At 50.2% G+C, this 57,671-nt stretch carries 43 protein-coding genes (1 of these 43 running past the window's edge); 19 read left to right on the top strand and 24 right to left on the bottom strand.

From position 1 onward, the window contains the following. Positions 1–297, bottom strand: the beginning of a protein-coding gene (gene eboE, locus VFS25_RS17715; protein WP_326463503.1) for a metabolite traffic protein EboE. 915 nt of this gene lie to the left of the window's left edge; the window shows 297 of its 1,212 coding nt (coding positions 1–297); the start codon lies at positions 295–297; the stop codon falls past the left edge of the window. A 10-nt stretch (positions 298–307) separates the two neighbouring features. Further along, positions 308–1,510, bottom strand: a complete 1,203-nt coding sequence (locus tag VFS25_RS17710; RefSeq protein WP_326463502.1) for a 3-dehydroquinate synthase — start codon at positions 1,508–1,510, stop codon at positions 308–310. Between the two features lie 399 nt (positions 1,511–1,909). Here VFS25_RS17710 and VFS25_RS17705 point away from each other — a divergent pair, with 399 nt between their 5' ends. After that, positions 1,910–3,898 (top strand): tetratricopeptide repeat protein, encoded by a 1,989-nt coding sequence (locus tag VFS25_RS17705; RefSeq protein WP_326463501.1) that lies wholly within the window; start codon positions 1,910–1,912, stop codon positions 3,896–3,898. A gap of 46 nt (positions 3,899–3,944) precedes the next feature. Then, complete coding sequence (locus VFS25_RS17700) at positions 3,945–4,583, top strand: response regulator transcription factor (protein WP_326463500.1); 639 nt, start codon at positions 3,945–3,947, stop codon at positions 4,581–4,583. A 101-nt stretch (positions 4,584–4,684) separates the two neighbouring features. Here VFS25_RS17700 and eboC read toward each other — a convergent pair whose 3' ends face one another. The 7 genes from eboC to VFS25_RS17665 all read right to left on the bottom strand — a co-directional run bounded on the left by eboC (position 4,685) and on the right by VFS25_RS17665 (position 17,972). Further along, positions 4,685–5,587, bottom strand: coding sequence for a UbiA-like protein EboC (gene eboC / locus VFS25_RS17695; protein ID WP_326463499.1), 903 nt, complete (start codon positions 5,585–5,587; stop codon positions 4,685–4,687). A 50-nt stretch (positions 5,588–5,637) separates the two neighbouring features. Next, positions 5,638–6,624 (bottom strand): TatD family hydrolase, encoded by a 987-nt coding sequence (locus tag VFS25_RS17690; protein WP_326463498.1) that lies wholly within the window; start codon positions 6,622–6,624, stop codon positions 5,638–5,640. A gap of 16 nt (positions 6,625–6,640) precedes the next feature. After that, entirely contained in the window at positions 6,641–7,537 is an 897-nt protein-coding gene (locus VFS25_RS17685; protein ID WP_326463497.1) for an EboA domain-containing protein, read from the bottom strand. A gap of 189 nt (positions 7,538–7,726) precedes the next feature. Continuing rightward, on the bottom strand, positions 7,727–9,139 hold the full coding sequence (locus VFS25_RS17680) for a vanadium-dependent haloperoxidase (protein ID WP_326463496.1): 1,413 nt from the start codon (positions 9,137–9,139) through the stop codon (positions 7,727–7,729). Positions 9,140–9,177: 38 nt separating this feature from the next. Further along, positions 9,178–12,756 carry a VCBS repeat-containing protein gene (locus VFS25_RS17675; protein ID WP_326463495.1) on the bottom strand — a complete coding sequence of 1,193 codons (3,579 nt, stop codon included), beginning with the start codon at positions 12,754–12,756 and terminating at the stop codon, positions 9,178–9,180. Between the two features lie 145 nt (positions 12,757–12,901). Continuing rightward, positions 12,902–14,656, bottom strand: coding sequence for a RagB/SusD family nutrient uptake outer membrane protein (locus VFS25_RS17670; protein ID WP_326463494.1), 1,755 nt, complete (start codon positions 14,654–14,656; stop codon positions 12,902–12,904). A gap of 100 nt (positions 14,657–14,756) precedes the next feature. Continuing rightward, a complete protein-coding gene (locus VFS25_RS17665; protein WP_326463493.1) occupies positions 14,757–17,972 on the bottom strand; it encodes a TonB-dependent receptor in 3,216 nt (1,071 codons plus the stop codon). 340 nt (positions 17,973–18,312) lie between these two features. Here VFS25_RS17665 and VFS25_RS17660 point away from each other — a divergent pair, with 340 nt between their 5' ends. Beyond that, positions 18,313–18,687 (top strand): transmembrane 220 family protein, encoded by a 375-nt coding sequence (locus VFS25_RS17660; protein ID WP_326463492.1) that lies wholly within the window; start codon positions 18,313–18,315, stop codon positions 18,685–18,687. A gap of 62 nt (positions 18,688–18,749) precedes the next feature. On the opposite strand, the gene VFS25_RS17655 is transcribed toward VFS25_RS17660, so the two are convergent. Beyond that, positions 18,750–19,871: a redoxin family protein gene (locus VFS25_RS17655; RefSeq protein WP_326463491.1), complete on the bottom strand. Its 1,122-nt coding sequence runs from the start codon at positions 19,869–19,871 to the stop codon at positions 18,750–18,752. Positions 19,872–19,972: 101 nt separating this feature from the next. On the opposite strand from VFS25_RS17655, the gene VFS25_RS17650 reads away from it, so the two are divergent. Both VFS25_RS17650 and VFS25_RS17645 read left to right on the top strand, forming a co-directional pair. Then, the gene (locus VFS25_RS17650) at positions 19,973–20,485 is read left to right on the top strand and encodes a hypothetical protein (protein WP_326463490.1); all 513 of its coding nucleotides are present in this window, start codon (positions 19,973–19,975) and stop codon (positions 20,483–20,485) included. Next, entirely contained in the window at positions 20,482–21,159 is a 678-nt protein-coding gene (locus VFS25_RS17645) for a nucleotidyl transferase AbiEii/AbiGii toxin family protein (RefSeq protein ID WP_326463489.1), read from the top strand. Before VFS25_RS17650 ends, VFS25_RS17645 begins: the two co-directional genes overlap by 4 nt. A gap of 60 nt (positions 21,160–21,219) precedes the next feature. On the opposite strand, the gene VFS25_RS17640 is transcribed toward VFS25_RS17645, so the two are convergent. The 7 genes from VFS25_RS17640 to VFS25_RS17610 form a co-directional block, all read right to left on the bottom strand. Then, complete coding sequence (locus tag VFS25_RS17640) at positions 21,220–24,645, bottom strand: ThuA domain-containing protein (protein WP_326463488.1); 3,426 nt, start codon at positions 24,643–24,645, stop codon at positions 21,220–21,222. 7 nt (positions 24,646–24,652) lie between these two features. After that, the gene (locus VFS25_RS17635; RefSeq protein WP_326463487.1) at positions 24,653–25,399 is read right to left on the bottom strand and encodes a ThuA domain-containing protein; all 747 of its coding nucleotides are present in this window, start codon (positions 25,397–25,399) and stop codon (positions 24,653–24,655) included. Between the two features lie 193 nt (positions 25,400–25,592). Continuing rightward, positions 25,593–26,312, bottom strand: a complete 720-nt coding sequence (locus VFS25_RS17630; protein ID WP_326463486.1) for a DUF1080 domain-containing protein — start codon at positions 26,310–26,312, stop codon at positions 25,593–25,595. 262 nt (positions 26,313–26,574) lie between these two features. Then, complete coding sequence (locus VFS25_RS17625; protein WP_326463485.1) at positions 26,575–26,994, bottom strand: c-type cytochrome; 420 nt, start codon at positions 26,992–26,994, stop codon at positions 26,575–26,577. 185 nt (positions 26,995–27,179) lie between these two features. Continuing rightward, complete coding sequence (locus VFS25_RS17620; RefSeq protein ID WP_326463484.1) at positions 27,180–28,232, bottom strand: sugar phosphate isomerase/epimerase; 1,053 nt, start codon at positions 28,230–28,232, stop codon at positions 27,180–27,182. Between the two features lie 148 nt (positions 28,233–28,380). Continuing rightward, on the bottom strand, positions 28,381–29,547 hold the full coding sequence (locus tag VFS25_RS17615; protein ID WP_326463483.1) for a Gfo/Idh/MocA family oxidoreductase: 1,167 nt from the start codon (positions 29,545–29,547) through the stop codon (positions 28,381–28,383). Positions 29,548–29,556: 9 nt separating this feature from the next. Next, entirely contained in the window at positions 29,557–30,837 is a 1,281-nt protein-coding gene (locus VFS25_RS17610; RefSeq protein WP_326463482.1) for an MFS transporter, read from the bottom strand. A gap of 386 nt (positions 30,838–31,223) precedes the next feature. Between VFS25_RS17610 and secA the strand changes: the two genes are divergently transcribed. The 4 genes from secA (at position 31,224) to VFS25_RS17590 (ending at position 37,107) form a co-directional block, all read left to right on the top strand. Then, positions 31,224–34,553: a preprotein translocase subunit SecA gene (gene secA, locus VFS25_RS17605; RefSeq protein WP_349256395.1), complete on the top strand. Its 3,330-nt coding sequence runs from the start codon at positions 31,224–31,226 to the stop codon at positions 34,551–34,553. A 148-nt stretch (positions 34,554–34,701) separates the two neighbouring features. Then, on the top strand, positions 34,702–35,358 hold the full coding sequence (deoC, locus tag VFS25_RS17600) for a deoxyribose-phosphate aldolase (protein WP_326463480.1): 657 nt from the start codon (positions 34,702–34,704) through the stop codon (positions 35,356–35,358). A 134-nt stretch (positions 35,359–35,492) separates the two neighbouring features. After that, the gene (locus VFS25_RS17595) at positions 35,493–35,933 is read left to right on the top strand and encodes an SPOR domain-containing protein (protein WP_326463479.1); all 441 of its coding nucleotides are present in this window, start codon (positions 35,493–35,495) and stop codon (positions 35,931–35,933) included. Beyond that, positions 35,917–37,107 (top strand): M20 family metallopeptidase, encoded by a 1,191-nt coding sequence (locus tag VFS25_RS17590; RefSeq protein WP_326463478.1) that lies wholly within the window; start codon positions 35,917–35,919, stop codon positions 37,105–37,107. The genes VFS25_RS17595 and VFS25_RS17590 overlap by 17 nt, the downstream gene beginning before the upstream one ends. A gap of 251 nt (positions 37,108–37,358) precedes the next feature. Here VFS25_RS17590 and glyA read toward each other — a convergent pair whose 3' ends face one another. Further along, the gene (gene glyA, locus VFS25_RS17585; protein WP_326463477.1) at positions 37,359–38,636 is read right to left on the bottom strand and encodes a serine hydroxymethyltransferase; all 1,278 of its coding nucleotides are present in this window, start codon (positions 38,634–38,636) and stop codon (positions 37,359–37,361) included. A gap of 151 nt (positions 38,637–38,787) precedes the next feature. Here glyA and VFS25_RS17580 point away from each other — a divergent pair, with 151 nt between their 5' ends. The 3 genes from VFS25_RS17580 to VFS25_RS17570 all read left to right on the top strand — a co-directional run bounded on the left by VFS25_RS17580 (position 38,788) and on the right by VFS25_RS17570 (position 41,251). Next, positions 38,788–39,780 (top strand): sugar phosphate nucleotidyltransferase, encoded by a 993-nt coding sequence (locus VFS25_RS17580; RefSeq protein ID WP_326463476.1) that lies wholly within the window; start codon positions 38,788–38,790, stop codon positions 39,778–39,780. Between the two features lie 27 nt (positions 39,781–39,807). Next, complete coding sequence (locus VFS25_RS17575) at positions 39,808–40,752, top strand: NAD(P)H-dependent flavin oxidoreductase (RefSeq protein WP_326463475.1); 945 nt, start codon at positions 39,808–39,810, stop codon at positions 40,750–40,752. A gap of 217 nt (positions 40,753–40,969) precedes the next feature. After that, a complete protein-coding gene (locus tag VFS25_RS17570; RefSeq protein ID WP_326463474.1) occupies positions 40,970–41,251 on the top strand; it encodes an RNA-binding protein in 282 nt (93 codons plus the stop codon). A 12-nt stretch (positions 41,252–41,263) separates the two neighbouring features. On the opposite strand, the gene VFS25_RS17565 is transcribed toward VFS25_RS17570, so the two are convergent. The 4 genes from VFS25_RS17565 to VFS25_RS17550 form a co-directional block, all read right to left on the bottom strand. Further along, a complete protein-coding gene (locus tag VFS25_RS17565) occupies positions 41,264–42,577 on the bottom strand; it encodes an ABC transporter permease (RefSeq protein ID WP_326463473.1) in 1,314 nt (437 codons plus the stop codon). Then, entirely contained in the window at positions 42,570–43,487 is a 918-nt protein-coding gene (locus VFS25_RS17560) for an ABC transporter ATP-binding protein (protein ID WP_326463472.1), read from the bottom strand. Before VFS25_RS17560 ends, VFS25_RS17565 begins: the two co-directional genes overlap by 8 nt. 151 nt (positions 43,488–43,638) lie before the next feature. Next, on the bottom strand, positions 43,639–45,198 hold the full coding sequence (locus VFS25_RS17555) for an NAD(P)/FAD-dependent oxidoreductase (RefSeq protein ID WP_326463471.1): 1,560 nt from the start codon (positions 45,196–45,198) through the stop codon (positions 43,639–43,641). 103 nt (positions 45,199–45,301) lie between these two features. Further along, complete coding sequence (locus VFS25_RS17550) at positions 45,302–45,688, bottom strand: DUF3127 domain-containing protein (protein WP_326463470.1); 387 nt, start codon at positions 45,686–45,688, stop codon at positions 45,302–45,304. Between the two features lie 547 nt (positions 45,689–46,235). On the opposite strand from VFS25_RS17550, the gene dnaA reads away from it, so the two are divergent. The 7 genes from dnaA to VFS25_RS17515 all read left to right on the top strand — a co-directional run bounded on the left by dnaA (position 46,236) and on the right by VFS25_RS17515 (position 55,657). Next, a complete protein-coding gene (gene dnaA / locus VFS25_RS17545) occupies positions 46,236–47,669 on the top strand; it encodes a chromosomal replication initiator protein DnaA (RefSeq protein WP_326463469.1) in 1,434 nt (477 codons plus the stop codon). Between the two features lie 866 nt (positions 47,670–48,535). Further along, positions 48,536–50,380 carry an alkaline phosphatase gene (locus VFS25_RS17540; protein WP_326463468.1) on the top strand — a complete coding sequence of 615 codons (1,845 nt, stop codon included), beginning with the start codon at positions 48,536–48,538 and terminating at the stop codon, positions 50,378–50,380. Positions 50,381–50,526: 146 nt separating this feature from the next. After that, the gene (locus VFS25_RS17535; protein WP_326463467.1) at positions 50,527–51,540 is read left to right on the top strand and encodes an AraC family transcriptional regulator; all 1,014 of its coding nucleotides are present in this window, start codon (positions 50,527–50,529) and stop codon (positions 51,538–51,540) included. Positions 51,541–51,882: 342 nt separating this feature from the next. Continuing rightward, entirely contained in the window at positions 51,883–52,821 is a 939-nt protein-coding gene (locus tag VFS25_RS17530) for an AraC family transcriptional regulator (protein WP_326463466.1), read from the top strand. 51 nt (positions 52,822–52,872) lie between these two features. After that, a complete protein-coding gene (locus VFS25_RS17525; RefSeq protein WP_326463465.1) occupies positions 52,873–53,067 on the top strand; it encodes a hypothetical protein in 195 nt (64 codons plus the stop codon). A gap of 108 nt (positions 53,068–53,175) precedes the next feature. Continuing rightward, the gene (locus tag VFS25_RS17520; RefSeq protein WP_326463464.1) at positions 53,176–54,372 is read left to right on the top strand and encodes a DUF1624 domain-containing protein; all 1,197 of its coding nucleotides are present in this window, start codon (positions 53,176–53,178) and stop codon (positions 54,370–54,372) included. A gap of 16 nt (positions 54,373–54,388) precedes the next feature. Further along, entirely contained in the window at positions 54,389–55,657 is a 1,269-nt protein-coding gene (locus tag VFS25_RS17515; RefSeq protein ID WP_326463463.1) for an FAD-binding protein, read from the top strand. A gap of 50 nt (positions 55,658–55,707) precedes the next feature. Here VFS25_RS17515 and VFS25_RS17510 read toward each other — a convergent pair whose 3' ends face one another. Next, positions 55,708–56,802, bottom strand: coding sequence for a phosphatidylinositol-specific phospholipase C1-like protein (locus VFS25_RS17510; protein WP_326463462.1), 1,095 nt, complete (start codon positions 56,800–56,802; stop codon positions 55,708–55,710). Between the two features lie 230 nt (positions 56,803–57,032). Then, positions 57,033–57,545 carry a DinB family protein gene (locus VFS25_RS17505; protein ID WP_326463461.1) on the bottom strand — a complete coding sequence of 171 codons (513 nt, stop codon included), beginning with the start codon at positions 57,543–57,545 and terminating at the stop codon, positions 57,033–57,035. Positions 57,546–57,671 lie beyond the last annotated feature (126 nt).

The following is a 57,671-nucleotide window of genomic DNA, read 5'->3' as shown; positions in this document are numbered from 1 at the left end:
ATGCACCTGGTCCTTTACTTTTACGTGATGGAAACCGCCGTAGGGAAAGCCGTTCATGGTAAACACATAACAGTCCTGCTCCTGCAGCCAGGCTTTAAACTCCAGCAATGCCTGCTCTTTGCTCAGCTCCAGGCTGGCCTTGTTGGAAAGGCGCAGGCCAATGCCAAAAGGCTGCTCGGGGCTTAATGCCGCCTTTACCAGTGGTATGTGCAGCTGCAGCTGTTCAAAATGAGCAGCCCAGTCTTCACCGGGATGTATGTTCGTGCAGTAGGTAAGATGACCGTAAGGTGTTTGCATGGCATAATTGTTATTGGTGAATGCTGCGCAGGATCTCACCGGCCTGCTGCAGCAGGGCTACATTCATATCATTTACTTCCTGGCCCTGGCCAATGCCTTTCAGCAGGCAAATGGTAAGGCGGCCGCCCAGGTGCTCGCGGAATTCTTCCAGTCCTTTTATTACAGGCGCCCCGGCACCGGCCTGCATGTTCAGCAGCTCGTGGTATATGGGCAGGCCCATTTGCTGTAACAACCGCAGGATGCGCTGCATGGCGCTTTCATCCAGCCAGCCTAACAGCCGGGCATATACGCTGTCTAATGCAATGCCGATAGATACTGCTTCGCCATGCCGCAAGGCAAAGCCGGTAAGCTGCTCCAGCTTGTGCGCGCTCCAGTGGCCAAAGTCAAGCGGGCGGGAAGACCCGCTTTCAAACGGGTCGCCGGCGCCGCCAATATGGGCCAGGTGCAGCTCTGCGCAGCGGTACACCAGCTGCTGCATGGCTGCCATGTCCCGGTTGGCCAGGGCCAGCACTTCCTGCTCCATCCATTCAAAAAAAGCAGCGTCCTTTATGAGCGCTACTTTTACGGCTTCCACCATACCGGCCCGCCAGTCGCGGTCGTCCAGGGTGGCCAGGAACCGGGCATCGTTAAACACGGCGGCAGGCGGCGCAAAGGTGCCCAGGAAATTCTTTTTGCCTTTATAATTAATACCGTTCTTTACCCCTACGCCCGAGTCGTTCTGCGACAGTACGGTGGTGGGTATACGAATATGCCGTACGCCCCGGTGCGATACTGCCGCGGCAAACCCTACCAGGTCCAGCACAGAGCCGCCGCCGATGCCTATTATAAAGGAATGGCGGTCAATGGCATATTTATCAATAGCATCTACCAAACGGAAAAACAGGGCTTCATCATTTTTTACCGCCTCACCGCCAGGTATAACCATGATCTCCGGGGCCAGCTCATAACCCGGCACATTGGTAAGGTAAGCCGCCGCCTGCTGCTGCAGGTACGGGTGCTGCTGCCATACGCCTTCATCTGCCACCACCAGCAGCCGCTTTTTATAATAAGGGCTGGCCTGCTCCTGCAGGTAGGCAGATAAGGTATTATTGGCGGGATCAAAAATATGCTCAGTAAAAAAAACCCGGTAAGCGTAATTAACCTGGAATGACTGCTGAATATAATTACTGATCTGCATCTCCTTAACTCCTTTCTGTTGAATAATAATGAACATCAAAGTACAAAAATATCTAAAATAGCGGGGGACAACCCTTTCATTTATTTTAACGGTAAAAAAGCCCCGGTGAATACCGGGGCCGGTTTGGAGGCCATTCTGTAGCCTTCTATCTATATGCAGAGATCAGACGGTAAAATAAAGGCATTGCCGCAGGGCCTGGAAGCGTAGTTATCCCTTATTTCCGTGTTACGTATTAATACGTAAAAGATCAGCATTCTCCCCTATTGTCCATCTTGACTGAATTATCGATTTTTGCAGTGGACAATACATTTTCAAATACAACCGCCGATCCTGTTAACCCTGTAACAAAGCTGTAGGTTTCCATCTATCATATTTTGTTGCAATAGTGCCCGGGCGCTTATTGTGCGGGGTACGCCAACACCAGAAATCACAGTTATGAACAGGATTTTTATTTACATACTGTTAGGCTGTTTCACGGGATCGTATGCCTGTGCCCAGCAAATGCGTACAGACAGCCTGTACCGGGTTATGCAGCATCAGCCGGCCGATACCGGCAGCGTTATGGCCTGCTTTTATTACGGCGACCAGTACTACCCCCACCAGGCCGACAGCGCCGGCTTTTATTACCTGAAAGGCCTGCACCTGGCGCAGCAGCTGCACTACCAGCGGGGTGTAGCCATCTTTACCCTGTATTATATAAATGTGCTGAACCTGCGGGGGGAATATGCCAGGAGCCTGCACCTGGCCACCCAGGCAGCTGTTATTTTCAAGGCGCTGCATGATGGGCCCAACCTGCTGGCCGCCTATAATAACATAGGTAACCAGTACCAGGAGATGGGCAATTTTCCAGCAGCCGTTAATTATTACCTGAAGGCGCTGGCCCTGGCGGAGCAGTATAAAAAAGCCAGGCTGCAGAACAAAATATACAATAACCTGGCCTCTGTGTTCTTTAATACGGCCGATTATGACAAAAGCTATTTGTATGCCTCCCGCGCCAATAACATGGCCAGGGCTATGAAAGACACCGGCCGTATTGCCTCCGCCATGGTGAACCTGGGCGCGGCGCTTACCAGGCTAAAGCACTATGAAAAGGGCATTGCCGCCTTTAATGAAGTAATACAGCTGGGGCGGTACCTGGGCGACAGCACACTGGTAATGGATGGGCTGATCAATAACGGCAGCATTTACTCCGACCACAATCAACATCAACGCGCCCTGGAGCTATATGAGCAAACCATGGCCATTACAGATACCTATCATGACCAGGACTACCGCCTGTATGCGCAGCTGGGCTACGGGCAGGAGCTGCTGAAAACCGGGCAGCCCGCTAAAGCCGACAAGGTGATAGCCGCTACTATTGCGCTGGCGCAACGCATGCAGGCCAATGACGAGCTGCGGCAAACCTACCTTACGGCCGCAGAGATAAAAGAGGCGCTGCAGCAGCCGACGCAGGCGCTGCAATACCGCAAACTGTATGAGGCGCTGAACGACAGCCTGGTGGGCGCCGGTACCCGCAAACAGGTGCACCAGCTGGAAATAGCCTTTCAAACAGCGGAAAAAGATAAAGCGCTGGCGGAAAAAAGGCTGCAGCTGGCGCAAAAAGACCTGGAGCTGGCTGCCAAAACCAAGTGGCAGGCCATATTTCTGCTAACCATTGCCCTGCTGGCAGCGCTGGCCTTCCTTACCTGGTACCGCTACCGGCAGCGGCAAAAGCTGCATGCGCAACAGGTGCAAACCCTGGAAAAGGAAAAAACCGTACAGGTGCTGGAGGCCCTGATGCAGGGCGAGGAAAAAGAACGCGTACGGCTGTCAAAAGACCTGCACGACGGGGTAGGCGGCCTGCTGTCGGCCGTTAAAATGCACTTCAGCGCCATCCGCCACGACCAGCCGGTATTACAGCAAAGCCCCGCTTATGCCCATGCCATTGGACTGCTGGACGACGCTATTACAGACATACGAAAAACAGCCCATAACCTGATGCCGGAAACCCTTTACCGGCTTGGATTAAAAGAAGCCCTGCAAAACTTTTGCAGGAACATCAGCTACTCCGGCACGCTGCAGGTAAGCTTTTACTCACTGGGAGAGATAGGCCGGTTCAAGCCCAACTTTGAACTATCGGTATACCGCATTGTGCAGGAGCTGGTAAACAACATCATTAAACATTCCCGGGCCAGCGAAGCCCTGGTGCAGCTAACGCAGCAGGATATGGTGCTGGCCATTACCGTGGAGGATAACGGGATAGGCTTTAACCAGCAAACAGCCCGGCAGCAGGGCAATGGCCTTACCAGCCTGCAATCGCGGGTACGGGCGCTGAACGGCAATATTGCCATTGATGCGGCCACGGGGCAGGGCACCACGGCGTACATAGAGTTTGACATAAGTATTGTAATCAATAACCCGCTGCAGCACGGCCTTGCCTCCTGAGTACAGCAGCCTGCTGCAGCTTGTAGCCATAACTTAAAAATACTATATGCAGATTAAAGTGGCCATTACAGACGATCATTTACTGGTAATTAATGGCATAAAAACTATGCTGGCGCCGTATGCGCATATTTCCGTTGTTTATGACACCACAGATCCCGGCCAGCTGCTCAATGGCCTTACCGCAAACCTGCCCCATGTGCTGCTGCTGGATATACAAATGCCCGGCACAGACGGTATTGCGCTTAGCAGGCAGGTGCACAAAGTATTCCCCGACGTAAAAGTGATTGCCATCAGCAGCTTTATGGAAACACACTACATAAAGCAGATGCTGCGCAACGGCGCAGCAGGCTACCTGCTGAAGAACACCGACCCCGCCACCCTGGTAGCTGCTATTGAAAAGGTGCATGCAGGGGAACAGTTCCTGGACGATGCCCTGAAAAAAAGCCTGCTGGATGAGGTGCTGACCGGCCAGAAAAAAAACAGCTATGAAATACCGCTTACAAAGCGCGAAAAAGAAATACTGAAGCTGATTGCGGAAGAACACTCCAACCAGGAAATAGCGGATATGCTGTTCATCAGCCTGCGTACCGTGGAAACCCACCGGTTAAACCTTACCCAAAAGCTGGCCGTAAAGAACACTGCGGGGCTGGTGAAAGAAGCTATACGGAGAGGGCTGCTGGATTGATGTGCAGATGTGCGGATATGCAGATGTGCAGATGAGGGTGTGCGAGTGATTGTAGTGTGGTTATATTATGGCAGGTGTAAATGTGTGATGTGCAGATATGATTACGTTACGGCAAAGGCTTTTGCCAGTAGTATAGATAAAGGCAGCAGCAGCAATATCAGCAATGCATAGGGCCAGGTGCCAAAGGCGGCTGCCCAGGCGGCATCCATGGCTATAAGGGCCAGTATGCCTCCCTTTACGGCCTTGCCAATGTTAGGGCCACTCGGGTCTTTCATGGCACGGATCAAAGGCGCATTGATCATTATTATCATGAGTATTAAAAAGGGCAGTGTAGGCAGCAGGTGATTGTTTACAACCGCCAATACCCCAATTGTACCGTACACAAATGCATAGCAAACCGCAGTAATGCGCAGGGTGCTGATGCTGCCGCCATACACCTCACCCCGGCTGATGGCGGTTACCGCGGCAATATAAATCACGGGTATTACAGCTAACCAGGTGTAATGCCGCAGCACCGGTTCCACCAGGCTAATGCCCAGCAGCAGGTTCAGGCCACGGCACAGCCCCATGTTTACCGGCCCCCAGCTGGCATGCTTTCCCCACTTGTCATACACCAGCGCTGCTGTCATAATAGCTACTGCAATATAGCCGGGTGTGCGGCCTACGGCAAAAGCAGCCAGTATGCCTACCAGGAACAGGTAGCTGCCCAGTATAACGGCCTGTGTTTTAGTAACCAGGCCGCTGGGGATGGGCCTTTCGGGCCTTTCCTTTTTATCCAGGGAAGCGTCAAATACATCGTTAAATACCACGCCTCCGCCGTACAGGCCAATAGTGGCCAGGCACAAACAAGCCACGGGCAAAAGGTCGAGGTAATTCGTATAGGCTTTGTGTAAAAAACCGGAAACTGCTATACCCGCCAATATATCTGCCACAGCGGTTAACAAGTTGGCCGGGCGCACCAACCTCAGGTAACCCAACGATTTGCTAAGAATATAACTACTCACCGGATATAGGGGTTTTATCAATAAATCTTATCTCCATACTATCGTTTACGTTAGCGAATGATGATGGCGTTCCTGTCTATCCGTGGCTGCTGTCCGCCTCTAAGCACAGTGCTTCCGTTAAATTTCTCACTCTGATCTACTGTTTTAACTTTTTCAAAGTCAGCTTCGTCGATCTGGCCGCTTTTTCCAAAGGCCGTGATTGCGTTCCGGTAAGTTACCAAATGAATATCATGCAAGTCAATACCACTTTCGTGCATTAATGCTGCTGTTTTTGGAACCGCCAGGGGATCGCTTATGCCCCAGTCTGCTGCGGAATTAATCATAATGCGTTCGCTGCCGTATTGTTTTACTACCTGTACCATGCGCTCGTTACCCATTTTAGTAAACGGGTAAATGGTAAACGCGGCCCAGAAACCACGGTCCAGCACTTCTTTTACGGTTTCTTCATTGTTATGGTCAATAATTACCATGGCGGGGTCAAGGCCATGTTCCAGGGCAATATCCATGCTGCGCTGGGTGCCCTGTTTTTTATCGCGGTGAGGCGTATGTACCTGTACGGGTAAGCTGGCTTCCTTTGCCAGCTGCAGCTGGGCGCGGTAATATTTTTCTTCCAGGACCGTCTGGTCATCAAACCCTATTTCGCCCACGCCTACTACGCCCTCTTTATATATAAAAAGCGGCAGTATTTCCATTACTGCTTCGGCCAGCTTTTCGTTATTGGCTTCCTTGGAGTTAAGGCCGATGGTGCAATAGTGCTTAATACCAAACTGGCTTGCGCGGAACCGTTCCCAGCCTATAAGGCTGCTGAAATAGTCGCGGAAGGTATCAACCCCGGTGCGGGGCTGGCCCAGCCAGAAGGCGGGCTCTATGATGGCGGTAACGCCGGCATCTGCCATGGCCTGGTAATCGTCGGTGGTACGGGAAGTCATATGCACATGCGGATCAAAGAAACGCATACCCTTAATACGGTCCAGGTAACCGGGCAGCACGGATAACGGCTGCAGGTCCTTTTCAGATAACTGATGACTATAACACATGGGAGATTGTTTTTTTTTAGTTCACTTGTTTTTCCGCTACCCGGCTCCAGCTGAGCCTTCCGCTTTCTATTTCCTGCTCCAGCACCGGCTTTTCTTTCAGGAGCGCGCGTGCGGGCGCATAAGGGGAGTAATAGCATGCCAGGGCCGCGGCTTCTCTTTCAATATTTTCTGCGGAGCGCCATACCCGTTGTATATCGGATATATTGGCCTCATTAATAAAACGGGTTACCAGGCGCCAGAGCATAGGATTTACCGGGCGGCCGGCGGCCCAGCGCTCATGCGCATAATCAACCAGTATGGCTGCCAGGCGGGCATTGGCCCGCTCATCCAGCCCTATAATGTAGTGTACGGGTTTTTCCGTAAAAAATGCTTTCAGCACCAGCTGGTTCCAGGCCGGCTCGTTGAGATACCTGGCCGGGTAAGCATTATGCAGCATAATGGCTTCCAGCACAGTGCCTATGTTGGAGCGGATGCCTTCTGCGGTGCGCAGCTTCCACTCCTGCGCCCAGGGCAGCAGGGGCAGGGCGCCGTACAGGGCTACCAGCTCGTTCATTTCAGCGGCATTAAACAGCCCTTCAATGGCCCGCACATAGCTGTTACGGTCGGCAGCCGGCCATTGCAGCAGCCACCAGGTACGCACCAGCCGGTCTAACGTATATCCCTGCACGAAAAATCCATGAGCGGTTTGCTGCAGCCGGGCAGCGGTATCTTCAGATAACGTGATCAGCGCTTTCCCCGTGAAGCGTGGAATAGCGCTAAAGGTAAGATTAAACTGCTGCAGGGATCCGGTGTCCTGCAGCGCCTTGGTACGCTGCTCCAGCCAGCTGAGGGCCTGGGCGGCGCTGTTTTGCCTGATAATGGTATATAGCAAAGCGCTCACATTATCGCTGTCATAGTCATATGGTAACTCCATTGCGCCTGGGTTCTGATCAGGTAAAATAGACGATCAAAAGAATAAAGATAGGAGAATTTGATGAACGGAAGAAGGCCGGAAACAAAAGGCAAAAGCAAAAAGTAAAGCGTGGCGGAGGGTGAAGCCGAGCCAACAGCAGGACAGCCATATTAAAAGCTGTACAGGGCGGCTCACCGCGATAGTTATGTGTTAATGTTTGCGGGGAACATTGGCCTGCCGCGGGCTATTTTGCGCAACCGGCGGACTGCTAACCATGCTGCCGGTTGCTACCTTTATCCTGTGCGCAATAAATACGCCCACGCTCCTGCCCTGCTGCAAACCATGATCTACTGAAGAGCGGTAATGAATACCACCGTATAAGCGGCTGATGCCGGCTTCATTGGCAGCCTGCCTGAAAGAGGTAAAGTAACGCTCGCCGGCGCCGTATTCCACTTCGGTAGTATCTGCAAACGCCATGCTATCGCCGTAAAGGCAGGTAAGCACTTCGGCAGCCGCCCCGGAAATTACACTATGCCCGCTGGTATATTCCGGGAAGGGCGGCGTTTGCAGCAACGGCTCCCAACCCGGATCTACCAGCTGGTTAATAACGGTTTGCGGGCGTATTACGCGGCTGCGGTATTTCTCGTCCCAGCAGGCAATGAATGCATCCAGCAGGGTAGCGGCGGTAAGGGCATAGGCCTGCGCGGTTTGCACATAACCGGCTTTGGCCTGGCGGGAGGCAATGGCTGCAATGCCCATCCAGTGCCCGCCCGGCGTAATTTTTTTTGTGGCGAACATGGCATGGCCGGTATGGTGCATTACATAGGGATTACAGTCCCAGAAGCTGGCAATGGCCTGCTGCTCTTTTGTGAGGTTAATACCGGTATGGTACACCTCCATCATTTCCCGGTAAAAGCGGCTGCTGGTGTCTTTATCGTCATAGGGGCAGGCAGGCAGGGGTGTAAACTGGTTGCAGGTATCTAAAATAAAGGGATGTATGCTGCTCCAGTAAGGCTCAATCGCATCCATATAATCCGGGGGTGTGGGCTGCCAGGTGCCTCTTTCGCCGGTTACGGTATAGCGCGGATAGCCCCGGCTTTCCTTATAGTTATCCTTTGCGGCACGCTCCAGCACTTTGGCTGCTATGGCATTGCCAAATGCAATGGAGTTTTCAAAGGCGGTATCATTTAAGCCGGCATCTTTGAAGCGGGCATACAGCCGCTGCTCAAACAGCTTTAGCGAGTCGGTGGAGAAGGTGACCTTTTGCGCCACTGCTTCAAAGGCACGGGCGCCGGCCAGCAAAAAGTTGTACTGCTTGCCTTTCCCGGGCTGCGGCATGGGCGGAAACTCCCGCATTTGCGCAGCCAGGGAAGGGTACTGCGGCTCATTGAACCGGGCTGCTTCATACATGGCCAAACAGGCGTAAGCATAAATGCGGGCTGCTACCGGGGGCGAAAAAATATCGTACACAATTACATCTGTAAGCTGCTTCACAGAAGCGTGCATTACTTCCGGATCCTGCAGCTGCGCTGCATTCAGCCGGGGAGCGGGCGCCTGCTGCCGGCAGGCCAGCAGGGCAGCCAGCAATAAAATGCTGCTGGTACGAATAATACGGTATTGCATAACAGTTTTACTGCAACAGGTGAATGATAAAAGTTTTTCTACGGCACAGTAACGGTTCTTTTACGGCCGCTGAAATCCATAATGTCTACGGCTTTAACCGGCGCCGTAAGCATAAGGCAGCGGCCCGACTGCGACAGGAAACCCTGCCCGTAGCCGCACTCCTGCTTTTGCGTATGCCCGTTGGCGTAATGCACCACTGCCCAGGCATCGTTACCCTGTAAAGGCAGCACATGAACAGGCCTGCGGCTGCCAAACAGCTTTAACGGGCCCTGGTTCTGGGAAGCGGCCAGCAGCAGCCGGCCGCGCGGGCCCTGCAGCTGCACCAGCGCCTTACCATCGCCGGGGATATAAATACCGGCGCTGCGTATATCCAGGGGCGTAAAACCGCCTTTGCCGTTGCCCAGCAGCACCAGGCCATCCAACGCATCGTACCGGCCTACAGACACCTCTGTTCCGAAGTCATTGCCATTGATCACTACATCCAGGTTGCCATCGGCATTCACATCTGCGGCCACCATACCGTACAGCGGCGCTACCTGCGCCTGCAGGGGCAGGTGCGTACAGGTAAACCGGCCGTTACCTTTATTTTCAAAGTAGCAGGAGTACAGGTTGGTGGCTTTCAGCTGCAGCGCGCCTTTCAGCTCATCCGGCTTTAACAGGTCGGTGAGGGTGGCCACTGCAAAATCGTGGTATTTGGGAAAGCGCGCCCGCATCATAATCATTTGCTTAATAAGGTCGTCGCGGGTGTGGGCGGGAAACTCCCGGCGACGGCCGGCGCTGTCCGGCAAAAAAAGTGTGGGAATGGCGTCGTAGCTGCCATTTTTATCAAAATCAGCGGCGTATATACACACCGGCTCCTTTTCGCTGGCCCGGTACAGGGTATTCAGGCCCGTGTTGCCGGCTATGTAATCCATGTCGCCATCGTTATCAAAATCGCCGGCTACCAGGCTGCTCCACCAGCCGTATGCTGTTTCCAGCCCGCTTTGCGCAGGCAGCAGCTGTCCTTTATGGTTGTTATGCAGGAACATGGGCGGCATCCATTCCCCCACCAGCAGCAGGTCCACATAGCCGTCGTTATCATAATCCGTCCACAGGGCGTCGCATATCATGCCGGGCTGCTTTAGCGCGGGGGCTACCTGCATGGTAACATCGGTAAACTTTACAACGCCGTTCCGCGTGTCGTTACGGAACAGGTAGCTGCTTACAGGAGCGGGGTATTTGCCGGGTTCCAAGCGCCCGCCTATGAACAGGTCAAGGTCACCATCCCGGTCAAAATCTGCCGCCTTTACGCACGATTTACTGGTATAAACAGCAGGGAGCGCGCCCGGTACTTCCGTAAAGCCTGCATGGCCGTTATTGAGGTACAGGCGGTCGCGGTAGCTAAGGCTGCCGGCCCGGTTCTCGCAGCTGCCGCTGGCAACGTACAGGTCCAGGTCATGATCACCATCCACATCCAGCAGCAGGCAGCCCATATCTTCCCAGGCTTTGCTGTCGGCCAGGCCGGGCAGCAGGTCTTTCTGCTCAAACTGCCCATTGGGCTGCTGCAACAAAAACGCGCCTTTGTACTGGGTAGCGCCGCCAATAAAAATATCGTCCAGGCCATTGCCGTCCACATCGCCTACCGCCAGGGCGGGGCCGTATTGGGATAGCTTGTGCGGCAGCAGGCGCTGGTCATTGAAATCTATGTAATCATATTCTTTGTGCTTAAAAGTAATGCCGCTGCTGTCCGTTACATCGGCAAACAGCGGGGCGCTAAGCGCAGGCTTTGCGGCAGGGGGCGCCGGAACGGCACGGGCATAATCGGCAGTGAGCACCTGGTTGGCCGGTATGTTATTCCACTCCTGTATTTTACCATCCGGCCAGGTAACTTTTACGGCGGTTACCGTATCGGTGCTGCCCAGGCCAAAATGGGCCACATTTTCTACTGAAGAAAGGTAGCCGCGGTAAACCGTGTTCTCATACGATTGCTGCTGCAGGTTGCCGGCAGCATCCCGGCTTGTAACGTGTACCCATGCTCCCTGGGCCATGCGGTTGCCGGGCGGGCCTTTCCACTGCACGCGCAGCCAATGCGCAGTACCGGGCCGGCGGCTGGCCTGGTTCCGGTAAACAAAAGCTTCATCGTTTATATTATTCACCACGTAATCCAGGTCGCCATCCCCATCCAGGTCGGCATAGGCGGCACCGTTAGAGAAGGAAGGCACATTCATGCCCCACTGCCTGGAAACATCCGAAAAGGTAAGATTGCCGTTATTATGAAATGCATAGTTAGGGATCTTTACCCGGGGCAGCTGGTCCAGCATAAATTGCGTGGAGGCGTAGGGCGCTGCTGTTGCGCGGAAAGATACAAAGTCATGATCTGTAATATCGCGGGGAAAACCGTTCGTGATCACTATGTCGCGGTAGCCGTCGTTATCAAAATCCACCACCATGGGCGTCCAGCTCCAGTCGGTGGCGGCAATACCGGCCATAAAACCTATATCGCTGAAAGCCACGGCCGGTATGCTGTCAGTACCGGGTACGGGGCCCCTGTTCAGCTGCAGCACATTGCGGGGGTACTGGTATTCATAGCCGTAGCGGTCGTTATTGATATAGGTGAAATAGTTGTTGGCGTTCATCATCATCTTCTTACGCAGGTTGGTTGCCGGCAGCATATCCAGGCAAACAATATCGGCCAGGCCATCGTTATTAATGTCATTAATATCCGTACCCATGGCGGAGTACGCGGTGTGCTTGCAATATGTGGCAGAACGGTCTGTAAAGGTGCCGTTGTGATTATTGATGTATAATATATCGTTAGAGAGATAGTCGTTGGCCACGTAAATATCCTTCCATCCGTCGTGGTTAATGTCTGCTATGTTAATGCCCAGGCCATACCCTTCTATTAAAATGCCGGCCTGCTTAGATACGTTGGTATAGCAGGGATGGTGCAGCGAGTCGTTCCAGTCATTGCGGTACAGGCGGTCGGTATTGAGGCTGCTGCCGTCCAGGGTGCGGGGTTTGTATTTGCTGGGAAAATGGGCAGAGTCTATCTGGTTGGTTAGTACATACAGGTCCAGGTCACCATCGTTATCATAATCAAAAAAGGCGCTTGCAATGGAATAGCCGGCATCGTTCACACCATATTCGCGGGCCATTTCTTTAAACACAGGAACGCCGCTTTTATCAGGGCCCTGGTTTACGAACAGCATGTTCTGCCGGCTGGCGCTGTCTTTTTTCATGGCGGCGCAAACATACAGATCGGCCCAGCCATCGTTATTAATATCTATAACAGATACGCCGGTATTCCAGCGGCCGGGTACATTTACCATGGCCTTTTCCGTAACATCCTTAAAGCGCATGTTGCCCTGGTTCAGGTACAGCCGGTTGGGCACCATGTTACCGGTAAAAAATATGTCCGGCTTACCATCATTATTAAAGTCGGCTATGGCTACGCCGCCGCCATTGTAGATGTATTCAAAGTTCAGCACATTCAGGCTGTCGCTTTCGGTAATGGTGTTGGCGAAGTGGATCCCCGAGCGGGATGCGGGTATTTGCTCAAACAAGGCCGGCGAGTGGTTACAGGCTGTTATAAATAATAATATCCACATGCACCAGCCTAAGTGGATAGGCACTCTCATTATTCAATAGAATTTGTCCCTCTTGTAATGCGTGATATGTTTTCCCTGTGTATGGCCTGTCTGTTGTGGAATTTCCTTGCGCGGGAACCAGGGATAAATAAAAGAGAGGCACAAGTGCCTCTCCTTCCGCCATTCTAAAACCTGATCAATAATCAGGATTCTGTTCCAGAGCTGAGACCCCATTGGTCGCGCTCAAATCAATTTGCCGCTGCGGTATCGGGTAATAATCATTTTTTGGCTCTACGAATTTCACGCCTTTTAACAGGCTCATTATTGTTGTTTCGTATGCAATATACGCATTTATAGTGGAACTTGCCTCTCCCCAACGCACTAAATCAAAAAATCTGTGCCCTTCCATGGCAAATTCCAATTTTCTTTCAAAATGCACTGCTTTGCGGGCAGCTGCCTTGTCGGTCCAGGGATCGTCGTAAGTGCTTATTTTATAATTGGCTGCAGGCCCGGTGCCGGCGCTGTTTTGCACCCACCCGGCCTCATTTGCGGCGCGGGTGCGTATCGTGTTAACATATTCCCGGGCTTTTTCCAGGGAACCTATTTCCACTTCGCATTCTGCGGCCCAAAGGATCACATCGGCGTAGCGGACCAGGATGTAGTTAATGGCGGTAAGGCCATTGGTCCAGGAAGAACCGTCTGTAAGCACTTTTTCCTGCGACTTGTAATATACGTTCTTTTTAGGTGAGTACGGGCCGCCGTTTGACTGGTCGCGTACCCAGGAAATACCAGGGTGCAGGCCCCAGTCGAGATAAGGAATGCCCCTGCGGCCAACCGTCCAGTCAAGGCGGGGGTCCAGCAACCCTGCGTCCGGGGTGAAGGCGGCATCGGCAGCTACGCCCATATCGCTTTTTACCTGGTTGGCGCCGGTGTTGTAAGAGCCGTCCAGCAAAGGCAGGCCGGCTGCCGTTGTGCGGAACGAGTTCACCAGCTCCTGTGTGGGCTGGAAAAACCCGCAGCAACCGCCGGGGGCGCCTTTATCGGAATAGGGAAAGTTCAGTATCTGGTCGGGGTTGGAGTTATTGCCGGCGCCGCCATCGTTAACGGATGACTGTACGGCAAATATGGATTCAGGGCCGTTCTTGGTTTCTGCATTGTAGTTATCCTGGAAACGGGCTGCCAGGGCGTATTTTACGCCTTTGGGATTTACGCCGTTTGCCATAATAGCTTCCAGCAGCGGTTTGGCTTCTGTATACTTTTTCTCAAACATATAGGCCTTTGCCAGGAAAGCGGCAGCGGCCCATTTGTTGGCGCGGCCCACCTGGTCCATCCTTTCGGGCAGGGAGTCGTAGGCGGCTTTAAGGTCGGCTTCTATTTTAGGCCAGGCATCTTCGGTGTTGGCTACCTTGTAGTTGTTATTTACATAATCAATGCTTTCATCTACATAAGGTATCTTGTTCCACATTTTTTTAGCTTCCAGGTGATAGAAGCCCCGCAGGAAGCGTGCCTCTGCGCGAATGCGGCCACGCACCTCATCCGATACATCGGCCAGGGCCAGGGCCTTTAATACGTTGTTGGAGCGGGCCACCCCATCGTACACAGCTTTCCATTTCACATTAAAATAGTCGTTGGTAGGCAGGGCTTCATACCTTTCAATCGGGTTCACATCGGCCTGGTCGCCGGCGTTGGAGCCTTTATGCGCATCGCCGCCGGCAATGCTGCCATATACCCAGTTGGTAGAGGATGCCTGCCAGTTAAACCCGTTATAGTTACCATCCAGCACGGCATAGGCGCCTATAAGCAGCTCTTCTACCCCTTTCTGGGTTTGCACATCCGCATCGCCCAGCTGCCCGATGGGCTCCCGGGAGAGGAAAGATTTTTTACAGGCATACAGCGCAAAAGCCATCCCTCCCGCTATCAGCAACATGCCTATGATCATTTTATTTTTCATGTGGAAATTTTTTGCTTTTAGTGACCACCTGCAACCGGGTTTGCTATTGTACGATGGCTGTTGCCCGGTTGCAGGTGTATTTATTACTAATGTTCTGTTTTTAGAATATAGCGCTTACGCCCAGTATGAACTGGCGTGTAAGCGGGTAGTTACCATAATCCACCCCAAAGTTGGTATCAACACCGCTCACGGCAGGATCCAGGCCCTTATAGCCGGTAATGGTGAACAGGTTGGTAGACTGTACATATACCTTCAGCTTTTCCATACCAATGTGCCGGGTAACGGCAACCGGCAGCGTATAGCTAAGCTGTACGTTCCTGGCGCGCAGGTAGGCGCCGTTCTCCATGTAATAAGAGTTGGGTTGCGTGTTGGTGCTGAAGTTAGACACGTCTTCAAATATGGGTGTGGTAGCCCCTTTGTTATCAGGCGTCCAGGAGTCGCGCACGCGGCCGCTGATGGCCTGCCCCGGGAAAGAAGGGAAGAAATCGGTGAACCAGCGGGTGTAGTTGATCACCTTGGCGCCGGTTACCGCGTAGAAGAACATGTTAAAATCAAATCCCTTGTAGCCGATGGTGATATCCAGGCCGGAGGTTACGCGCGGGTTGGGATCGCCAAAGAAAGTACGGTCGTTGGCGGTGATCTTTTTATCGCCATCCACATCGCGGTACTTGAAACGGCCGGGGCCGGCGCCGTCCTGCGCAGGGCTGTTCTTTACATCGTCATCATCCTGGAAAAGTCCTATTACATCATAGCCATAGAAGGCGGAAATGGGGTGGCCCACCGCATTACGGGTGAAGGTGCCTATGCGGGATGATCCAAAGCTGTTACCGTCGAAATAATCGGTTCCTTCAGACAGCCTGGTGATCTTATTCTTATATGTTGTTAAGGTTAAATTGGCTTCGTAGCGCCAGTTTTTGGCAAAGGTGCCACGCTTGATGATCTGCATGTCAATACCTCTGTTACTCATGCTGGCTACGTTAATAGTAGGATAGGTTACCTGGCCTACTGTACCGGGCAGCTCCGGGTTGAAAAGGAGGTTGCTGGTTTTTTTGTCGTAAATATCGAATATGATGTCCAGGCTGTTGTTGAACAGGGTGGCGTCCAAACCTACGTTAGTGGTTATATTGGTTTCCCACTGGCCGGCGGGGTTGCCGATCCTGGCTTTATTAAGACCCTCGAAAGTGGCGGTGCTGGAACCATCAATGGCGTAGGCAGAGAAAGAGGCGCTGGCGGCGTACAGGTTGTACTGGTTGTTCAGGTCAATACGCTGGTTACCCATTTTACCCCAACCGCCGCGTATCTTCAGCTCATTGATCCAGGGTACGCCTTTCAGGAAGGCTTCCTGGCTGATGCGCCAGCCGGCGGATATAGCCGGGAAGGTGCCGTAACGGTTATCTATACCAAAGTTGGAGGAGCCGTCCCTTCTGAGCACGCCGCTAATAAGGTAGCGGTCCATAAAGGTATAATCCACCTTACCGAATACGGAGAAAATATCGTTGCCCGGGCTGCCGTCGCTGCCTACTGTACGGCCGGATGATTGTGTAGTGGTAAGAGTACGGTAGTTCACCGCATTGGTAAAGGGGTTAAGGCCTGTACCGTTTATGCTGCGGCCCGCGCCGTCGCGGATGGCTTCTATACCTGCCAGGGCTTTGATGTTATGTATACCGTTAAAGGTATGCTCATAGCGTAAGGTGTTGGTCCAGGTCCAGCTGTAACCGTAACCGCCGCTTTCATACAGCTGATCACTTCCTATATTTTCAGAGTTTTCATAGGTGCGGGAGGTAATACCGTTGGCGTAAAAGCTGAACAGGGTACCTCCGAAGCTGCTGCGGAAGGTGAGGTCTTTTGCCAGGTCGGCCTCTGCATAAACGTTGCCGAACAGGCCAAAGGCATGCCCTTTATTATCTTTTGCACGGGTTTGGTTGGCTACCGGGTTGCTGGGGTTATTAAACCCTTTGGCTGCAGTACCGGCCCAGCCGCCCATTACATCATACACGGGTATGAGGGGGTTCATACGGTAGGCCAGGGAGATGGCGTTCCCTTCATTCAGGTTGGTCAGCTGCGGGTTATCGCGGTAGGTCATCTGAATGTTTTCCCCGATGCGTACCCGGTTCTTAATAGAGAACTCGGAGTTAGCGCGGATGCTGTAGCGTTTCAGGTAGGTGTTCAGCACCACGCCCTGCTGGTCGTAATAACCAAAGCCGGCGTAGAAACGTGAATTTTCATTACCGCCTGAAAGGCCTACTGCATGCTGCTGTATGGGGGCGGTACGGGTTATTTCATCATACCAGTTTGTACCGCTTTTATTGGCTTTTACGATCTGGTAGATGGCGCCCTTATTAAAGTCAACGTTATACAGGCTGGGATTTATGGCAGGATCGCCTTCAAACACCCCTGTTTTGCTGCCGGCCAGGATGTAGTCGGGCAGCACTGCGTTTACGCCATTGCCATACTGCGGGTGGGTAGGGTTGCCATTGGCTTCTACCTTACCGGCATTACGCTCGGCAATCCATGTCCATTTGGCGGTTTCTTCGGGGTTCAGTATGTCAAAACCCTTACCCGGTGTTTGCCAGCCGTAGGAACCATCGTAGGTTACCTGTATCTTTCCGTCGCTGCGGCGGCTGCCATGCTTGGTGGTGATCACTATTACGCCTGCAGATGCGCGCGCACCGTAAATAGAGGCGGAGCCGGCATCTTTCAGTACGGTAGTGGTTTCAATATCAAAACTGTTCAGGTTCTCAATGCTGAAGGTGGGCACGCCATCCACAATGTACAGCGGCTCGTTGCCGGCAAAAGAGGCGAAACCGCGGATGCGTACCAGGCTGGTGGTACCGGGCTGGCCGGATGACAGCACTGTTAAACCGGCTACGCGGCCCTGCAGCTGCTGTTCAGCATTACCGGCGGGTACAGCCACTAGCTCTTTGGCTTTTACAGTAGAAACAGCGCCGATAATGTCTTTACGCGCCTGGGTGGTGTAACCTGTTACCACCAGCTCATTCAGGGAGCTGGCTGAGGTTTCCAGGCGAATGTTAAAGGTAGAAGTACTGCCTACCGGTATTTCCTGCTGTTTATACCCCACAAAGGAAACTACCAGGGTGGCGTTGGAGGGTACTGATAATGAAAAGGCACCATTCACATCGGTGACGGTGCCGGTACTGGTACCTTTAACCTGTACAGTAGCGCCTGTAACGGGTTCATTGTTCTCTGCAGTAATTTTTCCGGAAATTTTCCTGGTTTGGGCAAAAGTGCTGTTGAAGCAGCATAGTAACAGCAAACAACAGCACCCTGCCACCAGGTAGTGGTAGATTTTTTTCATAACGTGGCTTTATAAAGGCTTATTTGTGTGTGATTATTTTACAGAATAGATTTTGGTCCTTTAAGGTTAATGATAACTAACAATAAAATCTTTGGTAACGTGGCAATAAATAAAATAGATTATTAAATCCTGTCTGATTTCGATTTTGGTTGTTCAAATCTGCTCTTTATCGTGCTATTTGTTGCACCAATTTATAACTTTATTTTAACAAAGACAAGTGTTTATTTCACCTTTAAAAAAAATTTCCGCTTATACACCTGCAAAATGTATAAAATAATCATAGTTCACACAGACATTTATAATTTGTGTTAAAAATCTATATATACCGATGACTATCGTTATGAAAATTTTCAATGTTTTCTTTTGCCTGGTATTTATTGTTTTTGCCGGTTTGCAGTATAATGACCCGGACCCTTATGTGTGGATGCCGATATACCTGTATGCCGCGGTGATGTGCGCACAGGCGGCCCGTCATAAGTTTTACCGGGGCGCCTACCTGGTAGGCATTTTTGTGTACCTGGTTTACGCCGTGTATCTTTTCTTTGACAAATACGGGGTTATGGACTGGGCGCTGCATCACCATGCAGAAAATATAGCGGAAAGCATGAAGGCTGCCAAGCCCTGGATAGAGGAAACCCGCGAGTTCTTTGGGCTGGCCATACTGGTGGTGGTATTGCTGATTGATTATGTGTATGCAGGCAGGAAAAGAAGATAGCTTTAGCTGCCAGGGGCAGGTTTTTGAACCATGCAGGATGCATGTAGGAAAGATGTGGGGGTTTAGTAATACCTTCCGATCAGCTTATTTTCCACAATGGCCTTCCGCAGCTCCAGCATATTTACCGCGCCCTGGTGACGGTACACAATTTTGCCACCGGGCTCCACCAGCAGCGTATACGGAAGGGCGCCCTGCCATTCAGGATCAACCGCTTCTATCAGCTGGTATTTATCATCGCCGCTGTACAGGTAATTTTTATTGGAGGCCTCCAGCTTTTTGAGCTGCGCCAGGGCTTTGCTCATTTTCCCGGGATTGTCGGTTGTAATAGTAATGAACTCAAAGTCCCGCTCGCGGTACATACGGTCTGTATCAATAAAAGACGGCAGCTCCTGCATGCAGGGCCCGCACCAGGTGGCCCATATGTTAATGAGGCGCAGCTTATCCCCGTTATTTTTCAGCAACGCTTTAATACCTTCCACTCCCAGCGTATCGAGGGTTACGGGGCGTTGCGCCCACTCTTTATATAATTGGGCGTTGTACTCATTTTTCCAGGCCCATTTAATGGAACAGCCAAAAGTTTTTTGTACCGGATGCTTCACCTCCTCATGATGCAGTACCGCATCTATGGCACTCCGTATATCTTCTGCATGGCCGGTGCCAGGCTTTTCCTTACTATCGAGGCGGCCGGTGTATTGCAGCTTGCGGCGCCCGTCAAATACAAACGCATGGGGGGTGGCTACCGGGCCATAAGCCATTGCCACCTGCTGGCTATCCCCATCATATAAATACGGGAAGTTAAAGGCATGCTCTTTGGCCCTCAGCTTCATTTCATCATAGGTATCGCTCATTTCCGTATAGCCCAGCTCTCCCAGGTTTATGGCCGTGGGGTTGTTGGGCGATATAACCACTACGGCTACCTGCTGCGGTTCATAATCCTTGGCCAGCTGCTTAATACGCTCCTCATAGGCCTGTGCTGTAGGACAATGGTTACAGCTGAAAATAACGGCCAGCACTTTGGCTTTGTCAAAACTGTTCAGGGTATAGGTTTTACCATCGGTGCCCTTCAAGGAAAACGCCGGCGCTGCGGCTCCAATAGACAAGGTTTTGGGCTCCGGGTGGTGGCTTTGGGCAATTGCGGCTATGGCTAAGGCCATGAACAGGGTGGAGAGGAGGTGCTTTTTCATAACTGATAGCTTAAGATGTTGCGTATTTAAATTTAATAGATTTCAAACACTCCTTGTTCGCTGTTCGCGATTTGCAAACAAAAAACACTATCTTCACAGGCATGAAAGCTCATAATGGCATGCGACCACAGGATATAGTAATTCTCCTGAAAATACTTAGTATTGAGTTAAACTGGCAGTACCGTGACCTGGCAACTGATTTATTTATTAGTGTTTCCGAAATATCTGAGTCTTTAAGCAGAAGTCATATTGCAGGATTGGTAGATGAAAGCCGGCGAAGAGTTTATCGCCAATCTTTAATGGAGTTTATAGAACATGGGCTGCATTATGTGTTCCCCCAACTGCCGGGAACAATGGTAACAGGAATGCCTACTGCACACTCACATACTTTTTTCAAAGCTCATTTTGCAGCAGAACTGAACTATGTCTGGCCAGACGAAAAAGGATGGATAAGAGGGCTTTCCATTACGCCATTACATAAAGGAGTACCGGAGGCAGCAAAAAAAGATGAACAGCTATACAAATGGCTTGCTGCAATAGATATAATCCGGGTAGGACGGATTAGGGAAGTCCAGTTTGCCCTTGATATGTTAAAAAAGGAAATTCTAATATGAGCCATACACAAAACATTACCCGGATAAAGGCAGTGCACCAAGCGCTGGAAGAACTGGCGAATGAAGTGGTGTTTGTGGGCGGAGCTACGGTCTCTTTATATGCCGACCGTCCAGCTGAAGAAATCAGGCCCACAGAAGATGTAGATATTTTGATAGAGTTAATGAATTATTCTAATTATGCTGCTATTGAAGAAAAGCTGCGTTTGAAAGGTTTTGCTAATGATGTGGAATCGGGAATAATTTGCCGTTACCGGGTTCATGGCATTATTGTAGACATAATGCCAACTGATGAAAGCATATTGGGTTTTACAAATAAATGGTACTCTGAAGGATATAAACATTCCATGCAAATTAGCCTTGGAAACAATGTGATCAGAATATTTCAACCTGCCTGGTTTATTGGCTCCAAGCTAGAAGCATTCAGGAACAGGGGCGGCAATGATGGAAGAATGAGCAGTGACTTTGAAGATATTGTTTTTGTGCTGAACAACAGGGATAATATCTGGGATGAGATAAAAACAGCCACGCCCTTATTAAAAACATATCTCAACCAGCAATTTCAGGAACTGCTGTCAAATAAATATATCTATGAGTGGATTAGTGCTCACCTTGACTATGTGGAACAGCGAAGAGTAAATTACATTATTGGCGGATTACAACACACTTTTGAATAAAAACAAACAGGCCACCTGTTTCCAGGCGGCCTGTTTTACAATTCCATTCTTAAAAACTAGTTATTTGGATATCAGCTGCCAGCTGGCAATACCAATAGGCGTTTTTTCTGCCGCATCGGCTGCCTTAAGGCGGAAATACAACGTATGCTGCTTACCGTCTGATACAGGTGCAAAGCTGATGAGCGCTGTATTGGGCGTGGGCGCTGTTTTCATGCCGGGGCCTACGGTTACCTCTCCCAGCTTAGTGCCCTGCAGGCCGTCCAGCAATACTTCTATGGTGTAGCCATATTGCGGCGCCTGTTGTGCAAAGTAAGTGATTTCAATACCGCTTACTTCCGTAAGGTCAAGGTTATTATAAGCAGCCCAGCCGGTGGTGTTAGCGGCCGGCAGCAGAAACTTCTTCCCATCCATGCTGTAGGTAGATACGCCATCTGCCTTGTCGTAATCACCGGCAGACAGTTTGGAATTATACAGCTCTGCACTGGCCATGCCGGTAATGGGCTTAATACCAGGGCCGCCTTTATCCGTATAGCTGGCGGAGAGATAAAGCACGCCGTTATCTTTTAATGGGTTGCCCATGGTAGGATCAATGGAGCTTTTCAGCGGCAGGCTTTGCGGCTTTTTGGCATCTGCCGCCTGCGACATTACCCATTCCACGATCTGGTGCGCTTCACTATTGGTGATGGTGGGGTGCGCCGACATAGCAGTTTCGCCCCATACACCGGCGCCGCCTTTAATGATCTTATTGGCCAGGTAGTCCGGCGCAGCAGGATCGTTCTTATACTTCTCCGCTACCTGCTTAAAGGATGGGCCGATGGATTTTTCATCTACCTTATGGCAGGTTTTACAATCGCTGGACTCCATAATGTTCTTGCCGGCAATGGCGCCGGTAATTACCTGGTGTCCCTGTGGCAGCGCGGCTTTATCGCGGCCTTCCACATAATCGGCTTTTACATAAATGTTAGATACATCCAGCTTGCCGTTTTCAGTGCTGCCGTCTTCCTTGTCGTTCACCGTTACAGTGTAATGCACCTGTTTGCCGGGGAAGTAGAACATCTTGTTACCGATGATGTTTATTTTCACATCCGGTGTTTCATTGCCTGCATACAAAGTAGTGGTATAGCTGCGGGTGCTGGCGCCTTTATCGTCTGTTACCTCTACTGCTACCGGGTATTCGCCGGCAGTGTTAAAGGTGTACTCAACTTCCGGCTCCTGCGTTTCCTTTTTGCTGCCATTGCCAAAATACCACAGGTATTTGAGGGCGTCGCCATCCGGATCGGTGGATTTGCGGGCGCTGAGCTTTACTGTGAAGGGCAGGCCGCCTGTAAGCTTGTTTACGGTAAGCACTGCTTTCGGCGGACGGTTACCACCGTTATAGTCTATACGTACCAGGCCGGCGTCTGCATTTTTGCTGAACCATCCGTTCCCATATTCCAGTATGTACATACGGCCATCCGGGCCCATTTCCATATCAATGGGGGCATTGAGCTTGGTATGTTCCATAAAGGGCTCCATTTTGGAGTAGCTGCCGTCCGGGTTCATGGTTACGGCTTTGATCCAGCCGCGCACCCAGTCGTAAATAAACAGCTTGCCGTTATAGTAATCCGGGAAGCGGGTGGCCTGCTGGTTGGGATAGAGGTCGCTGTAATACACCGGCCCTGCCATGGCATTACGGCCGCCGCTGCCTACCTGCGGGAAATCCGGGGATTTGGCATACGGGTACCATATAAAGGCCGGCTGCGCGGGCGGCAGGTCTTTTATACCAGTGTTGTTGCGCGAAGTATTTACCGGGTGGGCAGGATCAAAAGGAGGCCCGCTTTCGCCGGTTTCATAATTATACAAACGATACGGGTAGTTATTACCTACGAACAAAGGATAACCGAAGTTGCCGGCTTTTTTGGCCTGGTTTACCTCATCGTAGCCGCGGGGGCCGCGTGCAGGATCATCGTTATTAGCATCCGGGCCTACTTCGCCCCAGTACAGGTAACCGGTTTTTTTATCAACAGATATACGGTAAGGATTACGTGTACCCATTACGTATATCTCCGGCCTTGTTTTGGGCGTACCGGGTTTAAACAGGTTGCCTTCGGGTATGGAGTAGCTGCCATCCTGGTTCACTTTTATGCGCAGTATCTTACCCCGCAGGTCGTTACTGTTGGCGCCTGTGCGGCGGTCGTCGTACTGCTCATGGCCGGGACGGTCGTCCAGCGGCGCATAGCCTTTGCTCACATATTTCTGGCCCGGTTCGTCAAAAGGCGTGCTGTTATCTCCTGTTGAGAGATACAACAGCCCGTTTGCATCAAACGTAAGCGAGCCGCCGGTATGGCAGCAGATGTTGCGTTGTGAATACAGCTGCAGGATAATTTTTTCCGATGCGGTATCGAGCTTATTGTTCTCGAACTTAAAGCGCGACAGCCGGTTTACAGAAGTATCTGCAGGGGAATAATACAGGTAAACGTAGTGGTTGTTCTTAAAATCCGGATCGGCGGTAATGCCCAACAGGCCTTCTTCGGCATTTACATTCGGCACATCTGTTTTATAGTACACACGCAGCTTGCCTGCTTCTGAAAGCTTTTTGGTGGCCTGATCGTAATACATGATCTCACCGCGGCGCTGTACTACCAGTATGCTCAGGTCGGGCAGTATAGCCATTTCCGTTGGTTCAAAGAACTGACCGGATACCAGCACGGTTTTGGTAAAGCGGTCCTCTTCCGGTACGCGCAGGGTGGTGGCTTTATTGTAATCCATATACTGGTTACGGCCAATAGCGTATTTGATGCCGCCCAGCAGGTGCTTCAGGTAATTGGGCTCGGTATAGCTTTCTTCGGTATGGCCCAGCTCTGTGTAAAAGGCGCGGCCGCCGTCGAAATCATGGTACCAGCTAATAGGATGCTGCTCTCCCATGGTGCCGCCCTGGTAGGTTTTTTCATCTACCGTAATGAGCACGTGAATGGATTTATCTACTTTTTTAAAGTTGTACCATTCATCGGTGTGCTCCCATTGTTCCGGCAGGTCTTTGGTAGCCTGGAAGGTTTTATCCTTTACCGTTAGCGTGGCTTTGTGCACGCCCGGCGGGTGGTTGTTGAAGTAGGCGCCTACCAGCTGGCCGTACCAGCCCCAGTCGTACTCTGTATCGGTAGCAGCGTGTACACCTACAAAGCCGCCGCCGGCCTGTATGTATCTTTCAAAATCTGCTTCCTGGTAGTGGTTCAGCACATCGCCGGTGGTGTTCAGGAAAATTACTGCAGCGTATTGTTGCAGGCTGTCTTCGCAGAACCGGTTTGCATTTTCAGTGGTGTCTACCTCAAAGCCGTTTTCTTCGCCCAGCTTTTGAATGGCTTTAATGCCGGCGGGTATAGCGGAATGCCGGAAACCCGTGGTTTTGGAAAACACCAGTACTTTGGGTTTTCCGGGGCGGGTTTTGTGGCATGCGGTTATGAGAACGCCCAGGCTCAACATAACCGCGATAGCAAGTATATATCTCATTTTTCAGTTAATGCTTAATGCTTTTTTTTGCGTGACCGTTGCCCATTGCATATTCCAGGCCACCTAATATGTGTTGTAAATACAGCGGATCTGCATAGGACTCTTTGGTATGCCCCATTTCGGTATAGAAAGCGCGGCCGCCTTCAAAATCATGGTACCAGCACATGGGGTGGTTGTCGCCGTTTTTGCCGCCTTCATAAGAGCTTTCATCTATCTTGATCAGCACATGCGTATCAGGATTAATGTTCTTAAAGTTATACCACTCGTCTTTGCGCACCCATTTTTCCGGCAGGTGTTTGGTAGCGGCATTGTTCCGGTCAACCACCAGCAGGGTAGCTTCCTGCTGTTTGGGATGGCTGAGGAACCACGCGCCTACCAGCTTGTTATACCATGGCCAGCCGTACTCCGTATCTGTGGCGGCATGGATGCCCATAAAGCCGCCGCCGTTGTGAATATAGCCTTCCATGGCCGCCTGCTGCTCATCGTTCAGCACATCGCCGGTGGTGCACAGGAACAGGATGGCCGAATATTTTTTCAGGTTATCCGGTGTAAATACGCTGGCGTCTTCGGTAGTATCTACCGCAAAACCATGCTCGCTGCCCAGCTTCATTACGGCCAGCTTGCCTACGGGTATACAATCATGCCGGAAGCCCATTGTCTTGGAAAATACCAGCAGCCTGGGTTTGGGCTTTGCCTGGATGCAGAGTGCCACTGCTAACAGCATGGCCAGGAGGGAGAGGTGTTTAGTTTTCATATGCGCGTAATAGTTAATTACGAATTGTCAATTACGAATTGGAATGCAGCGGATGGAGGTACCGAACGCTAAAGACTGAACGCTGAACGCTCAATACTAAATGCATTGAAATGTTAAGCGCTTTGCATTAAGTATTATACGTTTCGCTATAACGCGCACTTCCTGCAATTCGTAATTGCCAATTCGTAATTGATTAAAGAACGTGGATCTTAATATCTCTGTACCATACCTGGTGGCCGTGGTCCTGCAGGGAAATGTGCCCTTTTGTGAATTTGGCAAATCCCGGCCAGGTTTTGAACTTGCTGTTGGCCACCAGCTCTTTCCATTCGTTGGAGCCTATCATTACGTTTACGGTTTCTACGTTGTTAAGCCAAAAGGTAAGCTGGTTGTGGTTTTTGCGGATCTTTACCGTGTTCCACTCCCCTACCGGCTTTACAGCTTTTTCTGCAGATTTCTTCAGGTCGTACAGGTCGCCGGAGTTGTGTTTCACAATCTTTCCGTCCGGGTGGCGGGCATCATCCAGCACCTGCATTTCAGGGCCGGTGAGGTAGGTTTGTTTATACTCAGGATCTTCATGCACCATAAATATGATGCCGCTGTTGCCGCCTTCGGATATTTTCCACTGGAGGGTAAGCTCAAAGTTCTCATATTCGCCGTTGGTTACCAGGTCGCCGCCGGGTGCGCCGCCTTTTTTGGCCTCAGGGTCCAGCATCAGGGCGCCGTCTTCCACCTTCCAGGCGGGGCTGGCGTCTTTTTGCAGGTAGGTATGCCAGCCTTTGGTGGTTTTACCATCAAACAGCAGCTTCCAGCCTTCTTTTTTTTCTGTGCCTGATAACTTATTTACCTGTTGCGCCATGGCTGTTGTGGTAATGAGGGTGCCGGCCAGGAGCAAGCTTTTGAAAGAAAATTTCATAACCGAGTACTTTTAGAATTTTAGCAGTCTGTAATGTAGATAAGAATAATTGCTTTTGCCTATTGTTTTTTATGAACGGAATGGAACAAACGCTCCATGTGCTCCCGCGTAGCGGCAATTCCTTTCCTGTGCGTACCGCCTGCCTGGTGGCCGCATGGTTTCCGGATATTCAACATTTACTGGGTGAGCTGTTCCTGCGCAACAGGCAGTGCAGCGTTAACAGCGGAAAGGCAGCCTTGGGAGCCGCCTTTCCATTGTTATTTTATTTCAATGAAAGAATGTATTTCACCATTTCCCTGGCATCTTCTTTCTTTAAAGTGGGGTGAGGCACCATGGCTACATCGCCCCAGTTGCCGGAGCCACCGCTGATCACTTTATCAGCCAGGGTTTCAATGTTCTTGTCATTGCTTTCATATTTCTTGGCAATGTCTTTATAAGCCGGACCTACCAGCTTCACATCTTCCTTATGACAGGTTTTGCAATCCTGTTCATCAATTAAGGCCTGGCCCTTTGGTACGGGCGCGTTAGCACCGGGTGATACCATTGAACTGTCCACTGCCGCCCCTTCCTGGCCAGCCGTTGCGCTGCTGTTAGCCTGCTCACTGTTATTTTGCTGGCCGCCACCGCAGGCTGCAAAGAATAAGGCACTCAGTACAAACGGCGCCAAAAAACGCTTTCTCATGTTTGATTCTCGAAGTTTAGTTGTTAAATGTTGATCGTTTATGTCTATGCTGTTAGGCATTAGCTGTCAGCTTTTAGTGATTGCGTCCTTTTTTCTTTAGCTGCCGGCATTCAGCAGCCATCTGCCATTCACACGTTTGCAATTTTATACACCGGCCAATAGATAACGGCCAATAGCCACTGCTTTTACAGTCCCAGTATTTTCCTGTTCAGCGCTTCATTGGCACCGGTGCCGGCAAAATCGTCAAAGGCTTTTTCTGTAACTCTTATGATGTGGTCCTTAATGAAGGGCGCTCCTTCACGGGCGCCGTCTTCGGGGTGTTTCATACAACATTCCCATTCCATTACTGCCCAGCCATTAAATCCGTACTGCGTTAATTTACTGAAAACTGCTTTAAAATCCACCTGTCCGTCGCCCAGCGAGCGGAACCTGCCGGGGCGGTCTATCCAGGCCTGGTAACCGCCATACACGCCGGAACGGCCGGTTGGATTGAACTCAGCGTCCTTTACATGGAACATGCGGATGCGCTCGTGGTAGATGTCAATATACTCCAGATAATCCAAACATTGTAATACAAAATGACTGGGATCGTACAGGAGGCATGCGCGGGCGTGGTTGCCGGTAGCTTCCAGGAAGCGCTCGTAGGTAACGCCATCGTGCAGGTCTTCACCCGGGTGTATTTCGTAGCATACATCTACGCCGTTGGCATCAAACTCGTTCAGGATGGGCAGCCAGCGGTTAGCCAGCTCCTTAAACCCGGTTTCTACCAGGCCGGCGGGACGCTGCGGCCAGGGGTATACGGTATGCCACAGCAGAGCGCCGCTAAAAGTGGCGTGGGCGGTAAGGCCCAGGTTTTGACTGGCTTTGGCGGCATATTTCAGCTGCTGCACCGCCCATTGTGTACGCGCAGCCGGGTTGCCCCGGTACTGCCCGGGTGCAAAACCATCAAACAGCTCGTTATACGCCGGGTGCACAGCTACCAGCTGGCCCTGCAGGTGGGTGCTCAGCTCTGTTATTTCCAGGCCGGCGCCGTTTACAATACCTTTTATTTCATCTGCATAGGTTTTGCTTTCAGCCGCCTTTTGCAGGTCAATAAAGCTGCTTACCCAGGTAGGTATCTGCACGCCTTTAAAACCCAGGCCGCCAGCCCATTCACAAATACTTTTCAGGTTATTGAAAGGCGCTGCATCGCCTGCAAACTGCGCCAGGAATATTCCGGGACCTTTGATTGTTTTCATGTGTATCTATGTTTCCGTGAAAATGTAAAATATCAAATGTAAAATGCTGAATGTAAAAGTTGTATGCGAAAGCCAACGTTGGCATAAACTGCCTCCGCGCTCCCATACTTTTACATTTTACACTTAGCATTTTACATTTTAGATTTCATCAGATCTCAAATTTCGTCCACTTCTGCTCGCTCTGGGACGATTTCACCACATTGTCAATAAACGCCATGCCGCGCACGCCATCCTCAACACCGGGGAAATCCAGGGCTTCGGGCGAAGGCTGTGTGCCATCCAGCTTAGCCGTTAATGTAAGGGCAAAGTTGCGGTACAGGTTGGCAAATGCCTCCAGGTAACCTTCGGGGTGGCCGCCGGGGGTGCGGGTGTTATGAATGGCATAGCTGCTTTGGTAGCTGCCATAGCCGGCGCCGGCGCGGTATATCTGTGTGGGCTGGTCCAGCCATTTTACCAGCAGGGTGTTAGGCTCATGCTGCGCCCATTCCAGGCCGCCTTTTTCGCCGTATACGCGTATGCGTAATGCGTTTTCTTCACCGGCTGCTACCTGTGAAGCCTGCAGCACGCCGGCTGCGCCGTTATCAAACCGCAGCAGCACGCCGCCGTCGTCGTCCAGGGCGCGGCCCGGCACCAGTATGTTTAAATCGGCGCACAGCTTTTCTATTTTTGCGCCGGTGATATATTCTGCCAGGTTAGCGGCATGGGTGCCAATATCGCCCATACAGCCGCTTTTGCCGGAACGTTTGGGATCGGTTCTCCAGGCGGCCTGCGCGTTGCCTTCTTTCTCAGACATCCTGCTTAACCAGCCCTGGGGGTATTCTACCCATACTTTACGGATCTTGCCGAATGCGCCTTCCTTTACCATCTGGCGGGCCTGTTTTACCAGGGGATAGCCGGTGTAGGTGTGGGTAAGCAGCAGGGTAAGGCCGGTTTGCTCTACCTTGGCCTTCAGCTGTTTGGCTTCGTCCAGGGTAAAGGTGATGGGCTTTTCTATTACCACGTTAAAACCTTTGTCCAGCGCCATCATGGCGGGCTCAAAGTGGGCAAAGTTGGGCGTAACAATAGTTACAAAATCCAGCCGCTCGCCGGCAGGCCGGGCCGCTTCCTTTTCCAGCATGGTTTTAAAATCGGTGTAAATACGCTCGGGGTCGAGGAACAGCATTTTTCCCGACTCTACGGCTATCTCCGGGTGCACACTCAGCGCACCGGCTTTGAGCTCAATAAGGCCGTCCATATTGGCGGCTAAACGGTGGATTGCTCCGATGAAGGCATCCTTGCCGCCTCCGATCATTCCCATTCTTAGCTTACGGTTCATATACTTTAATTACGCTTTAATAGTTTGTAATTGTTGTTTTCTTCTTCCTTTCATGTAAAAGAAAAGCCCGGTAAAGGCTACTATCAGGACTATAGGGATGACTAAGGTTACTTTTAGTATTTCAGGACCGGCTACTGCCTGCGCCTGTACAAATGCGGCAGCCTCTGTGGTGCCTGCAGCGGCAGAGCGGTAAGCATCTATAGATGCGCCGGCGGGCAGCTGGGTGGCAATAATGCTATCATAAAACCCGCCCATGAAAAGCATATATAATGATACGGCAAACATACCGGCGCCGCCCATCAGGTTCATACCCAACGCACCGGATTCCGGGATATTTTCAGATACAAAGCCCAGCATGGTAGGCCAGAAATAAGTAACGCCCATACCAAAAATAAAGGCGCCCACGAATATCATGTTGCCGCTTACCGTGGCCAGCATGTACAAGCCTATTGCCGACAGGATGGCGGATATGAGCAGCACCCTGGTAGGATGCAGGCGGTGCACCACCGGCTCTGCCAGTCCCCTGCCCAGCGTTTGCACCCCGGCGGTTAAGGCTAATATCAGGATGGCATTTTCTGTTACGTTCTTCAGCAGCACCTCAATCCACTGGCCGGTAAACAGCTCGGTAATAGCAGTACCAAACATCAGTATGAACATTACAATAAACAGCGGGCTCACTACCGCCTTGTACATTTCGGCTGTAGATACGCCGGAGGCTACCCTTTCTGTTACCGGGAAATCGAGCTTCATAAATAAGTAACCATACAGCAATGTAGGTATGATCATGGTAGCTACCTGTACCTGCCAGCTAAGGCCAATGCGGTTAAACAGGAACACCAGCAGCGTGCCTACTACTATCCCCCCCGGGAACCAGAGGTGGAAGTGGTTTAACTTGGTGGTTTTATTGGTGGGGAAAATAGTGGCCACCAGCGGATTACAGGCTGCTTCCACCGTACCGTTGGCCATGCCTATGAACAGGGTGGAAAAGAACAGCGACCAGAAGCCGCTGGCAAACACGGTAAGCAATATGCCCAGCAGGTGCAGCAGAAAGGCGGCCAGCAGCAATCGTTTCATCCCGATAACATCCACAATAAACCCGCCTATTACCACCGCCAGCGGAAAGCCCCAGAAGGCTGTGCTGGTAATAATACTAAGCTCTTTTACATTCAGGTGAAACTCTATCCCCAGCCTTCCAAGAATACCGGCACGGATGCCGAAAGAGAGCGAAGTGACCAACAAGGCTAGGCAGCTGGCCACAAACAGTTTATTCGGCTGTATCCCTTTTTCCATAGTACGTGTGAATTTTAGTTTAGTTTTAGATGTGTTATTACTTATTATAGACCTTTAAAACGTTTAAATTTATAAAAACTTATTGCATATTTTTCACTCCCAAGGCTGATTATTTTGTTTTTATTGGATGGATGGAAACCCGCTGCCGCCAAAGGCTGTAAAAAATTCACTGCCAGGCTGCATCCTTCATGTACAGCTAAAAACGACAAACGGCCCGGCCCTGAATGATTACTTTACAGTTACCTGCTAATTAATACTGCCCTATCAGTAAATTATTCCTAATTTTACAGTCCTTGTAAAAATAAGTGTTGCTGACAGCTTGTCATTCATATTTTTATAAGCATACTATTTGCGTTGACCATTATTGCATTCAATAATTTATACTCATGTTAGGTTTTTTGACAAAAATTTTCGGCGGACATAAGTCTGAAAGAGATGTAAAGGCTATGCTGCCGCGTGTGAAACAGATCAATGAGGCGTTTGAAAAACTGCAATCCCTGCCTTTGGATGAGCTTCGTAATAAAACCCAGGTTTTCCGCCAACGGATCAAAGAACACCTGGCCAATATAGATGACGCCATTGCCGCTAAACAGGAAGCTGCAGACCAGGAAGCGGATGTTTCTACCAAAGACAGTATTTACCAGGAAATAGATAAGCTGAAAAAAGACCGCGACAAGCAGATTGAGGTAGTGCTGGATGAGCTGCTGCCCGAAGCTTTTGCCGTGGTAAAGGAAACCGCCCGCCGCCTTTCACAGAACAGCACCCTTACGGCTACTGCCACTGACCTGGACCGGCAGCTGGCAGTTACCAGGAATTACCTGACCATTGACGGTGACAAAGTGACGTGGAAGAACTCCTGGAATGCCGCCGGCAGTGAAATAACCTGGAACATGGTACACTACGATGTACAGCTGATAGGCGGTATGGTGCTGCACCAGGGTAAAATTGCGGAAATGGCTACCGGTGAAGGTAAAACACTGGTGTCTACCCTGCCCGCTTACCTGAATGCACTGGCAGGCGAAGGCGTGCACATTGTAACGGTGAACGATTACCTGGCCCGCCGTGACTCCGAGTGGAACGGCCCCCTCTTTGAATTCCTGGGCATTACAGTGGATTGTATTGACAAACACCAGCCCAATAGCGCGGAACGCCGCGATGCTTACTACGCAGATATTACCTATGGCACCAACAACGAATTTGGTTTTGACTACCTCCGTGATAACATGGTGCACAGCCCCGAGGAAATGGTGCAGCGCAAGCACCACTTTGCCATGGTGGATGAGGTGGATAGCGTGCTGGTAGACGACGCCCGTACCCCCCTGATTATTTCCGGCCCCATTCCCCGCGGTGACGAGCAGGAATTTCATGTGCTGAAGCCCCGCATACAACGCCTGGTGGAAGCACAAAGAAAAGTAACCACCCAGTCGCTGAACGACGCCAAGCGCTTAATAGCAGAAGGCAAGGACGATCCCAAAACAGGCGGTTTGGCGCTTATGCGCGCCTGGCGCGGGCTGCCCAAGAACAATGCCCTCATTAAATTCCTGAGCGAGCCCGGTATCAAGGTACTGCTGCAAAAAGCGGAAAACTATTACCTGGCCGATCAGCAGCGCGAAATGCCGAAAGTAGATGAAGAGCTGTATTTTCATATAGATGAAAAGAACAACAGCGTAGATCTTACCGATAAAGGCATTGCCCTGATCACACAGTCCGGCGAAGACGCCAATTTCTTTATAATGCCGGATGTAGGTTCTGAAATTGCAGAAATAGAAAAGCTCGACATTCCGGCAGAAGAAAAGCTGCAGCGTAAAGATGCGCTGCTGCAGGATTTTGCGCAGAAATCAGAGCGCATACACTCCGTGCAGCAACTGCTGAAAGCATACACCCTGTTTGAGAAAGACGTGGAATACGTGGTGATGGACGGTAAGGTAAAAATCGTGGACGAGCAAACCGGCCGTATACTGGAAGGCCGCCGCTACTCCGACGGTTTACACCAGGCCATTGAAGCCAAGGAAAGCGTGAAAGTGGAAGCCGCTACCCAAACCTTTGCCACCATTACCCTGCAGAACTACTTCCGTATGTACCACAAGCTGGCCGGTATGACCGGTACGGCGGTTACAGAAGCGGGCGAGTTCTGGGAAATATACAAGCTGGATGTAGTAACCATCCCCACCAATGTGCCGGTTACCCGTATTGACGCGGAAGACCTGGTGTACAAGACCAAACGCGATAAATACCGCGCCGTAATAGACGAGATCAAGAAGCTGCAGGCACAAGGCCGCCCGGTGCTGGTAGGTACCACCTCCGTTGAAGTATCTGAGCTGCTGGGTAAAATGCTCACCTTTGAAAAAATACAGCATAACGTACTGAACGCCAAACAGCACGCGCGTGAGGCCCAGATAGTGGCCGAAGCCGGTTTGTCGGGCGCCGTAACCATTGCCACCAACATGGCCGGCCGTGGTACGGATATTAAGCTGGGCCCCGGTGTGAAAGAAGCCGGCGGTTTGGCCATTATTGGTACGGAAAGGCACGAAAGCCGCCGTGTAGACCGCCAGCTGCGCGGCCGTGCCGGCCGCCAGGGCGACCCCGGTACCTCCCAGTTTTTTGTATCGCTGGAAGATGACCTGATGCGTATGTTCGGTTCTGACCGTATTGCCGGCCTGATGGACCGTATGGGCTATAAAGAAGGCGAAGTGATACAGCACAGCATGATCACCCGCTCCATTGAACGCGCGCAGAAAAAGGTGGAAGAAAACAACTTCGGCATCCGTAAACGCCTGCTGGAGTATGACGACGTAATGAATAAGCAGCGTACCGTAATATACGCTAAACGTAACCACGCCCTGTTTGGCGAGCGCCTGGCTATTGATATTGACAATGCTTTTTATGATGTAGCGGAAAATATTATTGCCACCCACAAGGAAACCGGCGATCATGAGGCCTTTTTGCTGGACGTGATCATGAACTTTTCCGTAGATACGGATATTACAGCAGAAGACCTGCTGAGAACAGATGTGGCCCTGCTGACCACCAAACTGTACCACCAGGCCAAAGAACATTACGACCGTAAAAAGCAGGAAATAGCCGCCAAAACGCTGCCGGTGATTGCGCAGATCTACAAGGAGCAAGGCCATCATATAGAGAACATTTCCATACCGTTCACCGACGGTAAAAAAGGCATTAATGTGCTGGCCAACCTGCAAAAGGTAGTGGAAACCCAGGGCCAGGAAACACTGAATGCGCTGGAACGCAGCATTACCCTGGCGCTGATAGATGATGCGTGGAAAGAGCACCTGCGCGCCATGGACGACCTGAAACAATCTGTACAGGGCGCTGTGTATGAGCAGAAAGACCCGCTGCTGGTATATAAGCTGGAGGCATTTAACCTGTTCAAACAAATGGATAGTGAAACCAGCCGCGATATTGTTTCGTTCCTGTGCAAAGGCGGTATTCCTGTACGGGAAGACCATCCCCGCGAGCAGATACGTGAAGGGCATGAACAGAAAACTGATATGAGCCGCATGCGCGCCTCTCACCAGGAGTTTGAAGGCAACGGCCACGGGCCGGCCCATACTGCTACTGCTGAACAAGAGTATGCAACCAATGCGGAGCCTGTACGCCAGGAACCGGTTCGTATAGGCCCCAAGGTAGGCCGCAACGATCCCTGCCCCTGCGGCAGCGGCAAGAAGTACAAGCAGTGCCACGGGAAAGAAGCGTAAAATCAATTACGAATTATCAATTACGAATTACGAATGAATGGAGAAATCTGTTAAATTCGTAATTCGTAATTTTTTTATTTATAATTGATCCATTGTCCCATGAAAACAATCTCCTGCTTCCTCATTCGTAATTGATAATTCGTAATTAATGACACTGAATAAATATATAGATCACACCATCCTAAAGCCTGTTACTACCAAAGAGGATATTAAAAACCTGTGCATGGAAGCGGTGGAGTATAATTTTGCCGCTGTGTGCGTGCCGCCGCCCTTTGTGAAAATGGCAAAAGCTTTTACCGGCGGCACGGATGTGAAAGTAGCTACGGTTATTGGGTTTCCATTTGGATATTCAGCCATTGAAGCCAAGGTAGCGGAAACCGTACTTGCCATTGTAGATGAGGCAGATGAGCTGGATATGGTGGCCAACCTGATTGCCATCCGCAACGGCGACTGGGCGTACCTGGAAAAAGAAATATCCACAGTACTGCCCATTATCCGCAGCAAAAAGAAGGTGATTAAAGTGATTATTGAAAGTGGCATATTATTGGAAGATGAGATTGTGCAATGCTGTGCCTTATACACCAAATACGCGGTGGATTTTGTGAAAACCTCTACCGGGTATGCGGAAAAAGGAGCCAGTGTGGCAGCAGTACAGCTAATGCGGCAGCATTTGCCGGCTAACATACAAATAAAAGCATCGGGCGGTATTCGTACCTTTGCTTTTGCGCAGGAGCTGATAGCTGCTGGTGCAGCCCGGCTGGGATGCAGCGCCAGCGTAGCGATCATGAAGGAAAGCAGGGCATGACGTGCAGATGAATGGAATGATAGGAATGTTGTAAATATGCAGATGATGGGAATGCAAAGGAGCAAACAGATGAATGAGATGAGAAGCATTGCCGCCGCTATTATTAATTCTTAATTCTTCATTATTAATTATATATGAAATATCTGATTACAGCAGCTCTGGTACTAGCGGGGAGTATGGCCTTTGCACAGGACAGCACCCTGGCAGCCAACATGGGGAATGTAAGAGTGGTTAAAGACAGCCGCATTGATATGCTTATCAAAAAGCAGATCTACATCAACACCCTGGCCATCCGCAACCAGCCCGGTTTTCGTGTACAGGTGATCACTACCAACCGCCGCACCGCTGCCAATGAAGCTAAAGCCCGCGTAATGCAGGCCTATCCCGATTACCGCACCTACCTTGATTTTCAGGCCCCCTATTTTAAAGTACGCGTAGGCGATTTTAAAACCCGGGAAGAAGCCACCGAGCTGCGGGAAAAACTGTCAAACCTGTTTCCTAACGGCGTGTTCGTAGTGCCTGCCATCATCAATGTATCTCCGGATAAAGAATTACTGAATGAAGACACGTATTAAGTCACTGGCCAGGGAATATGCTCCTGCATTTATAGATATCCGGCACCACATTCACTCCCATCCTGAACTTTCTTTCCAGGAACATGCCACTTCCCGGTTCATACAGCAAAAGCTGGATGAATTTGGCGTACGCTACCAGGCCAATGTGGCCGGTACCGGCGTAATAGCGCTGGTAGAGGGCAAAAACCCATCTAAACGTACCGTGGCCATCCGCGCGGATATTGATGCCCTGCCGATTGTAGAAGCCAACAATGTACCTTATAAATCAAAGCACGAAGGCATTATGCATGCCTGCGGGCATGATGTGCACACCACCTGCATACTGGGCGCTACCCGCATACTGCAGCAGGTAAAAGATGAATTTGAAGGCACCGTAAAAGTGCTGTTCCAGCCCGGGGAAGAAAAACATCCCGGCGGGGCCAGCCTTATGATCAAAGAAGGCGCGCTGGAAAACCCGCGCCCCCAGGCCATTTTAGGCCTGCATGTGCAGCCCGCCATGGAAACCGGCCTGCTGGGTTTCCGCAGCGGCAAATACATGGCCAGCGCGGATGAAATTTACATTACTATTAAAGGCAAAGGCGGGCATGCAGCTGCGCCGCACCTTACGGTAGATACTATTTTAGTAGCCTCCCACCTGGTAGTAAGCCTGCAGCAGATCATCAGCCGCAACAACGATCCTTTTTCCCCTTCTGTACTTTCTATTTGCGCCTTTAACGGCGGCCATACCACCAATGTAATTCCCAGTGAGGTAAAGCTGATGGGTACTTTCCGCGCTATGGACGAAACCTGGCGCTTTAAAGCCCATGAGCTGATCAAAAAGCAGGCTACAGCGCTGGCGCAAGGCATGGGTGCCGATATTGACATTGAAATATTAGTAGGCTATCCTACCCTGTTCAATAACGAAGCGCTCACCACCCAGGCCCGCTCGCTTGCCAAAGCTTACCTGGGCGCCGAACAGGTGGTAGATACCGAAGTACGTATGGGAGCTGAAGACTTTGCTTTCTATTCACAGGTAATACCAGCCTGCTTTTTCCGCCTTGGCACCGGCAACAAGGCCCGGGGCATTACTTCGGGCGTGCACACGCCTACTTTTGACATTGACGAAAGGGCTATTGAAATAGGCATGGGAGCAATGGCGTATATGGCAGCTACACTAGAGCCGATTACGAATTAGTTAATTACGAATTGGGCGTTGTGTAATGAGTGGCAAGTGGTACATGAAAATATGAGTGGGTTTTCCTGACCTGGTGTAAAACTAATAGTTGATTAATATAATTTAAAAAGAAAAAGCCTCAATCATTGCAGTTAATGATTGAGGCTTTTTCTTATATGCTATTGTTCAAAAATTACGGGTGACCGGTTGCGCACTGATATTTCAGACATACATTGCCATCAAAACACCATTGCTCTCAATTCGTAATTGCCCTACAGTTCGGGGTATAGCGGGAATTGCCCCATAAAGCCGTTCACCTCTTTGCGGATCTTTGTGATCAAAGCATCGTTATCGGCATCCATCAGCAGCTCATCTATCCACTGCACTACCTGGGGCATGTGTTCTTCTTTCATGCCCCGGGTGGTAACAGCAGGCACCCCTATGCGAATACCGGATGTTACAAAGGCGGATTTATCATCAAAAGGCACCATGTTCTTGTTAACGGTAATATCTGCCTTTACCAGCGTTTGCTCTGCCTTTTTACCGGAAATATTCTTGTTGCGCAGGTCTATCAGCAGCAGGTGGTTGTCAGTACCGCCGGAAATAATCTGGTAGCCTTTATCGGTAAATGCTTTACCCATGGCCTGTGCATTCTTCAGTACCTGGCGGGCATAAGCACCATATTCATCCGTGAGTATTTCAAAGAAAGATACTGCCTTTGCAGCAATCACATGTTCCAGCGGGCCGCCCTGTATGCCGGGAAATACGGCGGTGTCCAGCAGGGAGCTCATCATGCGGATTTCTCCTTTCGGCGTTTTCAGGCCAAAAGGATTTTCAAAATCCTTGCCCAGCAGGATCATACCGCCGCGGGGACCGCGCAGTGTTTTATGGGTGGTAGTAGTTACAAAGTGGCAGTGGCTGAAAGGTGAGTTCAGCAAGCCTTTGGCAATAAGGCCCGCGGGGTGGGCAATATCTGCCATTACAAAAGCGCCTACCTGATCGGCAATAGCGCGGATGCGTTTATAATCCCAATCGCGGCTGTAAGCGCTGGCGCCGCAGATAATCAGCTTCGGCTTTTCTTTCAGCGCAATCTCTTCCATTTTATCATATTCCACCAGGCCGGTTTCCCGGTTTACCCCGTAAAAGAAGGGCTGGTACAGCTTGCCGGAATAGTTTACGGCAGAACCGTGCGTAAGGTGGCCGCCCATGCTCAGGTCAAGACCCAGTATTTTATCGCCGGGCTGCAGAATAGCCATCATTACCGCGGCATTGGCCTGTGCGCCGGAGTGCGGCTGCACATTGGCATATGCTACCCCAAATATCTGTTTGGCGCGGTCTATAGCCAGCTGCTCGCTCTGGTCCACTATTTCGCAACCACCATAATACCTGCGGCCGGGATATCCCTCTGCATATTTATTGGTTAATACTGTACCCATGGCCTGCATTACCTGCAAGCTGGTAAAGTTTTCAGAAGCGATCAGTTCAATGCCGTGGCGCTGACGTTCGAGTTCCTGGCCGATGATATTAAATATCTGGGTGTCCCTTTGCATAAAGCGTAAAAATTTGCTGCAAAAATAGTGGAAAGGGGAATGAAATGCAATTTTCACTATCTTCACGCCCCTGGGGCCATATCCGGCCGGGGAAGTACGCGCTGAAGCAACAAACAGCGGCACACCAAATTATCTAAACCTAACGCCAAGTATGAAGGCCATAATACCAGTAGCAGGTGCGGGCACCAAGCTGCGCCCGCATACATATACGCAACCTAAAGCGCTGATACCATTAGCAGGGAGAACAATCCTGAGCATTATTATAGACCAGCTTGTAGAAGCCGGCATACAGGAATTTGTGTTTGTAGTAGGTTACCTGGGCGAAAAAATACAGCATTACGTACAGCAGAAATATCCCGGGCTTACCTGCCACTTTGTACAGCAGAACAGCCGGGAAGGTACCGGCCATGCCATATTGCTTACCCGTGATGTAGTACAGAACGATGAAATACTGATAGTGCTGGGCGATACCATTTGCGAAGGCGATTACAGTGAGCTGATTAACTCACCCGTATCTATGCTGGGGCTGAAAAAGGTAGATGACCCCCGTAACTTCGGCGTGGCGGAAATTAACGAAGCAGGCCTTATTACCCGCGTGGTGGAAAAGCCGCAGATACCTAAGTCAAACCTGGCGCTGGTGGGCCTGTACAAGATAAAAGAAACCGCGCAGCTGTACGATTGCCTGCAGCATAACATTGACCAGCAAATAAAATCGCACGACGAATACCAGCTGACCGATGCGCTGGAATGCATGATACAGCACAACGTACAGTTCAAACCTTTTAAAGTGAGCAACTGGTTTGACTGCGGGCGCAAGGAAACTTTGCTGGAAACCAACGCCATCCTGCTCAAAAAATACAAGCTGGCCAATAACCCGGTGCTGCCGTACGAAAGCACCATTATTATACCGCCGGTAAGTATTGGCGAAGGCTGTAACATTAAACACTCCATCATAGGCCCTAATGTAGCCATTGGCGATAATACCGTGATCAGCTATTCCATTGTAAAAGATTCTATTATCGGCACCTACACCAACCTGTATGAAGTAGTGCTTAAACAATCACTGATAGGCAGCGACGCCAATATCCGCGGGCTTAGCCAAAGCCTGAATATAGGCGACAATACCGAGATAGACCTGGGGTGATCGTAATTGAATAATTCGTAATTCTCCATGCATAATCGTATTACGCAGCTCTTCAACATCCGTTATCCCATTATACAGGCCGGTATGGTATGGGCCAGCGGCTGGCGTTTAGCCAGCGCCGTTAGTAACGCCGGCGGGCTGGGATTAATTGGCGCCGGCAGCATGTACCCCCACGTGCTGGAAGAACACATCCGTAAATGCAAACAGGCCACGCAGCAACCTTTTGGCGTGAATGTGCCTCTGCTGTACCCGGACATTGACCAGCTGATGCAGATCATTATCCGCGAAGGAGTGAAAATTGTTTTCACCAGCGCCGGCAATCCCAAAACCTGGACTCCTGTGCTGAAGGCAGCAGGCATTACAGTGGTGCACGTAGTATCCAGCTCGGCATTTGCCGTTAAAAGCCAGGCAGCAGGGGTAGATGCGGTGGTAGCAGAAGGGTTTGAAGCCGGCGGGCATAACGGGCGTGAAGAAACCACCTCAATGGTGCTGATACCCGCCGTATGCAGCCAGGTGCAGGTGCCGGTAATAGCTGCGGGCGGCATTGGCTCTGGCAAAGCCATGGCAGCGGCTTTTGCCCTGGGCGCAGCAGGCGTGCAGGTAGGCAGCCGGTTTGTAGCCACGCCTGAAGCCTCTTCTCATATAAGCTTTAAGGAAGCTGTGCTGGCCGCCAAAGAGGGCGACACTGCACTGTCACTTAAAAAATTAACACCGGTTCGGCTGATCCGGAACCGGTTCTATGAAAGCGTAAAGGCAGCGGAAGACCGGGGCGCCAATACCGGGGAGCTGTTAGCGCTGCTGGGCCGTGGCCGCGCAAAAAAAGGCATGTTTGAAGGGCAGCTGGACGAGGGAGAGCTGGAAATAGGGCAGGTAAGCGCGCTGATACATGCTATTCAGCCGGCAGCAGCAGTGGTACAGGAAATATGGGATGAGTTTTTACAAACCTGCCACCGCCTTTCGGGGCTGGTGTAACCTGCAGCGCTTGTAGTTTTCACCCCTGCATAAACCGCGCCGGCCACATTCCGGCGAGATTATGATTTGTTTAACAAAAATTTGTATTAACTTACTTTTCAATTACAGCGATAAGCAATCTCCAACATCTGTTTTACTGCCATCTCCGGTAGTTTTCGATTCTGTTGTCTTACTTAATTGCCTGTTAGTATTTCCTTTTAAAAAAAGTGAACTTTGTATGAACATTAATGTGTCGAACCTTATGCCCTCTTTCCGTGAAGAAGACCTGCGTAAACTATTTACAAAATTTGGCCAGGTGGCCTCCTGCAATATTATTACGGATATATTCACCGGCGCCTCCAAGGGCACCGCAACAGTAGAAATGCCGGACAACAACGCAGCCATGGAAGCCATAGCCCAGCTGGACGGGCAGCGTATCAACGGCCGGCCCATTGCCGTGAGCATGGCCGCCAAGCGACCCATGCAACCCGCCGGCAGCCGTATGCGTTACGGCCATTAGTCCTTTTTACAATCAGCCTTTCCTTACCACCCATTTGGCAGCTTCTTTCAGCGTAATTTTTTTACCATACATTAAAATGCCTGTGCGGTATATCTTGCCCGCCAGCCAGGTAGTAAGTAAAAAACCCGCCACCAGCAACAATATGGAAAGTCCCAGCTCCCAGTAAGCCACTGTACCCGGCACGCCGTATGGCAGCCGCGCCATCATTACCATGGGCGATGTAAAAGGTATAATGCTGCCCCATACCGCCAATGTGCTGTTGGGGTTTTGTACGGCCGAAACCATTACCATAATACCAATAATAATAGGTAAGGTAATGGGAAAGGTAAGTCCCTGTATATCGTTGGGGTCTTCATTTACCAGGCTGCCCACGGCTGCAAACAGCGCTGAATAGAACAGGTACCCTCCCAGGAAGTAAAAGATAAAACAGCTGATCAGCAGCCCCCAGTTAATACTGCCTGCTATAAACTGCATTTTTTCCACGGCATCTGCCATGGCGGCATTGTTGGCATTTTGCGCCATTACGCCGCCCTGGTTAATGCTGTGTATTGCATCTGCCGGCAAAAACAGCGGCAGCAGCATTTGTATGCCAACCAGCAGCACGCCCCATATCAGGAACTGCAGCAGGCCCACGCCTGCAATGCCAATGATCTTGCCCATCATGAGTTGGAAGGGTTTTACGCTGGACACCATTACTTCCGCAATGCGGCTTACTTTTTCTTCCATTACGCCGCGCATTACCGACATGCCAAACACCATCAGTATAATATAGATAATGAACCCGCTGGCGTACCCTACTCCATACGCCACAGCGGAGCTGCCTTTGGTTTCTTCATCCCCGCTGCGGAAATCTATTTTAACGTTGCTCTTTACGTCTTCCAGCTGCCGGCGGTCAATGCCGGCCAACTCCATGCGCTTCTTTTCTATCACATCATTGATCTCCCGGTTGAGGTTACTCTCCAGCCCAATGCTGGCGCGGCCCTTACTGTAATACGCAATGCCGCTGGGCCGGTTAATATCTATATCCGGTATGTACAGTACACCCGAATACCCGTACTCCTGGTACTTTTGTTTAAAGGTGTCAATCTTCACCGCTACCAGCGGTTTAAAGTAAAGGCCTTTGGCATCGGGCAGCTTGCCCGTGAAAAGGCCGCTTTCGTCTATTACTGCAATACGCTTGTTCTCCTCACCTTTTACTGCTATCAGTATAGGTATGATAATAACGCCGGCAAAGAACACCGGTATCAGCAGCGTAAGTATCAAAAAGCTTTTTTTGCGTACGCGTGTACGGAATTCTCTTTTTATGATGAGCCAGATCTTATGCATATGCTTCGGTTTTCTGTACCTGGGTAATAAATATTTCGTTGAGGGTGGGCAGTATTTCTTCAAAGTGGGTAACCGGTATATCGTGCTGTATAAAGTGGCGCAGTATATCGTTGGTGCTGCTGTCTTCATTCAGCTTTACGGTATAGGCATGGTCATGCTGCTGAATAATCGTGAAATGGTGGGTGGCCATTTGCGCAAAGTTAGGCAGGGCGCCTACGCCTATGCGGAACAGGTGCTGCTTAAAGGTTTGCTTTATTTCGCGCACGGCGCCGTCCAGCAGCTTATGGCCTTTGTTTACCAGTATAATGCGGTCGCATATTTCCTCTACCTGCTCCATGCGGTGGGTGCTGAAAATAACGGTGGTGCCGGCTTTGCTGAGGTCAAATATCTCCTGTTTGATGAGGTTAGCATTCAGCGGGTCCAGGCCGGAGAAAGGTTCATCCAGTATGAGCAGGGCGGGGTTGTGCACAATGGTGCAAATGAACTGCACCTTCTGCTGCATGCCTTTGCTCAGCTCCTCTACCTTCTTGTTCCACCAGGAGTTCATTTCGAACTTATTGAACCAGTACTTCACCTTTTCAAGCGCCTCTTTTTCAGACAGGCCTTTGAGCTGCGCCAGGTACAGGGCCTGCTCTCCTACTTTCATTTTCTTGTACAGCCCTTTTTCTTCGGGCATATAGCCAATGGCATGTATATCTTCCGGGGCGTTAAACGGCCGGCCCTTGAACAGGATGTTGCCTTCATCCGGGAAAAAAATGCCGGTGATCATACGCAGCAGGGTGGTTTTGCCGGCGCCGTTGGGCCCCAGCAGCCCGAAAATGCTGCCCTGTGGAATAACAAAGCTGATGTCGTCCACTGCTTTATGCGTGGCATAATACTTTTTAAGGTGCTGCACCTCCAGTAAGTTCATACTACAACAGGTAAGAGGTTAGAAATAAGTTGTAATCAGGAATTAAATATAAAAGTATCGTTATTAATTTGGTTGCTTTGGCCCAAAAATTTACTTCCTGCATCTGGCCCTGCCTGCGGCATAAACAACAACAGCTTTGTTGCAGCTGCACTTAAACTAATCTTGCAATGGCTGCCGCCACCCGTTCTCCATCCATAGCTGCAGATACAATACCGCCGGCATAACCGGCGCCTTCGCCGCAGGGGTACAGGCCTTTCACCTGCGGGTGCATCAGCGTATCATTATCGCGGGGAATACGCACCGGTGAGGAGGTACGCGATTCTGTTGCCACCAGTATCGCATGCTCGGTATAGTAACCTTTCATTTTACGGCCAAATGCTTTGAAGGCCTGCGCCAGGCGGGTATGTACGGCCGGCGGCAATACCGTACGCAGGTCTGCGCTGCGCACGCCGGGAACATAAGAGCACTCTGGCAATGTGGCAGACACCCTGCCGTTCACAAAATCCGTTATACGTTGTGCAGGTGCTACAAAGCGGCCGCCGCCGGCTTTATAGGCCAGCTGCTCTACCTGCTGCTGAAAGTACATTGCCGCTAAAGGGCCTTTGTGCGCAAAAGGCGCAAAGTCTGTTTCATCAACCGTTACCACCATACCGGAGTTGGCAAAAGGGTTATTGCGTTTGGAAGGCGACCATCCGTTCACCACCAGCTCTCCGGGGTTGGTAGCTGCAGGCGCAATAATGCCGCCGGGGCACATGCAGAATGAAAATACGCCACAGCCCTGCACCTGCTCTACCAGGCTGTAGCTGGCCGGCGGCAGGTACTCGCCGCGGATGGCGCAATGATATTGCGCGCTGTCTATCAGGGCCTGCGGATGTTCCGCGCGAACGCCTAACGCAAAAGGCTTGGCTTCGATGAGTATTTGCTGTGCGTGCAGCATTTCAAATATATCACGGGCAGAGTGGCCGGTGGCCAGTATCACATGCGGCGCATCAAAAGTATGGCCGGCAGCGGTTTTTACGCCGGTAACAGCACCGTTGCGTATTTGCAGCTGCGTAACCTTTTCATTAAAATGCACCTCACCGCCGCTGTTAATGATCTGCTCACGCATGGCAGTAATAATATGCGGCAGCTTGTTGGTGCCGATATGTGGATGCGCATCGTACAATATTTTTTCGGGGGCGCCAAAATGAACAAATATGTTGAGTATACGGCTCACATCCCCGCGCTTTGTAGAGCGGGTGTATAGCTTACCATCGGAGTAAGTGCCGGCGCCGCCTTCACCAAAACAATAATTGGATTCAGGATTTACTTCCCCGTGCTTGTTCAATGCGGCCAGGTCGCGGCGGCGGGTGCGCACATCGGGGCCACGTTCCAGCACAACGGGTTTAATACCTGCGCTAACCAGGTACAGCGCTGCAAACAAACCCGCCGGGCCCGCGCCTATAATTACTGCGCGCGGCGCATTTGCAGGCAGCTGGTCATATGTTGGTATGAAAATTTCGCGGGCATGAAAAGGCTCGTTCACAAACACCTGCAGGGTGAGCATGTAATATACCTGCTGCCGGGAGCGGGCGTCAATAGAGCGTTTTAACAGGTTATAACCGGTAATATGATGGGCAGGTACGCCCAGGGCGGCGGCAGCGTGCCGGGTGATGGCCGCATCAGCGGCCGCTTCGTGCGGAAGCAGTTTTAAAGAGAGCTGTTGTATCATGCAGGGTTAGGTATTTATCCTAAAACATTGCTGTGCAGTAAAAAGTAAAAGGTGAAAGGTGCAGCAATGCACTTTTCACCTTTTTATCTTTTTTGTTTAATTATCAGAACGGAAGATCATCGGAGTCCTGGGAAGCAGCAGGTACTTCCTGGGAAGTGTTGTAGTTAGGCATGCGGTCAGTACCAGGTGCCGCAGCAGCAACTACAGATTCCATACGCCAGGCGTCGAGGTTGGTAATGTAGTTAACCTTACCTTCTTTTTCCCAGCGGGTACCTTTAATATTAAAATATACTTTCACAGTTTCGCCTTCATTAAAACGGTCAACAATACCGGTGCGGTCCTGTACACATTGGAATTTAATATAGTTATTGATAATACGACCATTTATATCATCTGATTTCTCAATAACAAATTCCCTTGTTTTAAAGGTTTCACTGCGTTGCACTGTATTATACTTCACGATCAGCTTTCCTATGATTTCAAAACTCATAAAAATATTTTTTTAACTGTTCAGATGCGCCAAAGATAGGCTTTTGGCAGGATTAACAACGAAATAAATTTTTCACAGGCTTTGCACCGCGCCGCGCTGATATAATAAATTTGCACGGTATTTGATACAGGAGCGACATTTTTTTTAATGCAGATACTAACATAGTTTTGCACGCGCAATAAAGGTTGTTAACGAGTTGTAAACATCATTTTTGTACCATATTATTTTATCTTTCTTATTGCATATTTATGGTAAACCGGTTAATCAGATTTAGAAGCAACTGTATATCAAACAAGTGTATTTTACCTTTATTACATTAGTGTAATACACAATGAAAATCAACGTATAATCCAAGGTAAAACAAGCATACAACAGGAAGATAAAAACTGTAATCAGGTGGAGATAAACAAGGGTAGGAAAATTTTTTTTTTCAACATTTTCTACAGATATTCGTCGTCCTGTCTGAAAATTTTCCGGCATCCACCGTTGGGAAATTTTGAATTCGAGAACATCCTTAATTAACAACAATATAATTTTTTTAATCTCAATGAATAAAACTTGCGAACAAGTTTGGGAAAGGTGTCTTAATATAATTAGGGATATTGTGGAATGGCAGCCATTTAAAACCTGGTTTGAACCCATTAAGCCTATCAAACTTGAAAACAATGTTTTAACGATCCAAGTCCCCAGTCAGTTTTTTTATGAATATCTGGAAGAGCATTATGTTGGACTGCTAGGAAAAACCATTAAAAGGGAATTAGGTAAAGAAGCGAGGTTAGAGTACAGGATAGTAGTTGAAAACGGTACACCACACCAACATCCCAAAACGGTGAATATGCCTACGCAATTCACAAAGCCTCTGAAAGATAGCGAAGTGGACTTCCCGTTAACCATACAAAACCCGGTTAAAAATCCCTTTGTTATTCCCGGTATCAAACGCGTACAGATTGACTCACAGCTCAATCCTAACTATACTTTTGATTCCTTTATAGAAGGTGATTGCAACCGCGTTGCCCGCAGAGCCGGTAAAACGGTTTCTGAGAAACCAGGTGGTACTTCTTTTAACCCGCTGGTAGTATATGGCGGTGTTGGCCTTGGTAAAACGCACCTGGCCCAGGCCATCGGTAATGAAGTGAAGCGCGTACATCCTAACAAAGCGGTGCTGTATGTAAGCGCGGAAAAATTCATTAACCAGTTCATTGATCACTCCAAGAACAGTATCATTAATGATTTTATACATTTTTACCAGCTGATAGACGTATTGATTGTAGATGATATACAGTTCTTTGCACGCGCGGAAAAATCGCAGGATGCCTTTTTCGCCATCTTTAACCACCTGCACCAGTCCGGCAAGCAGCTGATACTTACTTCCGACAAGCCGCCCAAGGACCTGGACGGTTTACAGGAAAGACTGCTGAGCCGTTTCCGCTGGGGCCTGAGCGCCGATATGCAGGTGCCTGACTTTGAAACGCGCATGGAGATACTGGAAATGAAGATGCGTAACGACGGGCTGGAGATGCCGAAAGAAGTGATCAAGTACGTAGCCTATAATATACAAAGCAACGTACGCGAGCTGGAAGGCGCGCTCATATCACTGCTGGCGCAATCATCCCTGAACCGCAAAGAAATTGACCTGGAGCTGGCCAAGCGCGTGCTGAAGTCATTTGTAAAAACATCTTCCAAGGAAATCACTATTGAAAGCATACAGAAAATGGTATGCGAATATTTTGATGTGCCTTATGACAAGCTGCTGCAGAAAACACGCAAGCGTGAAATTGTACAGGCCCGCCAGATTACGATGTACCTGGCCAAATCCTTTACCAAGAACTCTTTAAAAACCATTGGCGAACATTTCGGCGGCCGCGATCACACCACCGTGATACATTCCTGCCAAACTGTAAAAGACCTGATGGACACTGATATTGCATTCCGCGACAGCGTAATTGAATTACAGCAGAAAGTACAACTGGCCGCTATGTAAGGCGTGCGTTACTATCCCTCACCCATTCAGCAAAATAACCCTGCCAACCTTATTTAAAAAAATGTCCCGGTACAAACCGGGACATTTTCATTTTAATGTATCTGTGTTAACCCTTGGCAATTTCATACATCTATGCACACGAAAACCACTCCGTACCACTAATATTTATGATACAGGACAATAGCCATATTACAATACCGGCTATTATTTGAACAGGACCTGTTAAATGCGCGCAGCTCCCTCCTGCCGCCCATTGAGCAACACAGGGGATTGTTGTGCAGCAGGTATACGAAGATCATGCGGCTGCTTTCCGGCAAGCCATATAGATAACAACAACCCAGCACGGAAGGCTTGCAAAAAAGAACCGAACCGCAGCTATTACCGTCTATCAATACCTCACAGGAAAATGAAAATATATTTTACCTGCGCCGCATTGAAACCCTGTCTGTGACTGAATAGCTATCTGCAACGGCCCTGCAAACCATCCGCAACCGGCTGAATATTGTTTTACATGTTTAAAACCAGGCGACATGCTATTGCCTGGTTCCCTTTTAAAAGTGAAAAAAGAGGAGGTTGTACGTGGTCCTTCGCTTTTATCTGATTTTTTAGCATCCTGCTTATATAACGCCTGATGTTACCAAATTGTTAAGTGTATTTTAAAAATAGTTACCGGCGGCACAATCATACCCCTGTGGTGCTGAAAGTGATCATGCAGGCGGCTGTATAACAGCAAGGCAGTGCTACCACATACAGCTGGCAAGTAATCTGTAATTTAACAGCATGATCAATTACAAACTATGAAAGATGATCAAAGCGATTATTAAATTAGTAGCTTGTAACTGATCATTCTTATTTTAAACAGTATTATGCAACAACATATCCGGAATATTTTACTTGCTTTATTAATCATGCCTGCTGCCTTTGGGCAGGTTATTACACACACCACGTATAATGCCCATGCGCATAACGATTATGACCATCCTATTCCTTTCTACACTGCTTATTATAAACATTACGGTTCTATTGAGGCCGATATATTTACCCGCAACGGCCAGCTGTGCGTAGCCCATAACGAAGAGGACATTGACAGCAGCCGTACCCTGGCCGCCTTATACCTGCAGCCCCTGCGGCAAATGATCCGGAAAAATAACGGCCACCCTTTTAAAGACGGCAGGCCTTTACAGCTGCTGATAGATTTTAAGAAAGACAGCCTGCTTACCATGCAAACCCTGGTGCAACTGCTGCAGCAGTACCCCGATATTACAGGCAACCCGGAGGTGCAGCTTGTTATCAGCGGCAGCCAGCCATTACCGGCCCTGTGGGAACAATATCCCGCTTACATATTATTTGATGGTAAACCGGCTGTTAACTATCCTGCGGCTGCCCTGCAGCGCATGCCCATGTTCAGCTATAACTTCCGGGATTATACGAAATGGAATGGCAAAGGAAAAATGATAGCTGCAGATGAGCAGCGTGTGCAGGCATTGATAGACAGCGTGCACCGGATGCATAAAAAAATACGCTTCTGGGGCGGCCCCGATAATGTGAACACCTGGATAACCCTGGCACATATGGGAGTGGATTATATTGGTACAGACCACCTGGATGAGCTGTCACAGTTCCTCGGCTCCCGCCCCACGGGCGAGTACCAGTCGGCACAGGACAACACCCATACCCTTTATAAGGCCCGTTATGTAAACAACGACAAACTATCAAAAGTAAAGAACGTAATACTGCTTATAGGCGATGGCATGGGCCTTGCGCAGATCTACGCCGGCTATACCGCTAACCGCGGGCAGCTGAACCTGTTGCAGATGATTAATATCGGCTTTTCAAAAACCAGCTCCGCAGACAGCTACATTACAGACTCCGCCGCCGGGGCCACAGCAATGGCCACCGGGCAAAAAACCTATAACCGCGCTATAGGAGTAGATGCTACCGGCGTAGCCAAACCGGCTATTCCGCAGCTGATACAACGTTACGGCATGGAAAGCGCGCTGATAAGCGCCGGCGATATTACCGACGCCACACCAGCCGCCTTTTACGCCCACCAGGCGGACCGCTCCAGCGAAGACGCTATTGCGGCTGATTTCCTGAACAGCCCAGTAAACATTATGATCGGCGGCGGCAGGCTGCATTTCACCCAACCGCTGAACGGGCAGCCCCTTACCACGCACCTGCAGCAGAAAGGCTACAGGGTTTATCCGCACATTACCGCGCTGGATAGCATACGTAGCCGCAAATGGCTGCTGCTGGACGATAGCGCGGTAGCGCCCATATTAAAAGGCCGGGGCGATTTCCTTACCCGCTCCCTGCAAAAAACCATACACACCCTGCAGGATAACAGGAACGGCTTTTTTATAATGGCAGAAGGCGCGCAGATAGACTGGGGCGGCCATGCCCAAAACCTGCCATACAGCGTTACAGAGATGATGGACTTTGACAAGGCGGTAGGCGCAGCCATGGAGTTTGCCGATGCCAACGGCGAAACACTGGTAATAGTAACCGCCGACCATGAAACCGGCGGGTTAAGCCTGTTAAGCGGCAATACCGGGAAAGGATATGTAAGCGGCCATTTCAGCACCGATGACCATACCGCTGTAATGGTGCCCGTGTTTGCCTATGGCCCGCACTCACTCGACTTCCGGGGCGTATATGAAAACACCGCCCTGTTTGAAAAGATCATGAAAATACTATCAGCGCGTAAATAACTATAGCTAATACGGACAATAAAAAGCAGGCTGGCTGCAAGGTTGCTGCAGCCAGAATATCCATCTTACATCCGAGCCGACTGGACGGGCCACAACGAAACCAGGGGACTTCGCCTGTATTTTCTTACCCCTCAATTACATCAGCAATGATGCAATACCGCGTTTCCGGAAAAATGCTGGCAGATACGGCTGTGAGCAATGATATCCCCAAACAATACCAGCACTACCTTTTGCCCCATGCTACCTACAGGGAATATATGCAAGGACCTTTTGGCGCTGTGCTGCGGCAAATGATCGTTAATGACGAATGGATTGTTCAGCAGGCGCAATTCTTTATTTCCAAAACCGTACGCATATACCCCGTTGCCCCAGAGCCGCTGGGTGTTTTGCATTGTATGCTAACCGGCAATATAGCGGCTGTTTTAAGTGGTTTCGGCGAAGTGCAGCTGCGGGAAAACGAAATGCAGTTCCTGTACGTGCCTGCTGGTCCGGGTAACCAGGCCTTGTTCACCAAAGGTTATTATGAGTCGTTCCAGGTGGGCTTATCTGCCGGCTACCTGGCGCGCTTTGTGCAAAACAGCTCACCATTGAGAGAGCAGCTTATACAGCTTGAGCAGGCCCTGCCGGCCGGCAGCAATGCCGGCACCTGCCCATTAAACCTGCAGGCACTGGACCAGGTAGAAAGAATAAAGCGCTGCGAGCTGCAGGGCCACCAGCTGCAGATATATTACCAGGCGCGCATCAATGACCTGATGCTGCTATACCTGCATGCGCTGGAAAGCAGGCAGCAGGCGCCCGCCCCCCACAACAACCGGTATGAAAAAGAAATGCAGCAGCTGGCCAGCTATATTATTGACAACCTGGAAAACCCGCTGATGATAGCGCAGCTGGCGGGCAAAATGGGCCTGCATCAGCAGCTGCTGGAAAAAGAGTTTAAGAAAGTGCACCTGCAAACCATTAAATCATTCATCCAGGACCAACGTATGAAAAAAGCCTGCATATTGCTCACAGAAGGCAAAATGCCGATACTGGACGTAGCATATACCGTGGGCTATTCAGATGCAGCCTACTTTACCAATACATTTAAAAGACTGATAGGTATGACTCCTACCGAATTTCAAAAGCAAACAAAATCCAATGCTGGCAAGGATCTGCAGTAAAAAAAGCACTATCCGTTTTAAAAATTACAAGTTACTGCACGGTAATATTACAAGCATATAATCATTGCTTTTAAGACATTTGCTGAGGCGAAGGAGGTAACTCAAAATACTATTAAAGAACGCGGCATAACACCCCGCAACACAACATGTAATTCCCCTGGGTTTGTTTCCCATTATCTTGAATTTGTTGAAACAAATAATACCGAACGTATGCGTAAAAAGCCTGTCGTCCCGTGTGGACCTGCCAATTCCCATGCCGGTACTGTTTTAGGCAGTGGTGCCATTACTCCTATCTTTTACCTGCCCACCTCAAGGCCGGCAGCTGGCTAACCTTTCATTACCATGGAAATTTTACCAAAAGGTACACCTGAAAATGTACCGGAAAGGCTAATGCCTTTCATTGCTGACTGGGCCACGGTCAGCTATACCAGGCACTGTTTCGGAAACGTGCTGCTGCAGGCATTCCTGCACAGGCACTATCGCATTTATATATATCGCTTTATTACAGGGCAGCCCGATACCGTGCGCCTGCGATGCCCGTTAGGTACGGTAGTGCTGCAGCTGGCTACCCTTGGACCTGTTAAAAGCTATATAAAAGGCTACGGAGAAAGTTTGCTGCAAACAGGCCAGTTCAATTTCTTTTACCTGCCTGCAGGCATGCATGCCTATCAACTGGAGGCCGGAGAATATGAGCTGGTGCAGATTGTACCGGACGGCTCCCTGCTGGAAGAACTGGCAGCCAGCCGCGACGACCTGAAAGCGCTGCTCACTCACCTACGTACGGCCAGTGAGCAGGGCTGCTGCCTTACTCCCAGGCAAATGAACTACCGCGTACAGGATGTGCTTACCTCCATGCTGCAGAGCAAAGAGGCGGGCGGCAACCTGCTCATGGAGCTAAGCACCGGCATTACCAACCTGCTGAACCTGTACCGCAAGTCATTAAATGATGCGGAGTATATGAAAAAGCTGCGTGCTTCCTATTATACGCCTACCCTTATTACCATAAGGGAAGAGATAGCGCAGAACCCCCATATACAACAGCATACCCTGGCTTATTTTGCAAGAAAGTATAACATGAGCCAGTCAACGCTGAAACGGTATTTCAAGGAAACTTTCCAGCAAACCCTCCATGAATTTGTACGGGAGGAATGCATGAAAAAAGCAGCCTGGATGCGCGGCAACGCCACTATGAGCCTGGATGACATTGCAGATGAGGTAGGGTATGCCGATAAATCGGGCTTCCTGAAATCATTTAAAAAATACCGGCGCAACGCATCGTGATAAGATAAAACCCACGGCACATTATTTGTGACCTCTCCCCAAAAAGCAGCTATGGAAAAACGTATTTTAGGGATTGTTTTCTCCCTGCTGGGTGCTATCGGCCTTATATTGGCAGCCATTCAGTTTGTAAATGGCAGCCAGGGTACCCGCAACGTTAAAACCATTATCATTTATGCCTTGCTGGGCGCTATTTTCTTTTTCTCAGGCATTGGCCTTATCAAGCGCACCAAGGATAAACCTTCCTGACCGTTCCTGCCTTCCTCCTCCCCGGGGAACAGCTTATTTTTTGTACCTTGCAGCGGTTACACGTCCCTAAGTTGGTTTGATGTCCGACCATCTAAAACCTGTTTATATATGTCCACAACTACCATGGCGTTGCCGGGTACCGCCGTTAAAACCAAACGTATTGCATCCATCGATCTGTTAAGAGGTACTGTAATGATCATCATGGCGCTGGACCATGTGAGGGATTACTTCAACAACAGCGCGTATATTTTTGATCCCACCGATCTTTCCAAAACCAGCGTTATCCTGTTTTTCACACGATGGATCACCCATTTTTGCGCGCCCGTATTTGCGTTCCTGGCCGGAACATCCGCCTTTATAAGCGGCACGCGCAAAAGTAAAAAGGAGCTGTCTTTTTTCCTGCTTACCCGCGGGTTATGGCTGGTGCTCCTGGAATTTGTACTGGTTACTTTTGAATGGACGTTTAACCCGGCCTACAATGTGTTCCTGGTGCAGGTGATCTGGGCGCTTGGCATCAGCATGGTTTTTCTTGCCGCGCTGGTGCATTTGCCATGGAGGGCGATACTGCTCATTGGCCTGGTGCTTGTTTTCGGCCATAACATACTGGATGGCGTGCATATGGAAGGCAATATCTTATGGGCGTTCCTGCATGACCAGCGTTACTTTCAGCTGGGCCATACCGGTTTATTTGTAGGTTATCCTATTATTCCGTGGATTGGCATTATGGCCACCGGCTACTGCTTTGGCAGGTTATATACGCCGCAGTTTGATGCTGCGCGCAGAAGGCGAACGCTGATATACCTGGGACTGGGCGCCATAGCCCTGTTTATCATCATCCGCGCTGTTAATGTATATGGCGATCCCAATCCCTGGAGCGCGCAAAAAACACCGGTGTTCACCTTCCTCTCTTTCCTGAATGTTACCAAATACCCGCCTTCGCTGCTGTACGTGTTGGTAACCCTGGGACCGGCCTGCCTGTTCCTGGCATTTGCAGAAGGTCCGCTGAACGGGTTTACGAAAAAAGTGGTTACCATTGGCCGGGTGCCCATGTTCTTTTATATTATACATATTGCTGTAATACATGCACTGGCATTTATTGGCGCGGAAATATCCGGCCATAGCTGGAGGGATATGGTGCTGAGCAACTGGGTAACCGGCAGCCCTGCATTACAGGGCTACGGCTTTAACCTGGCCATTGTATACCTGGTATGGATAGGCGTGGTCGTTGGCCTGTACCCTTTATGCAAATGGTACGATACTTATAAAAGCAGCCATCGTGAAAAACAATGGTTAAGTTATCTTTAGCGATAAACAAACCATTATGCAGCAGACTATGTTACAGAACTGGGCAGGCAATCTTACCTACAGCACACAACATTTACACCGGCCAGATTCAGTGCCCGCTGTACAGCAGCTGGTAAAGGAGCTGCCGCATTTAAGGGTGCTGGGTACACGGCATTGTTTCAACAACATCGCCGACTCCACTGAAAATCTCGTATCACTGGAGCAAATGAACCAGGTGATAGCGCTTGACCGCGATGCAGGAACCGTAACCGTGGGCGGTGGCATTAACTACGGACAGCTGTGTACATACCTGCATACCAATGGCTTTGCCTTGCATAACCTGGCTTCTTTACCGCACATTGCTGTTGCAGGCGCCTGTGCTACCGCCACCCATGGCTCGGGCAGCGGTAACGGCAACCTGGCTACCGCCGTGGCAGCGCTTGAAATGGTAACGGCCTCCGGTGAAACGGTAACCCTGTCACGCGAAAAGGATGGCCACCGGTTTTATGGCACCGTGGTAGGTTTAGGCGGGGCGGGAGTAATAACACAGCTCACACTGGATATTATACCTTCGTTTTCCATACAACAAAACCTGTACGAACATTTGCCTTTTACGCAGCTGGAAAGCCGGCTGGAAACTATTTTTTCCAGCGCTTACAGCGTAAGCCTGTTCACCGACTGGAAAAGCCGCACCTTTAACCAGGTTTGGCTGAAACAACGCGTAGAGAATGGCACACAGCTGGAAATGCCGGATCGCTTTTTCGGCGCTGTACCGGCCACCGAAGCGCTGCACCCCATAGGCGGACTATCCGCAGCGCATTGCACAGAGCAGCTGGGCGTTCCCGGCCCCTGGCATGAGCGGCTGCCGCATTTCCGCATGAACTTTACACCCAGCAGCGGCGAAGAGCTGCAATCAGAATATTTTGTGTCGCTGGATGATGGTTATGATGCCCTGCTGGCTATTGACCAGATAAGGGAGCACATTGCACCGCTGCTGCTAATATCAGAGATCCGTACCATTGATGCCGACCTGTTTTGGATAAGCCCCTGTTATAAACAACCCAGCCTGGCCATACATTTCACATGGCAGCGTAACTGGCCGGCAGTACAGCAGGTATTGCCGCTTATTGAGGCGCAGCTGGCGCCTTTCAGGGCACGGCCGCATTGGGGAAAGCTGTTCACCATGGCGCCGGAGCGCATAGCAGGCTTATACAGCAAGCTGCCGGCATTCCGGCAGCTGCTGCAGGAGTATGACCCTGAAGGAAAGTTCAGGAATGCGTTTATGAATAAGTATATTTTCCTGTAAAAAAGCACACTTGCGTAGCGCGCAGGCGTGCTTTAAAATATACCGCCCTCTTAATGTGTTCCCGTAGTTACACTGCTGCCGAACACCGGGTTTACCCGGAGGTAGCGGTTGCCGGCAAAGCTTACCACATATGCCGATTTAAAATGGGTGCTTTTGCGGTAATAATCCGTTGTAATGATCTGCGCACCTGAGTTACAGGCTGCTATAAAATCTGTTTTGTCGTTCAGGCGGGCGGCTTTGGTATCTGCATCGGCCCGGGTACGGATAATATAACCTTTGGCTACCAGGTCTTTTATTTCCGGCGACGTGGGATTATTACGGATCATTGTGGCGGCTTCCGGCGTGCCGGGATCGGCATTTACAAATAATACACGGCCTTTCAGGGAAGGATGGCCGGCTATGTATAATGCCCGTTTGCGGTCATGATCATCCAGGATAAAAATAAATTTACCGCGCGCTGCTTTCAGCGTAGGCCAGTTGTCATGCAGCACCGCTTCTTCGAGTGTATTGTAATTACCCCTTACCATATCGGGCGTTACCAGGCGGGCTTTGCCCAGGCCGTCTTCAATGGCTTTATCCAGCTTATCAAACAGCTGGGGGGTAAAGGGCTCCGGTATCGTGAGGTGGGAATTTTTCGATGTATCGTCCTTTGCCTCCATTGTAATAAAAACAGGATAATGATCCGGGTGCTTTTCGGACCAGGCCCGTAGGTCTTCCAAACCCTTTTTCAGTGTAAGACAGTGGCTGCGGAAATCCAGGTCCGGCACATGCAGTACTTTAAAGCCCGGCTCATTCATGAGGCCATCCGGGTCAAACGGCGGCTGGCCCGGCGCCCAGTCCAGTCCTTTGGGATGCGCGTATTTACCGCCTTTTTCATCCGCATATACATCAATCTCCAGGCTTTGCAAACCCATATCCAGCTGCGCTGTAAGGCTAATATGCTCATCATCCAATTTGCTGGCAGATACGGAGTCTTTTTGCCGGAACAGTTTGAACAGGGCGGGATCAATTGCTTTTTTATAGCTGTTATGCGAGCCTATTACCTGTATCCTGTTTATATGCAGGTCGTCCGGCAGGTGTTTGTTTTCATGCAGCACCGGCAGCGCCAGCGCGAGGGTAAGGGTAAGGCCTATTAATGCTTTCATTATATCATGGCTTTAAAACTGCGGCCTGTTGTTACAGGCCGGCTGTGGTTCAGTAAATTTAATTACTATATCCGGAATTTTGCACCGGTGGGGCTCAGCCGGATAAGGTTATTACGGCGCCATGCAAAGGTTGTGGCGGAGTTCATGTAATGCAACGGGCATAAAAAAATAATGCCGGTACAGATATACGTAAAACGCAATCTGCCCGGCATTTTAATCCGTAATTATGCTCACGGCCTGTCCCAGAATGGCGGCGGTTCAATGCCCAGGGAGCGCAGGTACACATAGCCCTGGCCGCGGTGGTGTATTTCGTTATCTATTAAGTACAGCAGGCTTGCATAAACAGGACCTTCATACATCCCGAATGCTTTTTCCACATCGTGAAAACGTTCCAGCGGAATTTGGGGAAAGAGGGCGTTTATTTTCTCCGTTACCACATCCCATTGCTGCAATATTTCTTCTTTGGCAGCCGGGAGGGGCAAATCAGAATGGTGCAATAGCGCGTTAATCTGCGGCCAGCTGCCGGTGGCTATGCCGGTAATACCTCCATCTGCCAGCCCTGTTAATTCTTCCGCTAATTGGGCAAATGTGCGCATGCCGCCAATGGAATAGCTGAAAAGCTTATCTTCGGGAAACGCAACAATAACGCGGCGGGTCAGCTGGCGGTGCCCCTGCCAGTGATGCAGCAGCTCTGCGGGGCTGATAACCTGCGCAGGAATGGAAACAGTGCTTTGGTTTGCCATGGTTGAAAATGATTTGAAATTTTAGTGATCTGTTAACAACACAAAGAAACACGGGGGTAATGACAGCGTTATGTCAGCATCCCTACGGACATTTTTAAATTTTTTTGTGGTATAACCTCAACAAAA

This window comes from Chitinophaga sp. (assembly GCF_035761305.1).
Classification (GTDB): Bacteria; Bacteroidota; Bacteroidia; order Chitinophagales; family Chitinophagaceae; genus Chitinophaga.
The sequence above is the reverse complement of the archived record's forward strand: the minus strand, read 5'-3'. Positions and strand labels throughout refer to the sequence as shown.

Bases quoted from the DNA above. Each gene is read 5' to 3' on its own strand.
- VFS25_RS17710 (WP_326463502.1), bottom strand. From the start codon at position 1,510: ATGTTCATTATTATTCAACAGAAAGGAGTTAAGGAGATGCAGATCAGT.
- VFS25_RS17705 (WP_326463501.1), top strand. From the start codon at position 1,910: ATGAACAGGATTTTTATTTACATACTGTTAGGCTGTTTCACGGGATCG.
- VFS25_RS17700 (WP_326463500.1), top strand. From the start codon at position 3,945: ATGCAGATTAAAGTGGCCATTACAGACGATCATTTACTGGTAATTAAT.
- VFS25_RS17690 (WP_326463498.1), bottom strand. From the start codon at position 6,624: ATGTGTTATAGTCATCAGTTATCTGAAAAGGACCTGCAGCCGTTATCC.
- VFS25_RS17685 (WP_326463497.1), bottom strand. From the start codon at position 7,537: ATGGAGTTACCATATGACTATGACAGCGATAATGTGAGCGCTTTGCTA.
- VFS25_RS17680 (WP_326463496.1), bottom strand. From the start codon at position 9,139: ATGCAATACCGTATTATTCGTACCAGCAGCATTTTATTGCTGGCTGCC.
- VFS25_RS17675 (WP_326463495.1), bottom strand. From the start codon at position 12,756: ATGAGAGTGCCTATCCACTTAGGCTGGTGCATGTGGATATTATTATTT.
- VFS25_RS17670 (WP_326463494.1), bottom strand. From the start codon at position 14,656: ATGAAAAATAAAATGATCATAGGCATGTTGCTGATAGCGGGAGGGATG.
- VFS25_RS17665 (WP_326463493.1), bottom strand. From the start codon at position 17,972: ATGAAAAAAATCTACCACTACCTGGTGGCAGGGTGCTGTTGTTTGCTG.
- VFS25_RS17660 (WP_326463492.1), top strand. From the start codon at position 18,313: ATGAAAATTTTCAATGTTTTCTTTTGCCTGGTATTTATTGTTTTTGCC.
- VFS25_RS17655 (WP_326463491.1), bottom strand. From the start codon at position 19,871: ATGAAAAAGCACCTCCTCTCCACCCTGTTCATGGCCTTAGCCATAGCC.
- VFS25_RS17650 (WP_326463490.1), top strand. From the start codon at position 19,973: ATGAAAGCTCATAATGGCATGCGACCACAGGATATAGTAATTCTCCTG.
- VFS25_RS17645 (WP_326463489.1), top strand. From the start codon at position 20,482: ATGAGCCATACACAAAACATTACCCGGATAAAGGCAGTGCACCAAGCG.
- VFS25_RS17640 (WP_326463488.1), bottom strand. From the start codon at position 24,645: ATGAGATATATACTTGCTATCGCGGTTATGTTGAGCCTGGGCGTTCTC.
- VFS25_RS17635 (WP_326463487.1), bottom strand. From the start codon at position 25,399: ATGAAAACTAAACACCTCTCCCTCCTGGCCATGCTGTTAGCAGTGGCA.
- VFS25_RS17630 (WP_326463486.1), bottom strand. From the start codon at position 26,312: ATGAAATTTTCTTTCAAAAGCTTGCTCCTGGCCGGCACCCTCATTACC.
- VFS25_RS17625 (WP_326463485.1), bottom strand. From the start codon at position 26,994: ATGAGAAAGCGTTTTTTGGCGCCGTTTGTACTGAGTGCCTTATTCTTT.
- VFS25_RS17620 (WP_326463484.1), bottom strand. From the start codon at position 28,232: ATGAAAACAATCAAAGGTCCCGGAATATTCCTGGCGCAGTTTGCAGGC.
- VFS25_RS17615 (WP_326463483.1), bottom strand. From the start codon at position 29,547: ATGAACCGTAAGCTAAGAATGGGAATGATCGGAGGCGGCAAGGATGCC.
- VFS25_RS17610 (WP_326463482.1), bottom strand. From the start codon at position 30,837: ATGGAAAAAGGGATACAGCCGAATAAACTGTTTGTGGCCAGCTGCCTA.
- secA (WP_349256395.1), top strand. From the start codon at position 31,224: ATGTTAGGTTTTTTGACAAAAATTTTCGGCGGACATAAGTCTGAAAGA.
- deoC (WP_326463480.1), top strand. From the start codon at position 34,702: ATGACACTGAATAAATATATAGATCACACCATCCTAAAGCCTGTTACT.
- VFS25_RS17595 (WP_326463479.1), top strand. From the start codon at position 35,493: ATGAAATATCTGATTACAGCAGCTCTGGTACTAGCGGGGAGTATGGCC.
- VFS25_RS17590 (WP_326463478.1), top strand. From the start codon at position 35,917: ATGAAGACACGTATTAAGTCACTGGCCAGGGAATATGCTCCTGCATTT.
- glyA (WP_326463477.1), bottom strand. From the start codon at position 38,636: ATGCAAAGGGACACCCAGATATTTAATATCATCGGCCAGGAACTCGAA.
- VFS25_RS17580 (WP_326463476.1), top strand. From the start codon at position 38,788: ATGAAGGCCATAATACCAGTAGCAGGTGCGGGCACCAAGCTGCGCCCG.
- VFS25_RS17575 (WP_326463475.1), top strand. From the start codon at position 39,808: ATGCATAATCGTATTACGCAGCTCTTCAACATCCGTTATCCCATTATA.
- VFS25_RS17570 (WP_326463474.1), top strand. From the start codon at position 40,970: ATGAACATTAATGTGTCGAACCTTATGCCCTCTTTCCGTGAAGAAGAC.
- VFS25_RS17565 (WP_326463473.1), bottom strand. From the start codon at position 42,577: ATGCATAAGATCTGGCTCATCATAAAAAGAGAATTCCGTACACGCGTA.
- VFS25_RS17560 (WP_326463472.1), bottom strand. From the start codon at position 43,487: ATGAACTTACTGGAGGTGCAGCACCTTAAAAAGTATTATGCCACGCAT.
- VFS25_RS17555 (WP_326463471.1), bottom strand. From the start codon at position 45,198: ATGATACAACAGCTCTCTTTAAAACTGCTTCCGCACGAAGCGGCCGCT.
- VFS25_RS17550 (WP_326463470.1), bottom strand. From the start codon at position 45,688: ATGAGTTTTGAAATCATAGGAAAGCTGATCGTGAAGTATAATACAGTG.
- dnaA (WP_326463469.1), top strand. From the start codon at position 46,236: ATGAATAAAACTTGCGAACAAGTTTGGGAAAGGTGTCTTAATATAATT.
- VFS25_RS17540 (WP_326463468.1), top strand. From the start codon at position 48,536: ATGCAACAACATATCCGGAATATTTTACTTGCTTTATTAATCATGCCT.
- VFS25_RS17535 (WP_326463467.1), top strand. From the start codon at position 50,527: ATGATGCAATACCGCGTTTCCGGAAAAATGCTGGCAGATACGGCTGTG.
- VFS25_RS17530 (WP_326463466.1), top strand. From the start codon at position 51,883: ATGGAAATTTTACCAAAAGGTACACCTGAAAATGTACCGGAAAGGCTA.
- VFS25_RS17525 (WP_326463465.1), top strand. From the start codon at position 52,873: ATGGAAAAACGTATTTTAGGGATTGTTTTCTCCCTGCTGGGTGCTATC.
- VFS25_RS17520 (WP_326463464.1), top strand. From the start codon at position 53,176: ATGTCCACAACTACCATGGCGTTGCCGGGTACCGCCGTTAAAACCAAA.
- VFS25_RS17515 (WP_326463463.1), top strand. From the start codon at position 54,389: ATGCAGCAGACTATGTTACAGAACTGGGCAGGCAATCTTACCTACAGC.
- VFS25_RS17510 (WP_326463462.1), bottom strand. From the start codon at position 56,802: ATGAAAGCATTAATAGGCCTTACCCTTACCCTCGCGCTGGCGCTGCCG.
- VFS25_RS17505 (WP_326463461.1), bottom strand. From the start codon at position 57,545: ATGGCAAACCAAAGCACTGTTTCCATTCCTGCGCAGGTTATCAGCCCC.